The sequence below is a fragment of the Candidatus Sodalis endolongispinus genome (genome assembly GCF_018777395.1).
Taxonomy (GTDB): Bacteria; Pseudomonadota; Gammaproteobacteria; order Enterobacterales; family Enterobacteriaceae; genus Sodalis_B; species Sodalis_B endolongispinus.
The window spans coordinates 2304770-2362440 of sequence record NZ_JAFJYC010000001.1 but is presented as its reverse complement, the minus strand read 5'-3'; the positions used below and the strand labels follow the sequence as shown (position 1 = coordinate 2362440).

General features: G+C 57.4%; 37 protein-coding genes, 7 tRNA genes, 1 other RNA gene and 18 pseudogenes (1 of these 63 cut by a window edge). 31 read left to right on the top strand and 32 right to left on the bottom strand.

Features of this window, described 5'->3' with window-relative positions:
- The first annotated feature begins 45 nt into the window (after positions 1-45).
- The 3 genes from ubiF to JZM24_RS11405 all read left to right on the top strand — a co-directional run bounded on the left by ubiF (position 46) and on the right by JZM24_RS11405 (position 3542).
- Positions 46-1230, top strand: a complete 1185-nt coding sequence (ubiF, locus tag JZM24_RS11415) for a 3-demethoxyubiquinol 3-hydroxylase (RefSeq protein WP_215669704.1) — start codon at positions 46-48, stop codon at positions 1228-1230.
- Positions 1231-1684: 454 nt separating this feature from the next.
- On the top strand, positions 1685-2236 hold the full coding sequence (locus JZM24_RS11410; protein WP_215669703.1) for a DUF3857 domain-containing protein: 552 nt from the start codon (positions 1685-1687) through the stop codon (positions 2234-2236).
- 40 nt (positions 2237-2276) lie between these two features.
- Positions 2277-3542: a transglutaminase-like domain-containing protein gene (locus JZM24_RS11405; RefSeq protein ID WP_215669702.1), complete on the top strand. Its 1266-nt coding sequence runs from the start codon at positions 2277-2279 to the stop codon at positions 3540-3542.
- A gap of 72 nt (positions 3543-3614) precedes the next feature.
- Here the strand turns inward: JZM24_RS11405 and JZM24_RS11400 are convergent.
- From JZM24_RS11400 to nagB, 10 genes and pseudogenes are all read right to left on the bottom strand, one after another.
- Positions 3615-3688, bottom strand: a tRNA-Gln gene (locus JZM24_RS11400).
- A 6-nt stretch (positions 3689-3694) separates the two neighbouring features.
- A tRNA-Met gene (locus JZM24_RS11395) sits at positions 3695-3771 on the bottom strand.
- A gap of 51 nt (positions 3772-3822) precedes the next feature.
- Positions 3823-3897, bottom strand: a tRNA-Gln gene (locus JZM24_RS11390).
- 46 nt (positions 3898-3943) lie between these two features.
- A tRNA-Gln gene (locus tag JZM24_RS11385) sits at positions 3944-4018 on the bottom strand.
- A 19-nt stretch (positions 4019-4037) separates the two neighbouring features.
- Positions 4038-4122, bottom strand: a tRNA-Leu gene (locus JZM24_RS11380).
- A gap of 6 nt (positions 4123-4128) precedes the next feature.
- A tRNA-Met gene (locus JZM24_RS11375) sits at positions 4129-4205 on the bottom strand.
- A gap of 507 nt (positions 4206-4712) precedes the next feature.
- Positions 4713-6374, bottom strand: a complete 1662-nt coding sequence (asnB, locus tag JZM24_RS11370) for an asparagine synthase B (protein WP_215669701.1) — start codon at positions 6372-6374, stop codon at positions 4713-4715.
- Positions 6375-6871: 497 nt separating this feature from the next.
- On the bottom strand, positions 6872-8110 hold the full coding sequence (gene nagC, locus JZM24_RS11365; RefSeq protein WP_215669700.1) for a DNA-binding transcriptional regulator NagC: 1239 nt from the start codon (positions 8108-8110) through the stop codon (positions 6872-6874).
- A 17-nt stretch (positions 8111-8127) separates the two neighbouring features.
- Complete coding sequence (gene nagA, locus JZM24_RS18680; protein WP_246580029.1) at positions 8128-9270, bottom strand: N-acetylglucosamine-6-phosphate deacetylase; 1143 nt, start codon at positions 9268-9270, stop codon at positions 8128-8130.
- Positions 9271-9312: 42 nt separating this feature from the next.
- A pseudogene (gene nagB / locus JZM24_RS18675) lies at positions 9313-10089 on the bottom strand (glucosamine-6-phosphate deaminase); the annotation flags it as partial.
- 329 nt (positions 10090-10418) lie between these two features.
- Between nagB and nagE the strand changes: the two are divergent.
- Together nagE and glnS are read left to right on the top strand one after the other, a co-directional pair.
- Complete coding sequence (gene nagE, locus JZM24_RS11355) at positions 10419-12458, top strand: N-acetylglucosamine-specific PTS transporter subunit IIBC (RefSeq protein ID WP_215669698.1); 2040 nt, start codon at positions 10419-10421, stop codon at positions 12456-12458.
- A gap of 366 nt (positions 12459-12824) precedes the next feature.
- The gene (glnS, locus tag JZM24_RS11350; RefSeq protein WP_215669697.1) at positions 12825-14495 is read left to right on the top strand and encodes a glutamine--tRNA ligase; all 1671 of its coding nucleotides are present in this window, start codon (positions 12825-12827) and stop codon (positions 14493-14495) included.
- 239 nt (positions 14496-14734) lie between these two features.
- On the opposite strand, the gene JZM24_RS11345 is transcribed toward glnS, so the two are convergent.
- From JZM24_RS11345 to JZM24_RS11335, 3 genes and pseudogenes are all read right to left on the bottom strand, one after another.
- A complete protein-coding gene (locus JZM24_RS11345; protein ID WP_215669696.1) occupies positions 14735-14938 on the bottom strand; it encodes a hypothetical protein in 204 nt (67 codons plus the stop codon).
- A 79-nt stretch (positions 14939-15017) separates the two neighbouring features.
- Positions 15018-16011 (bottom strand): annotated as a pseudogene (locus tag JZM24_RS11340) (IS3 family transposase); the annotation flags it as partial.
- A gap of 161 nt (positions 16012-16172) precedes the next feature.
- Positions 16173-16999: pseudogene (locus tag JZM24_RS11335) on the bottom strand (transposase); the annotation flags it as partial.
- Between the two features lie 223 nt (positions 17000-17222).
- On the opposite strand from JZM24_RS11335, the gene JZM24_RS11330 reads away from it, so the two are divergent.
- The gene (locus tag JZM24_RS11330; protein ID WP_215670130.1) at positions 17223-17417 is read left to right on the top strand and encodes a helix-turn-helix transcriptional regulator; all 195 of its coding nucleotides are present in this window, start codon (positions 17223-17225) and stop codon (positions 17415-17417) included.
- Between the two features lie 55 nt (positions 17418-17472).
- Here the strand turns inward: JZM24_RS11330 and JZM24_RS11325 are convergent.
- A tRNA-Arg gene (locus tag JZM24_RS11325) sits at positions 17473-17549 on the bottom strand.
- 183 nt (positions 17550-17732) lie between these two features.
- Here JZM24_RS11325 and folD point away from each other — a divergent pair.
- Complete coding sequence (gene folD, locus JZM24_RS11320) at positions 17733-18611, top strand: bifunctional methylenetetrahydrofolate dehydrogenase/methenyltetrahydrofolate cyclohydrolase FolD (RefSeq protein ID WP_215669695.1); 879 nt, start codon at positions 17733-17735, stop codon at positions 18609-18611.
- Complete coding sequence (gene ybcJ, locus JZM24_RS11315) at positions 18608-18820, top strand: ribosome-associated protein YbcJ (protein WP_215669694.1); 213 nt, start codon at positions 18608-18610, stop codon at positions 18818-18820. The genes folD and ybcJ overlap by 4 nt, the downstream gene beginning before the upstream one ends.
- A gap of 90 nt (positions 18821-18910) precedes the next feature.
- On the opposite strand, the gene cysS is transcribed toward ybcJ, so the two are convergent.
- Complete coding sequence (cysS, locus tag JZM24_RS11310; protein WP_215669693.1) at positions 18911-20296, bottom strand: cysteine--tRNA ligase; 1386 nt, start codon at positions 20294-20296, stop codon at positions 18911-18913.
- 253 nt (positions 20297-20549) lie between these two features.
- Between cysS and ppiB the strand changes: the two genes are divergently transcribed.
- Positions 20550-21044 (top strand): peptidylprolyl isomerase B, encoded by a 495-nt coding sequence (gene ppiB / locus JZM24_RS11305; RefSeq protein ID WP_215669692.1) that lies wholly within the window; start codon positions 20550-20552, stop codon positions 21042-21044.
- Positions 21045-21054: 10 nt separating this feature from the next.
- Entirely contained in the window at positions 21055-21774 is a 720-nt protein-coding gene (locus tag JZM24_RS11300; RefSeq protein WP_215669691.1) for a UDP-2,3-diacylglucosamine diphosphatase, read from the top strand.
- A gap of 136 nt (positions 21775-21910) precedes the next feature.
- Here the strand turns inward: JZM24_RS11300 and JZM24_RS11295 are convergent, their stop codons facing one another.
- Positions 21911-22333, bottom strand: a complete 423-nt coding sequence (locus JZM24_RS11295; RefSeq protein WP_215669690.1) for an ASCH domain-containing protein — start codon at positions 22331-22333, stop codon at positions 21911-21913.
- Between the two features lie 233 nt (positions 22334-22566).
- Here JZM24_RS11295 and purE point away from each other — a divergent pair, with 233 nt between their 5' ends.
- Together purE and purK are read left to right on the top strand one after the other, a co-directional pair.
- Positions 22567-23076, top strand: a complete 510-nt coding sequence (gene purE / locus JZM24_RS11290) for a 5-(carboxyamino)imidazole ribonucleotide mutase (RefSeq protein WP_215669689.1) — start codon at positions 22567-22569, stop codon at positions 23074-23076.
- Positions 23073-24144 (top strand): annotated as a pseudogene (gene purK, locus JZM24_RS11285) (5-(carboxyamino)imidazole ribonucleotide synthase). Before purE ends, purK begins: the two are co-directional and overlap by 4 nt.
- Before the next feature lie 38 nt (positions 24145-24182).
- Here the strand turns inward: purK and JZM24_RS11280 are convergent.
- The 3 genes and pseudogenes from JZM24_RS11280 to ybbA form a co-directional block, all read right to left on the bottom strand.
- Entirely contained in the window at positions 24183-26414 is a 2232-nt protein-coding gene (locus JZM24_RS11280; protein ID WP_215669688.1) for an NADP-dependent isocitrate dehydrogenase, read from the bottom strand.
- A 321-nt stretch (positions 26415-26735) separates the two neighbouring features.
- Positions 26736-28985, bottom strand: a pseudogene (locus JZM24_RS11275) (ABC transporter permease).
- Positions 28982-29669, bottom strand: a pseudogene (ybbA, locus tag JZM24_RS11270) (putative ABC transporter ATP-binding protein YbbA). The pseudogenes JZM24_RS11275 and ybbA overlap by 4 nt, the downstream one beginning before the upstream one ends.
- Here ybbA and tesA point away from each other — a divergent pair.
- From tesA to JZM24_RS11245, 5 genes and pseudogenes are all read left to right on the top strand, one after another.
- Positions 29637-30274: pseudogene (tesA, locus tag JZM24_RS11265) on the top strand (multifunctional acyl-CoA thioesterase I/protease I/lysophospholipase L1). The pseudogenes ybbA and tesA overlap by 33 nt on opposite strands.
- A gap of 28 nt (positions 30275-30302) precedes the next feature.
- Positions 30303-31077 (top strand): annotated as a pseudogene (locus JZM24_RS11260) (SDR family oxidoreductase).
- A gap of 51 nt (positions 31078-31128) precedes the next feature.
- Positions 31129-31983: pseudogene (locus JZM24_RS11255) on the top strand (co-chaperone YbbN).
- A gap of 250 nt (positions 31984-32233) precedes the next feature.
- A complete protein-coding gene (locus tag JZM24_RS11250; protein WP_215669687.1) occupies positions 32234-33151 on the top strand; it encodes an SPFH domain-containing protein in 918 nt (305 codons plus the stop codon).
- A pseudogene (locus JZM24_RS11245) lies at positions 33151-33605 on the top strand (NfeD family protein). The gene JZM24_RS11250 and the pseudogene JZM24_RS11245 overlap by 1 nt, the downstream one beginning before the upstream one ends.
- Positions 33606-33641: 36 nt before the next feature.
- Here JZM24_RS11245 and cueR read toward each other — a convergent pair.
- Positions 33642-34064: pseudogene (gene cueR / locus JZM24_RS11240) on the bottom strand (Cu(I)-responsive transcriptional regulator).
- A 2-nt stretch (positions 34065-34066) separates the two neighbouring features.
- Between cueR and JZM24_RS11235 the strand changes: the two are divergent.
- Positions 34067-34417, top strand: a complete 351-nt coding sequence (locus tag JZM24_RS11235; RefSeq protein ID WP_215669686.1) for a hypothetical protein — start codon at positions 34067-34069, stop codon at positions 34415-34417.
- A gap of 179 nt (positions 34418-34596) precedes the next feature.
- On the opposite strand, the gene JZM24_RS11230 is transcribed toward JZM24_RS11235, so the two are convergent.
- Positions 34597-34920, bottom strand: a complete 324-nt coding sequence (locus JZM24_RS11230) for a hypothetical protein (protein WP_215669685.1) — start codon at positions 34918-34920, stop codon at positions 34597-34599.
- Between JZM24_RS11230 and JZM24_RS11225 the strand changes: the two are divergent.
- From JZM24_RS11225 to ybaL, 4 genes and pseudogenes are all read left to right on the top strand, one after another.
- Positions 34905-35492: pseudogene (locus JZM24_RS11225) on the top strand (HAD-IC family P-type ATPase); the annotation flags it as partial. The gene JZM24_RS11230 and the pseudogene JZM24_RS11225 sit on opposite strands and share 16 nt — an antisense overlap.
- A gap of 59 nt (positions 35493-35551) precedes the next feature.
- Positions 35552-36352: a TraB/GumN family protein gene (locus JZM24_RS11220; protein WP_215669684.1), complete on the top strand. Its 801-nt coding sequence runs from the start codon at positions 35552-35554 to the stop codon at positions 36350-36352.
- Between the two features lie 79 nt (positions 36353-36431).
- Positions 36432-36866: pseudogene (locus JZM24_RS11215) on the top strand (YbaK/EbsC family protein); the annotation flags it as partial.
- 240 nt (positions 36867-37106) lie between these two features.
- Positions 37107-38792, top strand: coding sequence for a YbaL family putative K(+) efflux transporter (gene ybaL / locus JZM24_RS11210; RefSeq protein WP_215669683.1), 1686 nt, complete (start codon positions 37107-37109; stop codon positions 38790-38792).
- Between the two features lie 189 nt (positions 38793-38981).
- Here ybaL and hemH read toward each other — a convergent pair whose 3' ends face one another.
- The 8 genes and pseudogenes from hemH to apt all read right to left on the bottom strand — a co-directional run bounded on the left by hemH (position 38982) and on the right by apt (position 47894).
- On the bottom strand, positions 38982-39947 hold the full coding sequence (gene hemH / locus JZM24_RS11205; protein ID WP_215669682.1) for a ferrochelatase: 966 nt from the start codon (positions 39945-39947) through the stop codon (positions 38982-38984).
- Between the two features lie 538 nt (positions 39948-40485).
- A complete protein-coding gene (gene adk / locus JZM24_RS11200) occupies positions 40486-41130 on the bottom strand; it encodes an adenylate kinase (protein WP_215669681.1) in 645 nt (214 codons plus the stop codon).
- Between the two features lie 301 nt (positions 41131-41431).
- Positions 41432-43318: a molecular chaperone HtpG gene (gene htpG / locus JZM24_RS11195; protein WP_215669680.1), complete on the bottom strand. Its 1887-nt coding sequence runs from the start codon at positions 43316-43318 to the stop codon at positions 41432-41434.
- Positions 43319-43461: 143 nt separating this feature from the next.
- Complete coding sequence (gene recR / locus JZM24_RS11190; protein ID WP_215669679.1) at positions 43462-44067, bottom strand: recombination mediator RecR; 606 nt, start codon at positions 44065-44067, stop codon at positions 43462-43464.
- Positions 44067-44396 (bottom strand): YbaB/EbfC family nucleoid-associated protein, encoded by a 330-nt coding sequence (locus JZM24_RS11185; protein ID WP_215669678.1) that lies wholly within the window; start codon positions 44394-44396, stop codon positions 44067-44069. The genes recR and JZM24_RS11185 overlap by 1 nt, the downstream gene beginning before the upstream one ends.
- Positions 44397-44455: 59 nt before the next feature.
- A pseudogene (locus JZM24_RS19450) lies at positions 44456-45220 on the bottom strand (DNA polymerase III subunit gamma/tau C-terminal domain-containing protein); the annotation flags it as partial.
- A gap of 963 nt (positions 45221-46183) precedes the next feature.
- Positions 46184-47269: pseudogene (gene dnaX, locus JZM24_RS19445) on the bottom strand (DNA polymerase III subunit gamma/tau); the annotation flags it as partial.
- Between the two features lie 74 nt (positions 47270-47343).
- Positions 47344-47894 (bottom strand): annotated as a pseudogene (gene apt, locus JZM24_RS11170) (adenine phosphoribosyltransferase).
- A 262-nt stretch (positions 47895-48156) separates the two neighbouring features.
- On the opposite strand from apt, the gene priC reads away from it, so the two are divergent.
- Both priC and JZM24_RS11160 read left to right on the top strand, forming a co-directional pair.
- The gene (priC, locus tag JZM24_RS11165) at positions 48157-48690 is read left to right on the top strand and encodes a primosomal replication protein PriC (RefSeq protein WP_215669677.1); all 534 of its coding nucleotides are present in this window, start codon (positions 48157-48159) and stop codon (positions 48688-48690) included.
- 109 nt (positions 48691-48799) lie between these two features.
- A complete protein-coding gene (locus JZM24_RS11160; RefSeq protein ID WP_215669676.1) occupies positions 48800-48943 on the top strand; it encodes a DUF2496 domain-containing protein in 144 nt (47 codons plus the stop codon).
- A 29-nt stretch (positions 48944-48972) separates the two neighbouring features.
- Here JZM24_RS11160 and acrR read toward each other — a convergent pair whose 3' ends face one another.
- The gene (gene acrR, locus JZM24_RS11155; RefSeq protein WP_215669675.1) at positions 48973-49632 is read right to left on the bottom strand and encodes a multidrug efflux transporter transcriptional repressor AcrR; all 660 of its coding nucleotides are present in this window, start codon (positions 49630-49632) and stop codon (positions 48973-48975) included.
- Positions 49633-49776: 144 nt separating this feature from the next.
- Here acrR and JZM24_RS11150 point away from each other — a divergent pair.
- The 6 genes and pseudogenes from JZM24_RS11150 to JZM24_RS11125 all read left to right on the top strand — a co-directional run bounded on the left by JZM24_RS11150 (position 49777) and on the right by JZM24_RS11125 (position 55852).
- Positions 49777-50967: pseudogene (locus tag JZM24_RS11150) on the top strand (efflux RND transporter periplasmic adaptor subunit).
- Positions 50968-50985: 18 nt separating this feature from the next.
- A pseudogene (locus JZM24_RS11145) lies at positions 50986-54139 on the top strand (efflux RND transporter permease subunit).
- Positions 54140-54326: 187 nt separating this feature from the next.
- Positions 54327-54551 (top strand): 50S ribosomal protein L31, encoded by a 225-nt coding sequence (rpmE, locus tag JZM24_RS11140; protein WP_215669674.1) that lies wholly within the window; start codon positions 54327-54329, stop codon positions 54549-54551.
- Between the two features lie 24 nt (positions 54552-54575).
- On the top strand, positions 54576-54716 hold the full coding sequence (gene ykgO, locus JZM24_RS11135; protein WP_215669673.1) for a type B 50S ribosomal protein L36: 141 nt from the start codon (positions 54576-54578) through the stop codon (positions 54714-54716).
- Positions 54717-55242: 526 nt separating this feature from the next.
- The gene (gene tomB, locus JZM24_RS11130) at positions 55243-55602 is read left to right on the top strand and encodes an Hha toxicity modulator TomB (RefSeq protein WP_215669672.1); all 360 of its coding nucleotides are present in this window, start codon (positions 55243-55245) and stop codon (positions 55600-55602) included.
- A 46-nt stretch (positions 55603-55648) separates the two neighbouring features.
- Entirely contained in the window at positions 55649-55852 is a 204-nt protein-coding gene (locus tag JZM24_RS11125) for an HHA domain-containing protein (protein ID WP_011410544.1), read from the top strand.
- Positions 55853-56343: 491 nt separating this feature from the next.
- On the opposite strand, the gene ffs is transcribed toward JZM24_RS11125, so the two are convergent.
- An RNA gene (gene ffs / locus JZM24_RS11120) (signal recognition particle sRNA small type) lies at positions 56344-56440 on the bottom strand.
- Positions 56441-56641: 201 nt separating this feature from the next.
- Between ffs and JZM24_RS11115 the strand changes: the two genes are divergently transcribed.
- Positions 56642-56971 carry an MGMT family protein gene (locus tag JZM24_RS11115; RefSeq protein ID WP_215669671.1) on the top strand — a complete coding sequence of 110 codons (330 nt, stop codon included), beginning with the start codon at positions 56642-56644 and terminating at the stop codon, positions 56969-56971.
- A gap of 440 nt (positions 56972-57411) precedes the next feature.
- On the opposite strand, the gene JZM24_RS11110 is transcribed toward JZM24_RS11115, so the two are convergent.
- On the bottom strand, positions 57412-57671 hold the 3' end of the coding sequence (locus JZM24_RS11110) for a YbaY family lipoprotein (RefSeq protein WP_215670127.1). The gene runs 298 nt beyond the window's last position; only the last 260 of its 558 coding nucleotides appear in the window; its start codon lies beyond the right edge, outside the window; it ends in the stop codon at positions 57412-57414.

The following is a 57671-nucleotide window of genomic DNA, read 5'->3' as shown; positions in this document are numbered from 1 at the left end:
TACACTACCGGAAACTGGAAAATAATAGCGTAGGCATAGGCCGAAATGAAGACGAACGAGACGTGCTATGACGTAGTGGTGGCCGGTGGCGGCATGGTGGGGGCGGCACTGGCGCTGGCGCTGGCCCAGGCGGGCTTTCAGGTGCTGGTTGTGGACCCGGCGCCCCCTATGCCGGCCGCGGACGACGCGCCGCCGGATTTGCGGGTGTCGGCCATAAGCTGCGCCTCGGTGGCGCTGTTGCGTCGCATCGGCGCCTGGCAACGCATCGATGACCGTTTTTGCGTACCGTACCGCCGTTTGGAAACCTGGGAATGGTCGTCTGCGGTGGTGGCGTTCGATGCCGCCTCCATCAACCTGCCAGAACTGGGTTTTATGGTGGAAAACCGCCGACTGCAACAGGCGCTGTGGCAAGGCTTTGCAGATTGCGACACGTTGGCGCTACGCTGCCCGGCGTCGCTTACCGCCATGGTGTGGGACGAGGGTCGCTGGCGGTTAACGCTTGATGACGGCAGCACCATCACCAGCCGGGTTGTGGTCGGGGCCGACGGCGCGCATTCCTGGGTACGTCAACATGCGGGCATTGCGGTCAGCGGTTGGCAGTACCGTCAATCCTGCCTGCTGCTCAGTGTGGCAATCGACGGTTGGCAGCAACAGGACGTGACCTGGCAGGCGTTCCACCCCACCGGGCCGCGGGCGTTTTTGCCGCTCTACGGGCGCTGGGCGTCGCTGGTCTGGTATGACGGCGCGGCGCGTATCCGCCAGTTGGAGAAACTTCCTCTGCCGGCGCTGGCGCGGGAAGTGCAGGCGGCCTTCCCTGCCCGGCTCGGCGCCTTCACCTTGCATGGCGCGGCATCGTTTCCCTTAACGCGCCGCCACGCCCGCGACTATGTGTTGCCGGGACTGGCGCTGATTGGCGATGCCGCGCACACCATTAACCCCCTCGCCGGGCAGGGGGCCAATCTGGGTTTTCGCGATGCCGAGGCGCTGGCGGAGGTTTTGATTGCCGCTCGCGCTGGTGGTGAACGTTGGGAAACGCGGTCGGTGCTGCAACGCTACCAGCGCCGCCGGCGCTGCGATAACTTGCTGATGCAGGCGGGAGTGGATGTGTTCTACACCACGTTTAGCAACGACTTACCGCCGCTGATGCTGGCGCGCAATCTTGGCCTGATGCTGGCACAGCGCGCCGGCGGACTTAAGCACCGGGTACTGCGTTACGCGCTGGGGCTGTAACGTTACTGGCCCGCCGCCGTTCGCCGTGACGGCCGTGCACAGCGAAGGTTCTAAGCGTCAGCATCGTAAGGGAAATGCGCGGCGGAAACCTTCGCTTATCGTCACGCGTGCTGACGGTGTTGGTCCGCCCTGTTGCGGGCGCTGCGGCTTCGCGCCGCCTTTCCCTCTACCGGTGGGTGGCGCGAGCCGCTTCCATCACGTGCCGCGCTACCTGTCCCGGGCGTAACCGGCCTGGTGTTTGACTCTCTATTGCAAGCAATCCCCGCCGGCGACGCATTTCACGCCCGCATCCTGAATTTATTGATATATCACTTTAAATCATAAGTGTTTTATTTAGACGATAATGCTTCATTGCCGGGTTGTTACCGCCCGGCAAGCCCCCTACTATGGCCAGTATAACCGTCTTGATAGACCGTTATTTCCAGATAAAGAGGATAATTGAAAAGGACATTCGATGAAGAAGGGAAACTGCTGTTTTGCGGCCATTGCGCTGTTGCTGATAAGCAATGCCCACGGCAAACGTCAATCGGTCAGCGAGGCGCCGTTGGCCAGCCGGGTTAAGGAAGCCTGTCATTACAACACCGACGGCAGTGTGGACTGTCGCTACACTGTCGCAATGCAAATTCTGACCACCGCGGGGCGCGATAGGTTATCGCGCATCGATTTCAGCTACCCGGAAGAGGATACCTTTACGCTCGTGGAATCCAGCGTGACGTTTCCAGATGAACCGGCGCAGCCGCCCATGAGCGCTGAAGTCGATATTCGGACGGAACCTAATCCCTACCTGGGTTTTTCGCGCAATAAAACCCTGTCGCTTGCCTTTCCCCATTTACGGGTGAACGCCGTCATCCGCTACACCTTACAGTACCACCAGACGGCCATCCCGTTTAATGCGCATTTTACGGACATGCGGACCTTCCCCGCCCGACGACCAACGTCTGGATGCGTACCAGATAACTTACACCGCCGAGCGGCCGCTGTATTATCGTGCGAAGTTACCCGATGAATTCAAAGTCAAGACCAGCAAGGACAAAAAGTCAATTGAGGTGAAACTCGTCAAATCCCGCTATGAAAACTACATTTTTGAGTTGTCCAACGGCTACGTGCGCGATTTTCCGTATATCCAGGTCGGCACTTCGCTCAGCGCGCGGGACATTTTTGGCCCCCTGGCGAAAAAGTATCAGCTTATTTCGCGTCAGCCGTTACCGCCCGATGCGCGGCGGATAATGCAGAGCCTTAAAGGGCGGCCGGCGGCGGAACAGGTAGCGGAGATAATGCGTTATCTGCATCAGCGCTACCGTTATCTTGGCGACTGGCGAGCCCGTAACCGCAGCTATGTGCCGTTTGATCTTGCCCAAATCGAGCAAAATGGCTATGGCGATTGCAAGGATTTGTCGATCCTGCTGACGGCGATGTTGCGCGAAGCGGGCGTGACGGCCCGGCCGGCGCTGGTGGAGCGCGGGCTGTATGCCATGCCCATGGCGATTCCGGGCGTCACGGCCAACCATGCTATCGTACAGGCGAACATCGCCGGCAAAATCGAATGGCTGGATCCCACCCAAACTAATTACGCGCCCGGCTATGTGGCGTCGGATCTCCAGGATCGCGCGGCGCTGGTTTTCACGCCTGAGGGAAACGTGATCGTGGACGCTATTCCGGCGTCCACGCCGCGGCAAGTAGAGCGGTTTGAGCGCAATGAAATTTTTACCGCGCAGGGGCGCTCGATTGTCCATGAGCGGCAGGTGAGAATGAAGGGCGGCGGTCTTGCCAGCCTGTTCCAGGGAGAGAGCGAGCACGGCGTGAAAAGTATCGATACTTCCTTGTGCAACGCGGTGGTCAATGAAAACACCCGCTGCCGGGTGGAACGCGACCCGATGCAATATCAGTTACCTGACGCCTACCAGGTCATTATCCATGCCGAGGATCGCCATGCTCTGATGCGAATTGCCGATTCGCGCTATCTCTATCTGGGGAGTCCTTACCCCACGGTGTGGGATGATCTCAACCGTTACCGGAGTGAAGGGGGATTAACCGATATTTATTTGGGGGAACCGAGAAAACAGCTGCGGCAGATTAATCTGGTCGGTGAGGGCATTACCGCGGCGATAAACGCCTGCCGGCTCCGCTCCAAATGGTTCGATATCGATATCGCGGGAGAAAAGACGGCGCGAGGTTATCGCTACAGCAAGCAGATAACGGTCAAAACGTCATGGATAGGCCATGATGAAACTATGCAGCCGGCTTTTCAGACCCTGTTGACACGCGCCAGCGATTGCTATGATCGGCTTAATTTTATCGTCAATGCGCCGTGAGCGCAGGTCATGCAGCGGTAAAAAAACGCTCCCGGGGGAGCGTTTTTTATTGCCGCCTGCGCGGGCTTGATGTGGCTGGGGTACCAGGATTAGAACCTGGGATGCCGGAATCAGAATCCGGTGCCTTACCGCTTGGCGATACCCCAAAAATATGGTGGCTACGACGGGAATCGAACCTGTGCCCCCAGCATTATGAGTGCTGTGCTCTAACCAGCTGAGACACGTAGCCATATTTTTGACCGATTGCTTTGCAACAGACCTCAATATCGGCAGGTCATTTTGGCTGTGATACCAGGATTCGAACCTGGGGGTGGTGTGATCAAAACCCGCTGCCTTACCGCTTGGCTATATCCCATCTCGGCCGCAATTGCAGCACAATTCGCCCGTAACACTCAGCGAATTGGCTGGGGTACCAGGATTCGAACCTGGGCGTGGCGGGATCAAAACCCGCTGCCTTACCGCTTGGCTATACCCCAATTGCTGCTTACCGAACGATGGTGCGGGAGGCGAGACTTGAACTCGCACACCTTGCGGCGCCAGAACCTAAATCTGGTGCGTCTACCAATTTCGCCACTCCCGCAAAGTATGGTGGCTACGACGGGATTCGAACCTGTGACCCCAGCATTATGAGTGCTGTGCTCTAACCAGCTGAGCTACGTAGCCAACTTTCCGCGTGACCTACATTCGGCGTTGCGGGGCGCATTATGCGGAGTTGACGAACTTCAGTCAACCCCTTTTTTTCGCTAATCCGGCATGCGCGGACCGTTTATCTGGCTTATGAACAACCTGACGATAAAAGCGGCTAACGCAATGATTTTCCCGCGCTCACGGGGGCGAAAACCGATCCGGCAAGGCGGGTTTTTAAGCAGGGTGGCATGGAGGATTGGCGGGGCGGCAGACACCCTCGCCGTCGAAGTGAATAGCGTCCGGCGACCGCCGGCGCGATAGCGTCAGGCTCCCTCGCACAGGCGGTGACAACACCGGCTCGCCGTACCCTGAAGGCCGATAGGCACCCGTTTACCAATGGCACCCACCGGCGCGACAGCGGCAGGCCGTCCCGGTAACGACGTTTTCACCGCAGCCTGGCGCCCTGGAGCATTATCGGAAGGGGCCGTCAAACCGCTCGACCGGTGGCCGCCAAGGTCAGCAAGGCGCTGGTGCCGGCCGCTATCAATAGGCCGAAGCGTGTACGCCTACCGCGCGGCCTGAGGGATCATCCATTTTTTTGAACGACTCATCCCATTCAATGGCCTTAGCGGAAGAACAGGCCACCGACTGGCCCCCGGGCACGCATTCCGCAGCGCTCGGCAGCGGAAACAGCTCTGCAAAAATCTGCCGGTACAGATAACCTTCTTTGGACGTCGGCGTGTTATAGGGAAAACGGAAGTGCGCATTGGCCAGCTGTTGATCGCTGATTTGCTCCGCGGCAATGACTTTCAGACTGTCAATCCAGCTGTAGCCCACGCCGTCGGAAAACTGCTCCTTTTGCCGCCAGGCAACGCTCTCCGGCAGATAATCGGCAAAACATTCGCGCAGCACATGTTTTTCAATTTTGCCGTTGCCGCACATTTTATCCTGCGGATTGATACGCATCGCCACGTCCAAGAACTGCTTGTCGAGGAAGGGCACGCGTGCATCGACGCCCCAGGCGGACATTGCTTTGTTGGCGCGGGCGCAGTCATACATATGCAGCGCCTGCAGTTTACGCACCAGCTCCTCATGGAACTCTTTGGCATTCGGCGCCTTGTGGAAATAGAGATAGCCGCCGAACACCTCATCGGCCCCTTCGCCGGACAGAACCATCTTGATGCCCATCGCTTTGATTTTGCGCGACATCAAGTACATCGGGGTCGAAGCGCGGATGGTGGTAACGTCATAGGTTTCAATGTGGTAAATCACGTCGCGGATGTCGTCCAGGCCTTCTTGCACCGTGAAATGAATTTCATGGTGCACCGTGACCAGCGCTGCCGCCACTTTGCTGGCGGCGCTCAAATCCGGCGAACCTTCCAGGCCCACGGCGAAAGAGTGCAGCTGCGGCCACCAGGCTTCGCTTTGCGCGTGATCCTCCACCCGGCGGGCGGCGTACTTTTTAGTGATGGCGGAGATGATGGATGAATCAAGCCCGCCGGACAGCAGCACGCCGTAAGGCACATCAGACATCAGATGGCTTTTCACCGATTCTTCCAGCGCCGCCTTCAGCGCCGCTTTGTCGGTGACGTTGTCTTTCACCCGATCGTAATCAAACCAATCGCGCTGATAGTACGGCCGCAGTTCGCCGTCCTGGCTCCAGAGGTAGTGCCCAGGCGGGAACTCATGGAGAGTGCGGCAAACCGGCACCAGCGCTTTCATTTCCGACGCGACGTACAGGTTACCGTGCTCGTCATGCCCCATATACAGCGGAATGATGCCCATGTGATCGCGGCCGATTAAATAGGCGTCTTTTTCCGTGTCGTACAGGATAAAAGCGAACATGCCGCGCAATTCGTCCAGAAACTCCGGGCCTTTTTCCTGGTACAGGGCCAGAATGACCTCACAATCGGAACCTGTCTGAAAGGCGTAGCGGTCGCCCAACTGCTCGCGGATAAGCTGATGGTTATAAATCTCGCCGTTGACCGCCAGCACATGCGTGTGCGCCGCGTTGTAGAGGGGTTGGGCACCGGTGTTGACATCGACGATGGACAAACGCTCATGGGCCAGTATCGCTTTTTCGCCCGCATACACACCGGACCAGTCGGGGCCGCGATGACGCATCAGGCGGGAGCATTCCAGCGCCTGTTTACGTAATTCAACCGGATCTGTCTTTAGATCCAGTACCCCAAAAATAGAACACATAATTTTTTCCCTCACGATGAATCACGGCGGTCGCCGTGTTGTCGCCGGCGCCGTCACATATGCAACGATTTAGCATCAAAAAGGCCCCACAATTCAATATCCATGGAGAAATAAACCTAATCAGTCGAATAATCATCAATAAAAAAGCAAAATATTCATATAAAACGCATTAAACCAGAGTAAAACGGCAGGTTCATTGTGAATTCAACAATGCAATTTTCACCACCGGCGGCCGTACGGGTGACCGCCTTGCCGGGGACATGAAGCAAATGGGCGCGGTGCGCCGCTAGTTCTTGGGTAAGAAAGGGCAAACAGGAGAAGAACCCTCGCCGGTCAGGCGCGGAAAATCGCGGCTCAATCCCCAGCGTGTTCATCGTAGGACAGATTGCTAAGTCGTGGTCTGTCAAGGCGTGGGACTACGGCCGGGAGACCGGCGGCGCCGGAGAACGGCGTTGCGCCAAGGGGCGGCCTTCAGACCCGCATCACCATGGCGCAGGTTAGCGGTGCGGCGGTGAATCGGCCTCAAGCAGCCGTTGAAGCAGCACGCCGTTAAGCATAGCGCGCTTCACCAGGGCGAAAGCGCCGATGGCCGAACCGTGATCCAGCGCCGAGATAACCACCGGCAAGTTTTGGCGGAAGGCTTTCAGCACCTGATTATCGATACAGAGCTGCACGGCCGGCAGCAAAATTTTGTGAGCCTCGGTGATTTCGCCCGCTAATACCACCTTTTGCGGATTGAACAGGTTGATGCTCAGCGCTATTACCTTGCCTAACTGGCGGCCAACGTGCTCGATTACCTCCACCGCCAGCCCGTCACCGCGATTGGCGGCTTGACATATGGTGTCTATCCGGCAGTCGTCCGGCGTCAGTTTACTGGCATAACCCTGACTGAGCAGCAGGCGCACCCGTTGCTCGATAGCGGCATTGGCGGCAATGGTTTCCAGACAGCCAAAATTACCGCAGTGGCAGCGTTCTCCCAGCGGATCGACCTGGATATGGCCAATTTCGCCCACATTGCCGTTACTGCCGAGAAAAATCTGGCCGTTAATCAGAATCCCCGCGCCGGTACCGCGGTGCAGACGAACCAAAATAGAATCGGCGCAATCCTGGGTTGCACCGAAGTAGTGCTCCGCCAGCGCCAGACTGCGAATGTCGTGGCCCACAAACGCGGTGAGATGAAAGCGCTGCTGCAACTGCTCCACCAGTGGCCAATGGTGCACCTGTATATGGGGCATATAGCGGACAATGCCGGATAAGGGGTCGACCAGCCCCGGTAATATCACCGAAATAGCGATAAGATCGCGGATTTTACGCTGCGCCTGCTCTAGGAAGTCGGCGATGGTTTCCATCAGCGCCAATTCCAACGTCTGCTGGGTGCGCTGCGGCAGCGGGAAATAAGCTTCTTGCAGGGCTTTGCCGCTCAAATCATAAAGCATGACCGTCGCGTCATGCCGTCCGAGCCGAACGCCGATGGCCTGGAAGGCACGCGTCTCGGCCACGATAGAGATGGCCCGCCGGCCGCCGGTGGAGGCCTGCTGATCCACTTCGCGGATCAGGCCGCGTTCCAGCAATTGGCGGGTGATCTTGGTGATACTGGCGGGCGCGAGCTGGCTTTGTTCTGCTATCTGAATACGAGAAATGGGACCAGCTTGATCGATGAGACGGTAGACCGCCGCGCTATTCAACTGTTTAACAAGGTCAATATTGCCTATCGGGGTCTGTCCGCCTGGTGTCATCGCTTACTCGCTTATGGTCAAACTTCGTCGCCGTTAACGATAGTTTTACTGATTTTGTAATCGCGGGTGAAGGCGGTTAAGTTGGCGATTTTGCCGACCGTCAGCGCCCCTAACCGCGCGTCCATGCCCAGCGCCCGAGCCGGGTAAAGGGTTGCCATGCGCAACGCCTCTTCCAGCGCGATACCGGCGAACTCGACGCTTCCACGCACCGCTTCAATCATGGTAAGCGCCGAGCCGCTAAGGGTACCGTGTTCATCCACGCACAGGCCATCGCGATAGTATATTGTTTTGCCGGCGAAAATGAACCTGTCAATATTTTCCGCGCCGGCCGGGGCGGTGGCATCCGTGACCAATATCAGGCGATCGCCCTTAATGCGTTTGGCGTTACGGATGTTGGCCCAGTTAACATGCAGGCCGTCGGCGATGATACCGCAATAAATTTCCGGCGCGTCGAACAGGGCGCCGATAACGCCCGGTTCGCGTCCGACCATCGGCGGCATGGCGTTGAACAGGTGGGTCGCGAAGCTGATGCCGGCGGCGAAACCCGCCTTCGCCTGTTGGTAAGTGGCGTTGGAATGGCCGATGGAAACGCGGATACCGGCGTCAGACAGCCGGCGGATCACTGATGCATCCACCTGCTCAGGCGCTAGGGTCATCTTGCATATCACATCGCTGTTGGCGCACAGGAAGGCCACCATTTCTTCGCTCGGCGCGCGCATTAACGCCGGATCATGGGTGCCTTTTTTGGCCGGGCTGAGGTACGGGCCTTCCAAGTGCAGCCCCAGCGCCTGATGTTGATGCTGCGCTAGGTAAGCGCGCATCACCTCCACCGCCCGCCGCATAAATTCATCGGTGCTGGTAATGAGGGTCGGCAGGAAGCTGGTACAGCCGGAACGCTGGTTGGCGGCCTGCATCGTTTCCAGCGTATCGACCGACAGCGCGTCCAGGCTGTCATTGAACTGCACGCCGCCGCAGCCGTTAAGCTGCAAGTCGATAAAACCGGGCGCCAGCGCGGCGCCGGCCAGATCGCGGCGTTCAATGCCGTCTGGCAGGCTGTCGACGGGGCAAATGGCGTCGATAACGCCGTTCGCGATAACGAGCGCGTGGTTATCCAGAATCTCGCTGCCGGTATAGATGCGGCCGTTGGTTAAAGCATACATAGTCAGCTCCGGGAGGTTAGTCGGCGGTGTCAGATTGTCTTGTTCCAGTTCACGGAAGTAGTTGACCGTTTTCACCTTTAATTCCTGGGTAGACGGTTCATCGCACACCATGACCGCTTTAGCATGCAACTGCAGACAGGTGATGGTCCACATATGATTGACATTACCTTCTACAGCGGCCTGCAACGCCTGGGCCTTGTTGTGCCCTATCACCAGAATCATCACCTCTTGCGCGTCGAGCAACGTACCGACACCCACCGTCAAGGCGTAGCGCGGCACTTGCTCGATGTCGTTGTCAAAGAAACGCGAATTGGCCCGACGGGTCTCTTGGGTCAGCGTTTTGATGCGGGTGCGCGAGGCCAAAGATGAACCCGGTTCATTAAAAGCGATGTGACCGTCGTTGCCGACGCCGCCCATGAATAGGTGAATTTTGCCGTAGGATTTAATCTTCTCCTCATAACGGCGACATTCAGCATCAATATCCGGTGCATTGCCGTTAAGGAGATTGATGTTTTCCCGTGGAATGTCGATATAATTAAAAAAGTTATTAAACATGAACGAATGGTAGCTTTCGGGGTGCTCGACGGGCAGGCCGACATACTCATCCATGTTGAAGGTCACCACATGCTTGAAGCTGACCTGGCCCGCTTTATGCATCGCAATCAGGCTTTTGTAGGCTTCCAGCGGCGTGCTGCCGGTGGGCAGGCCAAGGATGAACGGGCGGTCCGCGCTGGGGTTGAAGGCGTTGATACGATTAACGATATGACGGGCGGCCAACTGACCTACCTGAGCGGCGGTGTTTAATGGAATCAGTCTCATATTTGTCCTCGTTAGAAGTTGCGGGGCAGTGTATGAGCGGGGAGTATAACCGTTAGGCGCCGACGCCGGAATCCGACGTGTTGTCCCTCCCTGCAGTTCCACTGCGGGTTGATTTTTTTAATGAAAAATAAGTTTGCCTTATTTACTAGAATAAGTCACAAAATAGAGCGATTCAAGATGAAATTTGCTTAAGAAAACCGTTATTATTTTGCGAAGAGAATTAAATCTTTCGCCGGCGAGGCATTCGCGCTGCTGGCGAGGGTAACAACAGAGGCGGTGCAGCAGCAGACCGGCCGCCAATAAAAAGTCATGCTAATAGGGGAAATACGGTGAATATACTCAGTTATCTACAGAAAATAGGCCGGGCGCTAATGGTGCCGGTGGCGACACTGCCCGCCGCCGCTATCCTGATGGGTGTGGGCTATTGGATCGATCCGGTTGGCTGGGGGGGCAGCAATGCGCTGGCGGCTTTTTTCATTAAATCCGGGTCGGCGATTATTGAAAATATGTCGGTGCTATTTGCCATCGGCGTCGCCTATGGCATGTCGAAAGATAAAGACGGCGCCGCAGCGCTTACCGGCTTTGTCGGCTTTCTGGTAGTGACAACCCTGTGTGCGCCGGCCTCGGTGGCGATGATACAAAAAATCCCCGTGGATCAAGTGCCGGCGGCGTTTGGCAAAATCAACAACCAATTCGTCGGCATCCTGGTGGGGATTATCTCCGCCGAGCTTTATAACCGATTCAGCCATGTCGAGCTCACCAAGGCGCTGTCGTTTTTCAGCGGACGCCGCCTGGTGCCGATTCTGGTTTCCTTCGTGATGATTTTCATCGCCTTTATTCTGATGTATATCTGGCCGGTGATCTTTAACGCGCTGGTGACGTTCGGTGAACATATCCAGCAGCTCGGATCGGTGGGGGCGGGTATTTATGCCTTCTTCAACCGTTTGCTGATTCCGGTCGGTTTACACCACGCGTTGAATTCGGTTTTCTGGTTCGATGTCGCCGGCATTAACGATATACCTAAATTCCTCGGCGGCCAACAGTCGATCGAAGCCGGTACCGGTATCATCGGTATTACCGGCCGTTATCAGGCCGGTTTCTTCCCGATCATGATGTTTGGCCTGCCCGGTGCGGCGCTGGCGATTTACCACTGTGCCCGCCCCGAAAACCGCAGTAAAGTGGCACGGATCATGCTCGCCGCGGCCTTCGCCTCGTTTTTTACCGGCATCACCGAACCGCTGGAATTCTCCTTTATGTTCGTGGCACCGGTGCTGTATTTTCTGCACGCGCTGTTGACCGGCCTGTCGGTGTTTATTGCCGCCAGTATGCATTGGATCGCCGGATTCGGCTTTAGCGCCGGGCTGGTGGATATGGTGCTGTCAAGCCGCAACCCGCTGGCGGTGCATTGGTATATGCTTATCCCGCAGGGGCTGGTGTTCTTCGTTCTGTATTATCTGGTATTTCGTTTCACCATCAAACGCTTTAATTTGCTCACCCCGGGCCGCGAGTTACAAATGGCCGGCGATGAAACCGATGGCTACGATGTGAATATCGATGCCGGCGGTGAAGGCGATAAGACGCAAGTACTGGCGCGTCGTTATATCAGTGCTATTGGTGGCTCGGACAATTTGACCGGCATTGATGCCTGTATTACCCGCCTACGTATGAGCGTGAAAGACACGTCGCTGGTCAATGACGCTGTGGCAAAAAATCTCGGCGCTCAGGGCGTGATCCGTCTGAATAAAGAAAGTCTGCAAATCATTGTCGGTACCAGCGCGGAAATCATCGCCGGCGCGATGCGTAGCGTCCTGGCCAAAGGACCGGTGAGCCCGGCGCGCGCGGTATCCACGACGCCGGCCACAGCGCCTGCCCCCCGCGTGGAAACGCCGCCCACCGCAGGTAAACCGGTGGTGGTTTCACTCATTTCGCCGATTACCGGTGAAGTGGTGCCGCTGGAGCAGGTGCCGGATGAAGCTTTCGCCACCCGCGCCGTGGGTGAGGGTATCGCCGTACGTCCCACCGATAAACTGCTGCTGTCGCCGGCGAACGGTACGCTGGTCAAAATGTTCAGTACCTATCATGCCTTCTGTCTGGAAACCGACGGCGGCGCTGAAGTGGTAGTGCATATCGGTATCGATACCGTGGCTCTTAACGGGCAGGGCTTTACCTGCCTGGTGGAGGAAGGCAGCAAGGTGACGCAGGGGCAGCCTATTCTGGAGCTGGATTTAGCCTACCTGAATGCCAACGCCCGTTCGATGATAAGCCCGGTGGTCGTGAGCAATATGGAGGAGTTTGGCGCGCTGACCGCCACCGCCGACACGAACGTGGTAGCGGGTCAAAGCCGGCTGCTGGATCTTATCGGCAAATAAAATACAACGCCTGCCTTGCGCGCCGCGCGGCGAAATGCCCGCGGCTGCGCCAAGCGCGGTGATGCTGTTAAAACGCCCGTGCCGCGCGAAGGGGCCTGGCGTTGTTTTTTTCTGCTGTTGCCCTTCCTCGCACAGCGGGGGGAGATCCCGGCGCAACAGCGTGGTAAGCCGATGCAGCGCACCTTAATTCGTCATTGCCTGCCGGCGATGACGTCTTAATGCCCACCCTGGTCGCGACAAAGACTTCGAACCGCCGCCCTGCAGCGTCGGAATGGAGAATTTCTTTAACAAACGGTTGTGTCCTGGCGTGGCATGTTGGAACATAAGCGTAATGAATGTCGTGCTGTTGCGTAGAGGAATATCAACATGAGTGAGGCTGAAGCCCGCCCAACGAATTTTATTCGTCAAATTATTGACGACGATCTGGCTTCGGGGAAGCACACATCGGTGCATACCCGTTTTCCGCCGGAGCCAAATGGCTATTTGCACATCGGCCATGCCAAATCGATCTGCCTTAATTTTGGCATCGCCCAGGATTATCAGGGCCAATGTAACCTGCGTTTCGATGATACCAATCCGGTCAAAGAGGACATGGAATATGTCGACTCTATCAAGCACGACGTACAGTGGCTGGGTTTTAACTGGAGCGGTGATATTCACTACTCTTCCGATTATTTCGACCAGCTGCATGACTACGCGCTTGAGCTAATTGATAAAGGGCTGGCCTATGTCGACCAGCTATCGCCGGATGAAATTCGCGATCATCGCGGTACCCTGACGCGCCCGGGTAAAAACAGCCCTTATCGGGATCGGAGCGTGGAAGAAAACCGGGCGTTATTCGCCAGCATGCGCCAGGGCGAATTTGCCGAAGGCAGCGCCTGCCTGCGGGCGAAGATCGACATGGCCTCGCCGTTTATGGTGATGCGCGACCCGGTGCTATACCGCATTAAATTCGCCGATCATCACCAGACCGGCAATAAGTGGTGCATCTATCCGATGTATGACTTTACCCACTGTATCTCCGATGCGCTGGAAGGCATTACCCATTCCCTTTGCACGTTGGAGTTTCAAGATAACCGCCGGCTGTATGATTGGGTGTTGGATAATATCAGCATCGCCGTGCATCCCCGGCAATATGAATTCTCCCGGCTGAATCTCGAATACGCCATTATGTCCAAGCGCAAGCTGAATCTTTTGGTCACCGAGAAAGTCGTCGAGGGTTGGGACGATCCGCGCATGCCGACGATTTCCGGTCTGCGTCGCCGCGGCTATACGGCGGCCTCGATTCGCGAATTCTGCCGCCGCATCGGCGTGACGAAGCAGGATAATAATGTTGAAATGGCCGCGCTGGAAGCGTGTATCCGCGAAGATCTCAACGAACACGCGCCGCGCGCCATGGCGGTGATCGACCCGGTACGGGTGGTCATCGAAAGCCTGCCGGAGGAGAATGAACAGGATATTGTGATGCCGAACCATCCCAACCGGCCGGAAATGGGAACCCGGCAGGTCGCGTTCAGCCGCGAAATCTATATCGATCGCGCTGACTTCCGTGAAGAAGCCAACAAACAGTACAAGCGACTGGTATTGGGCAAGGAAGTGCGTCTGCGCAATGCGTTTGTGATTAAGGCTGAACGCGTGGAAACAGACGCCCAGGGACAAATCACCACGATCTTCTGCCGCCATGATCCAGACACATTGAGCAAAGACCCTGCGGACGGGCGTAAGGTGAAAGGTGTCATCCACTGGGTATCGGCCAGCCGTAGCATTGCAGCGGAGTTCCGCCTGTATGATCGGTTATTCAGCGAGGCCAACCCGGCGGCGGCCGAAGACTTTCTCTCGACGCTGAATCCGGATTCGCTGGTTATCCGCCAGGGCTTTGTTGAAGCCGGTGTGCCGGCTGCCAACGCGGGCGAACCCTTTCAGTTTGAGCGCGAAGGCTATTTCTGTGCCGATAGCCGCCACTTCAGCCCCGCGCATCCGGTGTTCAACCGCACCGTCGGACTGCGCGATACCTGGGCGGCGAAAGGCGGGATGTGATCTTCTACGTTCCTGCGCCGTTTTGCTCTCAGGCGCAGGGTGAGGGCAGTCAAGTGGTCCTGCGCCTGCATCATCCGGCCGGCAAAGGCGTCTGCTGTGACCGCCTGGGCTCCTCTGCTCATGATGGCATGCACAGCCCGGTTTCATTGGCCGGGCTAGGTGCGCATCGGGCAAATGTGTCCATCGGATTTCCGTTAACCAGTAGCTGCCAAACGTTGCGCGCGGCCGCTGGCGGGACATCAATTCTTCTGCCATGTGTCCAGGACTTCCGCCAAATCCTCAAGATTGTCTAATCCAAAGGCATGCGGGTTGTGACGTAAACGCACCTGATAATGGTCAGTCCTGTCGGACCAAATATAGGTTTTATCTAACTCATCGGCCGGCGGCGCTACTTTACAGGCGATGACCTTATCCCCCACCAGATGCTTAACGCGGTCTGACAATGCCGCAAAATCTGTATGTTGTTTTCTCTCGGTGCCGAAATCTGATCTTGCCCCGCCATCTCCGTACAGCTTTTGTATCTTAAGTTAACGAAGCCCGCTGCCGCCGGTATTCTCTCGGAGAGTGATATCCCAGCGCGCTGTGCGGATGGTTTTCATTGTAATGCGTGAACGCTGCTGCAAGGTTTCGCAGGGCTGTTCTCGCATCCGGTTTTGGCATGAACTCGATATAGTCTTCCTTCATCGTCTTCACGAACCGTTCGGCCATGCCATTGCTCTGCGGGCTGCTCACCGCTGTTGTGCAGGGCTCCAGATCCAGTTCTCTGGCGAACCTCTGCGTTTCATGCGCGGTATACGCTGAACCGTTGTCCGTCAACCACTGCACCGCTGTATCGGGTAACCTGTCGCCGAAGCGCTTTTCTACCGACATCAGCATCACATCCTGCACGGTCGAACTGTCGTAGCCTACAGTGCTCGCAGACCAGTCTATGGCCTCTCTGTCGCAGCAGTCCAGTGCGAACGTGACCCGCAGTTTTTCACCGTTGTCGCAGCCGAACTCGAAGCCATCTGAACACCAGCGCATATCGCTTTCTGCCACCGCGATCCTGCCCTTATGCTCACGCCTCGGCCGCTCTGGTTTTCAATGTAATAACAGCAGGTTATGCTCACACATGATCCTGTAAAGTCGTTTCGCATTTACCGGCGTCAGTCCCTCTGCGCGACGTTGTTTACGCAGGATGCCCCACACCCGCCGATAGCCGTAGCTGGGCATATCGCTGATGATGAGGATGTCCGACAGTATTTCAGCGTCTGCTTCGTCATTACGCCGGTTACAGCGCCTGTCCTGCCAGTCGGCAGAACGCTTAATCCGCAGTGACAGCGGCGCACGCGACCCGCTCATGGCGCGGCTGACCTGTGCTATTCCCCGGCCTTTGGCAACAAGGGCGCGTGCGCTATCCATTTTCGTGACTGGCCGTACTCCACGGCTTCTTTTAGGATCCCAGAAGGCGCTGGAGCTCCCGGACCTGCTTCAATGCAGCTGCAAGCTCAGAGGAGGGATAGTCGGCCCAGCCAGCGCAGGCGATGCAACGGGATGCGTGGGCTCAGTCGGCATAGGCGGAGGCGCAGGAATAGCCGACTTGATAGCTTCCGTCGCCCTTTACTTACGGTCTCTTTAACCTGCTGTTGTGGTGCGGGAGCGACCTCTGCTTTTTCTGCATGTTAACGGCGTCTTGCAGCCTCCAGTGCTCGCAGCCCAGTCTATGGCCTCTCTGTCGCAGCAGTCCAGTGCGAAGGTGACCCGCAGTTTTTCACCGTTGTCGCAGCCGAACTCGAAGCCATCTGAACACCAGCGAATATCGCTTTCTGCCACCGCGATCCTGCACTTATGCTCACGCCTCGGCCGCTCTGGTTTTCAATGTAATAACAGCAGGTTATGCTCACACATGATCCTGTAAAGTCGTTTCGCATTTACCGGCGTCAGTCCCTCTGCGCGACGTTGTTTACGCAGGATTCCCCACACCCGCCGATAGCCGTAGCTGGGCATATCGCTGATGATGTCGAGGATGTCCGACAGTATTTCAGCGTCTGCTTCGTCATTACGCCGGTTACAGCGCCTGTCCTGCCAGTCGGCAGAACGCTTAATCCGCAGTGACAGCGGCGCACGCGACACGCTCATGGCGCGGCTGACCTGTGCTATTCCCCGGCCTTTGGCAACAAGGGCGCGTGCGCTATCCATTTTCGTGACTGGCCGTACTCCACGGCTTCTTTTAGGATCTCAATCTCCATCGTCTTCTTACCCAGAAGGCGCTGGAGCTCCCGGACCTGCTTCAATGCAGCTGCAAGCTCAGAGGCAGGAACAACGTCCTCCCCGGCAGCCACGGCGGTGAGGCTTCCTTCCTGATATTGCTTTTTCCACTTAAACAGCAGGCTGGGCTGGATACCGTGCAGTCGTGCGAGATGGGAGACATTCATGCCGGGCTCCATCGTCTGCTGAATAATAGCCATTTTTTCCTGAGGAGTTTTACGTTTACGGAATTCTTGACCTAACGGGATCCCGGTCATATCAAAATTGGCGTTAGTGTTAGACATATATTCAAGCCTATCTCTTATCTGGAGATACAGCTACTGTCTGGTGTTTCAGGGGGCTAAATCACATTGATAGCGACATACTGACTCTCCTTCATTACATCACCACAAAGCCCATTCCTACAATTCACAACTTCCTGATTGCTCAACGTTATGACGAATAGTGAAGCAGCTTAATATTAAAGAGAGGTTTATAAAAATGGCAACCCGTTATATCGGACTTAAAGAAATGTGTCAGTTGACCGGTAAAAGCCATCCTACCTTATGGCGGATGTGGGCAAAAAAGAAAGATTCCCCAGCTCCACAGAAAAGTAGAAGCGGTACTTTCCTAGGCTGGCCTGAGAAAGATTATGAAGAATGGGTAGAAGCCCAAAAAGTTAACAACACCCGTTAAAGCACCTATCATTTTAAGTTTTGAGAGAGAAAACCACATAACCTGTTGATTTTATTGGCGCGCCCTGTAGGACTCGAACCTACGACCTACGGCTTAGAAGGCCGTTGCTCTATCCAACTGAGCTAAGGGCGCACAACATTATCGGTGGTGCCGAATGCGGTTTGGATTATACGGAGGTAAGCGTTTGAGTCAATGGCTTTTCTGTCCATTGTTCTATTGGCAAAAGGCCAGGATGCATTCTGTGCCTGACAGCGGGACGCGCTTCTGCCAAAATAGCGCCCTCAGCCTGATTACATTGACGGATTTCCGATTCAGATGGTAGCAAAAATAATTGATGGTAAGGCCGTTGCCCAACAGGTCAGAAATGAAGTGGCCGCACGGGTTCAGGCGCGTCTGCAGGCGGGCAAGCGCGCGCCGGGACTGGCGGTAGTACTGGTCGGCGGTGATCCCGCCTCGCAAATTTATGTTGCCAGTAAACGCAAAGCCTGTGAAGACGTCGGTTTTATTTCCCTCTCCTATGATTTGCCCAGCACGGTCACCGAAGCGGCATTGTTGGCGTTGATTGATCAACTGAATGCCGATCGCAGTGTGGACGGGATTCTGGTGCAGCTGCCGTTGCCGGCGGGGATAGACAATATCAACGCGCTGGAGCGCATTGCGCCAGATAAAGATGTAGACGGTTTCCATCCGTACAATGTCGGCCGACTGTGTCAGCGCGCGCCGCTGCTGCGTCCTTGTACCCCGCGCGGCATCGTGACGCTGCTGGAGCGTTATCATATCGATACCTTTGGCCTTAACGCCGTTGTGGTCGGCGCTTCCAACATCGTCGGCCGGCCCATGAGTCTCGAGCTGTTGCTGGCGGGCTGTACCGTGACCGTCACCCATCGCTTCACGCGCGATTTACGGCGCCATATTGAAAATGCCGACCTGTTAGTGGTGGCGGTAGGCAAAGCGGGCTTTATCCCCGGCGAGTGGATTAAACCCGGCGCGGTGGTCATGGATGTGGGGATTAATCGTCTGGAAAGCGGTAAAGTGGTGGGCGACGTGGATTATGCCCGCGCCGCCGAGCGCGCCGCCTACATTACGCCGGTGCCCGGCGGTGTTGGGCCGATGACGGTAGCCACGCTTATCCATAATACCCTGCAGGCCTGCGAAGATTATCACGATTCGTCTACGCCGGAGGGTAGATTATGACGACATTTTCTTTTGAGGGTCATCCCTATATCGCGTTATGCGACCTTCTGAAAATCTCAGGCTGGTGCGAGAGCGGCGCGGCGGCCAAGCTGGCGATTGATGAGGGTCGCGTGACGGTAAATGGCGCGGTGGAAATCCGTCGGCGCTGTAAAATTACCGGCGGGAAGCAGGTCGCCTTCGCCGGTCAGCAGATAACGGTAGCGGACTGAGGGTTGCGGCCGCCGCGCCGGCGGCACCAGCGCCAGCCGCCGGCGCGGGCCATTAACTGCGGCGCCAGGTTGCTCCTTGCATGCCATCTTTTAACCGCGGCGCCAGATAGTCCCCTGATGGCCATCTTCCAGCACAATGCCGAGCGCGGTCAGTTTATCCCGGGCTTCATCCGCCAATGCCCACTGCCGGGCCTTGCGCGCGTCATTGCGCTGCTGAATAAGCACCTCAATCATGGCAGTGTCATCCGCGTCTTCCACGGCGCCCTGTTGCAGGAAGGCGGCAGGGCTCTGCTCCAGCAGGCCCAACACGCCGGCCAGCTGGCGTAACGTCGCCGCCATCCCCTGCGCCGCCGTCGGCTGTTCGCTTTTCAGGCTGTTGACCTCACGGGCGAGGTCGAACAGGACGGAATAGGCTTCCGGCGTATTGAAATCATCATCCATCGCGGCGGTGAATTGCGCCACAAAGTGGTCCCCGCCGGCGGTAACCGCTTTCGCATCGGTACCGCGCAGGGCGATATACAGGCGCTCAAGGGCCGCGCGCGCCTGTTTGAGATTATCTTCACTGTAATTCAGCTGACTGCGGTAATGGCCGGACATCAGGAAATAGCGTACGGTTTCGGCATCGTAATACCGCAGGACGTCGCGCACGGTGAAAAAGTTGCCCAGCGATTTCGACATCTTCTCGCGATCGACCATCACCATGCCGGTGTGCATCCAGACATTGACGTAGGGGCCATCATGGGCACAGGTGGACTGCGCAATCTCATTTTCGTGATGGGGAAAAATCAAATCCGACCCGCCGCCGTGAATGTCGAAATGATGGCCAAGCTGCCGGCCGTTCATGGCCGAACACTCGATGTGCCAGCCGGGGCGGCCGTCGCCCCACGGCGATGGCCAGCTCGGCTCGCCGGGATTTGACATTTTCCACAGCACGAAGTCCATGGGATTTCGTTTGACCTCGGCCACTTCAACGCGGGCGCCGGCCTGAAGCTGCTCCAGATCCTGACGGGACAGCAAGCCATAATCGCTGTCGCTGTCCACGGCGAACATCACATCACCGTTGGTGGCCACATAGGCATGATTTCTGTCGATAAGCTGACCAACCAGTTCGACTATTGCGTCTATATAGTGCGTGGCGCGCGGCTCCTGATCGGGTCGCAGGATATTCAACTGGTCGAAATCGCTATGCATCTCGCTAATCATACGCTCTGTAAGCTGCTGAAAAGTCTCTCCATTCTCAGCGGCGCGACGAATAATCTTGTCCTCGATATCGGTGATATTACGGACATAATTCACCTCATAACCACGGTAGCGAAGATAGCGGGTGACGACGTCAAAGGCGACGAAGGTGCGCCCATGGCCGATGTGGCAAAGGTCGTACATGGTGATGCCGCACACATACATACCGACTTTACCGGCATGGATAGGTTTAAATTCCTCTTTTTGGCGGGTCAGGGTGTTAAAAATCTTTAGCATCGAAAATCATTCCATGTGTCTGCAGATTACGCGTGTAGAGCGCCCAGCGGTAAAGGTCAATAAACCTAACTGGGTATTGAACCCTGAAGCCGCAGCTATTGCAAGGGTATGCCACGGAATTACCGGTGGTCGACGTGGCGCGGGAAGGGAAACCGTGGGCCGTTGCTGACTCTATGGCAGAGTTATGCTATAAAACCCATCTGCCCGTACACTTTGTATGAATGCAATTCATCAGACTTTCAGGACATTAACTATGGTCACTTTACATACCAATCACGGCGATATCGTTATCAAAACCTTTGCCGACAAAGCGCCGTTATCCGTTGAGAATTTCCTCAATTATTGCCGCAGCGGGTTTTATGACAACACCATTTTCCACCGCGTGATTAACGGCTTCATGATCCAGGGCGGCGGTTTTGTCCCCGGCATGGAGCAAAAAGATACCGAGGCGCCGGTGAAAAACGAAGCCAACAATGGTCTGAAAAACAACCGCGGTACGCTGGCAATGGCCCGTACCAACGATCCGCATTCCGCCACGGCGCAATTTTTTATCAACGTGGTGGATAATGACTTTCTTAACTTCCGCTCCGAGCGCCCCGACGGCTGTGGATACTGCGTCTTCGCCGAAGTGACCGAGGGGCTGGACGTGGTCGACAAAATCAAAGGTGTGGCCACCGGCCGCAGCGGCATGCATCAGGACGTCCCGAAAGAAGATGTCATCATCACCCATGTGACCGTTGCGGAGTAACCTCGCCCGCATGTCAACCCTGTTCGTCGCGGATATTCATCTTTGCGCACAAGAGCCGGCGATCACCGCCGGTTTTCTGCATTTTTTGCGCACGCGCGCAATCGCCGCGCAAGCGCTGTACATTCTCGGCGATTTGTTTGAGGTGTGGATAGGCGATGACGATCCCAATCCGCTGCATCATGAGATAGCCATGGCGCTACAGGCGCTGACCAGGCGCGGCATTCCCTGCTATTTTATCCACGGCAATCGTGATTTCTTGCTCGGCAAGCGCTATGCCGCCGCCTGCGGCATGACGCTATTGCCCGCCCAGCGGGTGATGCAGCTAGACGGGTTGCGGGTGGTGATTTTGCATGGCGACACGCTGTGCACCGACGATAACGACTATCAGCGTTTTCGCCGACGGGTGCATCAGCGGTGGCTACAGCGGCTGTTTTTGTCCCTTCCGCTGCGGCTGCGGCTGCGTATTGCCGACAGGATGCGTGCCAATAGCCAGCGCGCTAACGCCGATAAAACCGCCGACATCATGGATGTCAATGCGCAGACGGTTATGGCGGTGATGGAGGATACCGGCGCGACGGTGATGATCCATGGCCATACCCACCGGCCGGCGATACATCAACTGCCAGGGGAGCGCCGTCGTTCGGTACTGGGCGCCTGGCACCATCAGGGATCGGCCATCGAGGTTTCCACCAGCGGCGTGATGCTGCATGAGTTTGCTTTCGGCGGCTGAAATCCGCCGTCGGTGACCCCGTGCGGCGTTCTCCTTCCCCTGAAGCGATAAGCTTATGTCTGCTGTCCTGCTTACCTTCGGCGCCGCCGGTCTTACGACGCCGGCAGGAATTACCCCAAAGCCGCATGGAGAAACGCTAAAGCGTTTCCACCACGACAAACTCTTCCACCACCAGCGCCATTTCCTCCGACCAGCGGCCGGCGCGAGTGAAAAATGCCCGGTGCGCGTCGCGCCAGTAAGCCAAACTGAGATCCCCTTCGCCTTCTTTGGCCGCCATTGCCGCCGTCACATCGCAAAAATGCACGAGGCGCAGGGCGGTGGGGCGGATAACCGCCAGCGGGCGCTCACGGCCGTCAAGGATCACGCTGTAATCACCAATGCGCGGCGAGGCTGCATCTTGCCGATAGGCCTCCAGCGCGCTGCAGGTGGCGGTTTTTATCCCGCCTGCGACCAGCGTCCCTAATTCGTCGGCCATGTCCGCGCTGTCGCCGAATGCCCAGAATGCTGCGCCCGGATACTTTGCCGCAAGCGCTGCATTTTCCTTTAGGTTATTTTCCATAAGCTATGTCTCGTTAATCCCTGCCCGCAGCTGCGGTGGCAAGGTCGTTAGTGAATGAAACCGTGGGCTGCATGTTAGGCTGCGCGGCGCGGTTTTTCATGAGGCTAAATCGCCGCCGGCGGCTACGCAACCGTTTTCCTCCCTGTAGACCCACGATATGCTCTACGCTAGGATAATCAGGCCGCACGGTCTGCTAGCAATGCCGACATTATGATCACAGGAGCACAACGCGTATGCAATCCACCCTCGCCACGGCAAAAATAGCCATTGTCATGGGCTCCCAAAGCGATTGGAGCACCCTGCAATTTGCCGCGGAAATTCTCACCGCGCTGCACGTTCCTTTTAATGCGGAAATCGTCTCAGCGCACCATACGCCGGATAAGTTATTCAGCTTCGCTGAGCAGGCGGCAGCCAACGGGTATGCGGTGATTATTGCCGGCGCGGGCGGCGCGGCGCATCTGCCGGGTATGCTGGCGGCCAAGACTCTGGTACCGGTATTGGGTGTGCCGGTGCAAAGCGCGGCGCTAAGCGGCGTGGACAGCCTGTATTCTATCGTACAAATGCCGCGCGGCATCCCGGTCGGCACCCTGGCCATCGGCAAAGCCGGCGCCGCCAACGCCGCCCTGTTGGCCGCCCAGATTTTAGCGCTGCATGATACCGCGCTGGCCGGACGTCTGAGCCAGTGGCGCCAACAGCAAACCGATGAGGTGCTGAGCCATCCCGATCCGAGGGAACAGGCATGAAGCCGGTCTGCGTGCTGGGCAACGGCCAATTGGGTCGGATGCTGCGGCAAGCCGGCGAGCCGCTGGGTATCGCGGTGTTTCCGGTCGGCCTCGATGCCGAACCCGCCTCCGTCCCGTTCCAGCAAAGTGTCATCACCGCCGAAATCGAGCGCTGGCCAGAGACCGCCCTCACCCGCGAACTGGCGCGTCACAATGGCTTTCAACCGTGATATTTTTCCCCGGCTGGCCGACCGGTTAACGCAAAAGCTGCTGCTGGATCAGTTGCGCCTGGCGACTGCCCCCTGGGATCCGCTGACCGGCGCCGCCCAATGGCCGGAGGTGTTTGTTTCCTTCGGCAGTCTGGCGATTGTCAAACGCCGGGTGGGCGGCTATGACGGTCGCGGGCAATGGCGGCTTCATCCAGGAGACGAGGCCGCCCTGCCCCAGGACTGCTACGGCACCTGCATCGTCGAGCAGGGGATCGCCTTTGACGGCGAAGTGTCGCTGGTGGGTGCGCGTTCCGCCGACGGCGCTCAGGTTTTTTACCCGCTAACCAATAATGTCCACCAGGATGGCATTCTGCGCGCCAGCGTTGCGTTTCCCACCCCGGACAGCGGCCTGCAACGGCAGGCGGAAACTATGCTCGGCGCTATCCTGCACGAACTGGACTATGTCGGCGTGATGGCGATGGAGTGTTTTATCGTCGGCGATCGGTTACTTATCAATGAACTGGCGCCGCGGGTACATAACAGCTGCCACTGGACGCAAAACGGCGCTTCCATCAGTCAATTTGAGCTGCATTTGCGCGCCATTCTGGGGCGGCTGCCGCTGCCGGCGCCGGTCGTCAGCGCGCCCGCGGTGATGGTGAATGTGATAGGCAGCGAGGTCAACATCGACTGGCTGACGGACCCGCTGGTCCATTTGCATTGGTACGAAAAAGAGGTCCGCGCCGGGCGCAAGGTCGGGCACCTGAACCTGTGCCATCCCAATGGCAAGGCACTCAGCCGCAGTCTGCAGCAGTTGATGACGCTGTTGCCGGCGGCATACGAACACGGCATCCGCTTGGCGAGACAAATACTGGCAGACTGAGGATGGCTCCGCCGGGCAGGGCTGCCCGGCGGCCTTGCTTAGGCTTTTACCGCCTGTAGCGCTGCGTTAAGCGTGGCGCTCGGACACATGGCTTTGCTGGCCTGCGCCGGATTCGGGTGGTAATAGCCGCCGATATCCACCGCGTGGCCCTGTACCTGATTCAGCTCCGCTACAATCTTCTGCTCATTGTCTGCCAGGGTACGGGCAAGAGCGGTGAACTGCTGCTGCAGCGCCAGATCGTCGTTTTGCTCCGCCAGCGCCTGCGCCCAGAACAGCGCCAGATAAAAATGACTGCCGCGGTTGTCCAGCTCGCCCGTTTTGCGGGACGGCGATTTGTTGTCGTCGAGGAACTTGCCGGTGGCCTGATCCAGCGTTTTCGCCAGCACTTTCGCCTTGCTGTTAGTGCCCGCGATACAGACATGCTCCAGCGAAGCGGCCAGCGCCAGGAATTCTCCCAGCGAGTCCCAGCGCAGATGGTTTTCCTGCACAAACTGCTGCACGTGTTTCGGCGCGGAGCCGCCGGCGCCGGTTTCAAACAGGCCGCCGCCGGCCATCAACGGTACGATTGAGAGCATTTTGGCGCTAGTCCCCAACTCCATAATCGGGAACAGGTCTGTCAAATAGTCGCGCAACACGTTACCGGTGACCGAGATGGTATCCTTGCCCGCGCGAATACGATCGATAGAGAACCGCGTGGCCTCCACCGGCGACATGATGCGGATATCGAGCCCGTGCGTATCGAAGTCCTGCAGATAACGCTGCACTTTCTCAATCATGCGCGCATCGTGCGCACGGGCCGGATCGAGCCAGAATACCGCCGGCGTGTTGGATTCACGAGCGCGATTGACCGCCAGCTTCACCCAATCCTGAATCGGCGCATCTTTGGCCTGGCACATACGCCAGATATCCCCAGCTTCGACCGGATGCGTCAGCAGCACATTACCCGCTTCGTCGGCGACCTGCACCACCCCGTCAGTCGGGATCTGGAAGGTCTTGTCATGGGAACCGTATTCTTCAGCCTTTTGCGCCATCAAACCGACGTTCGGCACGCTGCCCATGGTCGTGGGATCGAAGGCGCCATGCCGTTTGCAATCCTCAATCACCACCTGATAAACGCCGGCATAGCAGCGGTCGGGAATAATGACTTTAGTATCATGTAGTTGGCCGTCAGGCCCCCACATTTTGCCGGAATCGCGGATCATCGCCGGCATTGAGGCGTCAACAATCACATCGCTTGGTACATGCAAATTGGTGATACCTTTGTCGGAATTCACCATCGCCAGCGGCGGACGCTCGGTATACAGCGCATCGATGGCCTGGGTAATCTCCGTCTGTTCCTCGGCCGGCAATGCTTTGATTTTGGCGTACAAATCTCCTATGCCGTTGTTGGCGTCAAAGCCCAGCGTTTTCAATTTATCGTTATAGCGGGCCAGCACGTCTTGATAAAATTCCGACACCACGATACCGAACATAATCGGATCGGACACTTTCATCATGGTGGCTTTCAAATGCAGCGATAGCAGCACCCCTTGCCGTTTGGCATCGGTAATCTGCTGCGCGATAAAGCTGCTCAAAGCTTTTTTGCTCATTACCGCGGCGTCGATGATTTCGCCGCTGTTGACGGCGGTTTTGGCTTTCAGCACCTGCTTGGCGCCATCGCGGCCGATAAGTGTGATACTGACGTTGCCGTCGCGTTCAATCCGCGCGGATTTCTCGCTGCCGTAGAAATCGCCCTCTTGCATATGCGCGACGTGGGAGAGGGATGACGACGTCCATGCGCCCATGCGATGCGGGTGCTTACGGGCGTAATTCTTCACCGACAGCGGCGCGCGGCGATCGGAGTTACCTTCGCGCAACACCGGATTGACCGCGCTGCCTTTAATTTTATCATAGCGGGCCTTGGCCTCTTTTTCCGCGTCGGATTTCGGCTCGTCGGCATAATCCGGCACCGCATAACCCTGCGCCTGCAGCTCTTTAATGGCGGCCTTCAACTGCGGCAGCGATGCGCTGATATTCGGCAGTTTAATGATATTGGCTTGCGGCGTGACCGCCAGTTGGCCCAGTTCCGCCAGATGGTCCGACAGACGCTGATCCGATTGCAGATATTCCGGGAAATTGGCGAGAATACGCCCTGCCAGCGAAATATCACGGGTCTCGACGGCGATCCCCACGGATTGGGTGAAGGCACGGATAATGGGCAGCAGCGAGTAAGTCGCCAGCGCCGGGGCTTCATCAGTGAGCGTATAGATAATCTTGGACGTGGTAGTCATTTATTACGTTAACTCCTCTCTCTCATAGCGATTGCAACTATCTGAAGAGTGCCGAACCGTTGCGTTCACCGTTGACACCCATTGGGAGCATCAGCGGAAACGCGGGTTTTCCGGATAACACTTCCTGCTGCTAAGTGGGCAGAGTGATTCTGCGAAGTGGCGGAGATCGCTGGCTGATAACCTCTGCGTAATTGGCGGACCTATTTACGTTGTAGTGTGACGACAGGCCGTTACTGTGCAGCAGGTGGCCGGGCCCTGTCAACCCAGTTGTCACTCTGCTGATTATTTTTTGTTGCTATAATGTTAGCATAATGTAAAAGCCTAGCCAAAATCCTGACCAAGTAGCCCTCTTCTCTGCACCAGACGGGCGCCAAGCAGGGTACCGAGCAGCGACAAGACCAGCATACCGCCAAGCGGCAGCGCCAACCAAAGATAAGGATCTGGCCTGGGGGGAAAATCGAACACCCGCCACTGTAGCAGCATTAGCGCCGCCTAGGCGCCGATAGCGGCGACCGCTCCCGCGACCAGCCCCAGTAAGGCGAATTCATTCCGCAACGTCGCGCGCAGCAATTTGCGGCTGGCGCCCAGTGTCCGGTAAACCACCAATTCCTGCTGGCGCTGGCGCATGCCGACCTGCACCTGCGCCGTCAGTAGCAGCCCGCCGCACAGCAGCACCAATATCACCATAATTTCCAGCGCCCGGCTGACCTGTTGCAACACCTGGCTTATCTGCTGCAGCATCGCGCCGATATCCAGCAGGCTCAGCGTAGGAAATTGGCGCGTCAATTGGGTCACCCATTGCTCGTTACCGTGGTAGCGAAAACTGGTCAGCCAGGTTTGCGGCTGCCCGTCCAGTCCCCCAGGCGGAAATATGAAGAAAAAATTCGGCCGCAGACTTTCCCAATCCACTTTCCGCAGGCTGGATACCGTGGCGGTAAAAGATTGGGTGTCGCCGGTGAAGGTCAAGCGATCGCCGATGCCAACGCCCAGATCCTTCGCCACCCCCCTGTTTCATTGAAACCTCTCCCGCGCGCGGCGGCCAGCGGCCCGCCACCAGCGGGTTATGATCGGGCAACGCGCGCAGCCAGGTCAGGTTCAACTCCCGGTTGACCGTGGGGCCACCCGGATCGTCCGGTTTAATGATGTCGGTCGCGCTGCGATCATTAATGGCGGTCAGCCGGGCGCGCACCACCGGATAAAACACGCCGGGCATCACGCCGCCCTGCTGCAAAAATTGTTGTACCGGATCCACCTGTTCGCCGGTCATATTCAACAGGAAATAGTTGGGGCTTTCCGGCGGCAATTGCTGTTGCCAGCGCTCTAGCAGGTCGCCGCGCATCACTAACAGCAGGCAGAGCAACATAAACGACAGGGAAAACGCCGCCAATTGACTCTGTGTCACCCAAGGCTGACGCAGTAAACGATTGACCGCCAGCCGCAGGGTGAGACGACGCAACGTCAGCCGCCGCAATAACAGCAGCGCCCCCCACCCGACGCAGGCCAACACCAGCGCCAGCACCGCCGGCAGGTAATAGCGCAGCGGCCAGACGGCCGATAACGTATCGCGGCGCAGTACGCGCAGCGGGCGAGTGGCCAGCAGTTGGCGGTAAGGACGCAACCCCACCAACAACGAGATCACTACCAATGAACCTAACGACCACAGCCAGGGCCATACGCCGGCGAGCGGTAGCTTACCCGGCAACACCGGCGCCAGGAGTTTTATCAGCACCGTCTCGAACGCCAGACCGGTCAGCGCGCCACACACCGCCGAAAATACCAGCAGCGCCAGCCACTGGCCAATAATCAGCTTCAACAGCGAACGTCGGCCGGCGCCGAGGGTGAGTAGCGCCGACAGTAGCAGAAAATACTGTGAACGTTCCATGGAACGATTTAGGGCGCCTCTCGATTCATCCCGGCTGTACCAGCGCTGATCGGCTTTCAACTGCGGCGTCAGCCAGTCCTCGAAGCGTTGCAGTGGCTCGGGTCCGCCGGCGAACATATAACTCCAGGTGACACGGCCGCCAGGCTGTACGGCGCCGGTTTTCTCCACGTCGGCGGTATTGATGATGCCCGGGGCGGTTTGAAACGGGTTAAAGCCACTGTCCGGTTCGCGCAGCACTCCACCCGCAGCGTCGTGTCGCCCACCTCCAGGGAATCGCCCCTTTTCAGCGCCAGCAGCCGCGGCGCCACCAACACCTCTCCCGCAGCCGGGCGCAGATTGGCCGGTCGGGTCAGCAAGGCGCCATACAGCGGGTAATTGCCGTCGGCGGCCTTTACCCGGGCCAATTGCGCCGCATCACCGGCAAAGGTCATGGTCATAAACGTCAACTGCCGGCTGAACGTCAGTCCGTCGGCGGCGGCCTGAGAAAGCCAGCGTTCATCCACCGGCCGCGCCGCGCGCAGCACCCGATCGCCGGCCAAGAAATCGCGGCTTTGCTGGTTTAGCCCTTTTTCCATCCGATCGCTCAGCGTTCCCAGCGCCAGCACGCAGGCTACCGGCAAGGTCAGCGCCAGCCAGACGATTAACATGGAGGGAGTTCGCCATTCGCGCCAGAACCAGCGAGCTATCATGCCACTTCCTCCAACCGGCCGTCCTGCAAACGCAGTCGGCGTTCACAGCGCGCGGCCAGTTGCCGGTCGTGCGTGACCAGAATAAGGGTAGTGGCGAAATCCTGTTTCAGGCTAAACAGCTCGTCGGCGATGCGATCGCCGGTGGTCCGGTCCAGATTACCGGTCGGTTCGTCGGCGAACAGAATTTGTGGCCGGCCGCTGAAGGCGCGCGCCAGCGCCACCCGCTGCTGTTCGCCGCCGTAAAGTTGCGCCGGTAAATGGGATAAGCGCTGTCCCAGTCCCAGCTGCGTTAACAAGGCCACCGCCTGTTCGCTGGCTTTGACGCTCACCCTCACCTCTAAGCAGCGCCGGCAATTGCACGTTCTCCAGCGCCGTCAAGGTGGGTACCAGCATGAACGACTGAAAGACGAAGCCAATATGGCGGGCGCGCAGCGCGGCGCGACGTTCTTCATTCAGCGCCGTCAGACTGTGCCCCAGCAAATGCACGGCGCCGTCGCTACCGTCGTCAAGACCGGCCAGGATCCCAAGTAGCGTCGATTTACCGGAACCGGATTCGCCAATCAGCGCTATTGTTTGCGCGGGTTTGACAACCAGCTCAACTCCGGTAAGGATGGAGATATGGTGTTCACCCTGACCGACGTGCTTACTAAGATGATGAACTTCAAGAACGTTTTCCGCTGGCATTTCCCTTTCCTTATTCTGTTGAGTCTGGTGAGCGTACGGGCTCTGGCCGCCGATACGCTTTTGGTTCTGGGCGACAGTCTGAGCGCCGGTTACCGGATGCCCGCAGCACGCGCCTGGCCCGCGCTGTTGGCCGCGCGCTGGCAGCAGGACGATAACGCTATCAATGTGGTCAATGCCAGCATCAGCGGTGATACTGCCACCCAGGGCGTAGCCCGCCTGCCGGCGCTGCTGCGCGAGCATAAGCCACGCTGGGTGGTCATCGATCTGGGCGGGAATGATGGTCTGCGCGGTTTCTCACCGCCGCAGATAGAACAAGATTTGGTCAAAGCGATTACCTTAAGCCAACAGGCGGGCGCGCAGCCACTACTGATGCAAATTCGCCTGCCGCCAAATTATGGCAAGCGCTATACGGAAACCTTTAGCGCCATATATCCCAGACTGGCGAGCCGGTATGCCGTTCCTTTAATACCGTTTTTATGGAACAAATCTATCTGCGGCCGGAGTGGATGCAGGACGACGGCATTCATCCCAACCCGGACGCTCAACCTTTCATCGCGCAATGGATGGCGGACCGCCTGTTGCCTTTACTTAAACATGAATCATAGGCAAGGAGAGCGATAGTTGGGTAAAGTTATGCAAAAAGCCGTGCTGATTACCGGTTGCTCCAGCGGCATCGGCCTGGCGGCAGCCCGGTATTTGCGCGCGCGGATACCGGGTATTGGCCGCCTGCCGTCAGGCGCAGGACGCGGCGCGGCTGGCGGCGGAGGGCTTTGAGGCGCTGACGCTGGATTTGGACAATCCCGCAAGCGTTGACGCCGCCGCCGATGAGGTGCTACGGCTGACCGGCAGCCGGCTGTACGGGCTGTTCAACAATGCCGGTTACGGCATGTACGGTGCGCTGGCGACCCTGAGTCGTCGCCAGTTGGAGCAGCAATTTTCCGCCAATCTGTTCGGCATTCATCAATTGACCCAGCGGCTGCTGCCTGCCATGGTACCTCATGGCGAGGGGCGGATTATTCATACCAGTTCGATCATGGGGCTTATTTGCACGCCGGGCCGGGGCGCCTATGCCGCCTCCAAATTCGCCCTGGAAGCGTGGTCGGATACATTACGCATGGAGTTACACGGCAGCGGCGTGCAGGTCAGCCTGATTGAACCGGGTCCGATCGCCACGTCTTTTAGCACGAACCTGACCCATAACCGGGCGGATCAGCGGGTGACCAAGCCCGGCATCGCCCGGCGATTTACGCTGCCGCCGGAGGCCGTGTTGCCAAAATTGCGCCATGCACTGGAAAGTCCCCGGGCCAGATTACGTTATCCGGTTACCCTGGTGGCGCACGCTATGTCGTGGTTGCGTCGCGTCCTGCCCGGGCGCTGGCTGGATAGGATTTTACGCGGCAAACATTGAAGCGCGGCATCACCGCCCTCATGTATTGCCAAAACCATTGAGAGAAATTTCATGTTAAACGCCACGGTAGTTGAAATTAACGAAACCAACCTGCAGCAAACGCTGGAGCAATCCATGCAGGTACCGGTGCTGTTCTATTTCTGGTCCCAGCGCAGTCCGCACTGCGAGCAATTGACGCCGGTGCTGGACAAGCTGGCGCAGGAATACGCCGGGTAATTTGTGCTGGCGAAGGTCGACTGCGACGAACAGCAGCATGTCGCCGCCCAATTCGGGCTGCGTGCCATCCCCACGGTGTATTTGTTCAAGGATGGCCAGCCGCTGGACGGTTTTCAAGGCCTGCAACCGGAAGACGCGGTGCGCGAATTATTGACCCGTGCTCTGCCGGATCCGGCCGAGCTGCAATTGCAGGAGGCTACGTCGCTGGTGCAGGCCGGGGACTTCGCCGGGGCGCTGCCGCTTTTGAAAGCGTTATGGCAGGAACCCAAGCCCGCCAGCGAGGCCGGTCTGCTGCTGGCGGAAACCTATTTGCAGTTGAATCGTCCCGACGATGCGCAGGCGGTGTTGGACCAGTTCCCGCTGCAGGATAAAGATACCCGTTACCAGGGACTGCTGGCGCAAATTGAACTGCTGCGTCAGGCGGCGGACACACCAGAAATTCAACAATTGCAGCAGCAGGTGCAAAATGCGCCGCAAGATGCCGCGCTGGCGGTGCAGTTGGCCCTGCAGCTTCATCAGGTAGGCCGTAATGAGGAAGCGCTGGCGCTGTTGATGGGGCATTTGAAAAGCGATCTCGGCGCCGCCGCCGGCGAAGCGCGTAAAATTCTGATGGATATTTTGGCGGCATTGGGCACCGGCGACGCCTTGGCGGGCAAATATCGTCGCCAACTTTACTCTCTGCTGTATTGATCCTTTCCGCAAGGCAGGCGCGTACCGCCTGCCTTATTTTGGCCGTTCCTTCTCCCCCGATCACGGCCAAAAGCGCAAAATAACGCGCCTGATGCCCTGCAATAGCATGATCCCGCCCCTTTTATTGCGCGAATCACTGTAACCTGGCGCGCTTTGTTGTATCTTCTCTTTTACGACACGCGACTCGCCGCAAGGGGCAAGCTGGCGGCCCGGTGCGTTATTCTCTGGAAATGAAAAGGAGCTTTCACCTATGTTAATGGTCATTCCCGTTCTGGTCGTGCTCGCCCTTATCGTAGTCGCTGCGGGTATCAAGATCGTGCCGCATGGCTACCAATGGACGGTAGAGCGATTCGGTCGCTTTACGCAGGCGCTGACACCCGGTCTGAACCTGGTGGTGCCGTTTATGGACCGCATCGGCCGTAAAATCAACATGATGGAACAGGTGCTGGATATCCCCTCCCAGGAGATCATCTCCAAGGATAACGCCAACGTCACTATCGACGCCGTCTGTTTTATCCAGGTGGTGGATGCCGCGCGCGCGGCCTATGAAGTCAGTAACCTTGAGCAGGCGATCCTCAATCTGACCATGACCAATATCCGTACCGTGCTCGGCGCCATGGAGCTGGACGAAATGCTGTCTCAGCGCGACAGCATTAACGTCCGGCTGCTGCAAATCGTCGACGAGGCGACCAATCCCTGGGGGATCAAAGTCACCCGCGTCGAGATCCGCGATGTGCGGCCGCCGGCGGAAATGATTGCGGCGATGAACGCCCAGATGAAAGCGGAGCGGACCAAGCGCGCCGATATTCTAGAGGCGGAGGGGGTGCGCCAGTCGGCCATCCTGCGCGCGGAAGGGGATAAACAATCGCAGATCCTGAAGGCCGAGGGCGAGCGGCAGTCGGCGTTTTTACAGGCCGAGGCCCGTGAGCGCGCCGCCGAAGCGGAAGCGCGGGCCACGCAGATGGTCTCCGAGGCGATCGCTGCCGGGAATATTCAGGCGATCAATTACTTCGTGGCGCAGAAATACACCGACGCGCTGCAAAAAATCGGCTCCGCCAACAACAGCAAAGTCATTATGATGCCGCTGGACGCCAGTAATCTCCTCGGCACCATTGGCGGGATTGCTGAACTTGTTAATGAGAGTAAATCCGGCCGGAGCAAGGGATGATGTTAGTGGTGATAGCGGAACACCCGCACAATTTCTGGCTGATTTTGGGCGGCCTACTGCTGGCGCTGGAAATGCTAGGGGCAAGCGGGTTTCTGCTCTGGAGCGGTATTGCCGCGCTACTGGTTGGGTTGCTGACATGGCTGGTGCCGCTTGGCTGGGAGTGGCAGGGCGCGACCTTTGCCGTGCTCACCGTCGGTTCGGCCTGGCTGTGGTGGTATCGCCTGCGCGCCGGCGATCGTCCGCGTCCGGCCTCGACGTTAAATCAGCGCGGTCAGCAGCTCATCGGGCTACGCACGCGCCTGTCTGAGCCCGTTACAACGGATTTGGCCGCCTGCGCGTGGGCGACAGCACCTGGCGTATCCAGGCCGACGAGGATCTGCCGGCGGGCACCTGGGTGGAGGTGTACGCCACGGAGGGGATTACCCTGCGCGTGCGGCGCACCGTGCAACAATAGCGGCAACTGGCCTGACGGTTACGCCAGCGGCGCGGCCTAATGCGGTGACCCGGTAAGGTGCGAGCGATCGCAACAACCCGCCAGATTGTCGATGATGGGGCAGTCTGCGCCCTGATCGCCCGGGCAACTGTTCGCCAGCGCCAACAGATGCTGACGCATCTGCGTTAATTGGGCGATGTGCGTCTCAATTTCTTCTACCTTGTTAAGCGTACGGCGTTTAACGTCGGCGCTGTGACGGCCGTGATCGTTAAACAGCGCCACCAATTCCCGGCACTCCTCAAGATTAAACCCCACCTGTCGCGCCTGGCGCAGCAGCGTCAGCTCTTCCAGATGGCGCTCGTTACAGCTGCGATAACCGTTTTCCCGGCGCAGCGGTGGCGATACCAATCCCTTCTGTTAATAGAAACAAATCGCCCTGGGGGTGAGCCCGGTTTTTTTTGCCACACTACTGATGTTCATCGTTGTCCCCCAAAGATAGCCGTCAAGGCCGCCTGATTGACCGGCGTACTGTCGGACCGCCGAAGTTCACATCACCGACCGCCGCGCTCTACCCCTTCGAGAGCGACTGCACCGAAATCTCCCTGTCACGGTACCTGCGCCAGCGTCGATATCGAGCCTGTTACCGTACCTACGCCTGCGCCGACATCTGTCAATGTACCCGCCCTTTTCCCCTGTCACTGCACCAGCGCCGGCATCCCAACGTGTGCCTGCGCTTTTCCCTGTCATTGCACCAGCGCTGGCGGCTGATTGTCCCCGTGCCTTTACCGCTAACGGCATCGGCATCGGCTATTGTAGCGCATCGCAACGCGTGACCACTAACGCCCGCCGCCATGTTAGTGGACGACAAGCGGCATGCCTCCCCCTGTTACAGCCTGCACGATGATACGGCCGGCGAGTCCTGGCGACCGCCCTCCCTCAATGGACAGCGGCATTCGCGCGGCCGAAAGCGCGCCAACCGGATTGCCCACGTTGGATTAACAGTGCCAGGGGATCAACGAGGACCGCCGGCGGGATAGCGCGCCGCGTTGACCTGCTCACTGGCATAAAAATCTACGCATTCAGCCAGGCCATCAGGCGGGATAGTAAACGTTACCTCAATTTGTAAGTGCGGATAAATGTCCCGCCCTGGATCGTTGCTATTAATTTCGAGATGCGCCTGTTCGCTCATCTGCCGACGCGTCGTCTGGCGCACCTTCAGACAGGCGTTTTCCGGGTGATACAACAGCTCCACGGCGGTGGAAATGCCCCCCAGGACAAAATGATCGACAAACGCATTAGGAAAAGAGGCCAACGCCTGATGATAGCGGCGAAGCACTTGAGCGTCTGCGCGCAGATGGCTATCAGCTGGTCATGTTGACCGGCGATAACGCCGACACCGCTCGCACGGTCGCAGCCCTCCTCGGCATCGAACGGGTCATGGCCGGCGTCCTGCCCGATGGAAAAGCGGCGGCCATTGTTTCGTTACAGCGCCAGGGCCACCGGGTGGCGATGATTGGCGATGGCATCAATGATGCGCCGGCCCTGGCGCAGGCGGAAGTCGGCATCGCAATGGGCAGCGGCAGCGATATCGCGATCGAAACCGCCGCCATTACCTTGATGCGTGCCAGCTTGCATGGCGTCGCCGATGCATTGGCGTTGTCTAATGCCACGCTGCGCAATATGAAACAAAATTTGCTGGGTGCGTTCTTTTACAACGCGATGGGTATTCCCATTGCCGCCGGGATCTTGTTTCCATTTACCGGAACGCTACTCAGTCCGGTGGTAGCGGGTGCGGCGATGGCGCTTTCCTCGATTACAGTGGTAAGTAACGCCAACCGGCTGATCCGCTTTAAGCCATCATCCGCCCGTCGCGGTTCGCGGGTGACGCCGGCGGTGGCAGATTCCTGACCGTCCGCCCGTCGCCTCATGCTACCCTTAACCAACGAAAAAGCACCGGAGCGATAGGCATGATAACTGTATTACGGCGCCTGGCGAGTCTGCTGAGCGCGTTAACGCCGGCGACGTTTCCCTGGCCGGGTATGGATGTCAGTCTGGTATCGGGGCGGCAATTTCATCTGGTGGGCAGCATTCATATGGGAACTTCAGCAATGGCCCCCCTGCCCGCGCGCCTGTTGGAACGCCTCAAGCAGGCCCAGGCGCTGATCGTGGAGGCGGACATCACCGCAAGCACACCGCTCGCAAGCGCCGACGAGGCACAAACCCCCTTAAGGGACCGGCTATCCGCTTCGCATTATGATCGCGTGCGCCAGTTGAGCGAAGAATACCATTTCGATCTCGCGGCGCTCGACGCCCTGCCGGCCTGGCATGTCGCGCTGCTGCTGCAATCCCGTCAAGCTGAGCGGCTGGGTTTGCGCGCCGATTACGGCATCGATTATCAATTGATCCAGGCCGCACGCGCCAATGATCAAACGATTATTGAGCTGGAAGGACCGGAGGAACAGCTGGGGCTGTTGCGCAGATTACCGGATCAAGGCGCGGCGCTGCTGGCTGACACGCTGACACATTGGCACACCAATGCGCGCCTGCTGCAGGTGATGATCGGCTGGTGGCTGGAGAGCCGACCGGTGGACGTGCGCCAGGCGTTTCCCTCAACCTTCAGTCAGGATCTCTACAGCTATTTGATGACCGACCGCAATCATCGTTGGAAATCCACGCTGCAACAGCTGCCACCAGGGGCTTACGTCGTAGCGGTCGGCGCCTTGCATCTTTACGGCGCGGATAATCTTCCAGGCCTGCTGCGGCAATGAACACCGGCGAGGATCATTTACCCGCCGCCGCGCTTGCGCTACTCTGAACGCCCGTATTTTCTGTCTGCAGGACTCCGTCATGACGCCCGCGGTTACCTTACTGGAAAAACACCGTATTCCTTTTACTCTGCACGCCTACGATCACGATGCCGATGAAACCCATTTCGGCGAGGAGGCGGTACAGAAATTGGGGCTGAGCGCCGATCGGGTCTATAAAACGTCATTGGTCTGCCTCAATGGCGAAACGCGGCAGTTGGCGGTGGCGGTCACCCCGGTTTCGCTGCAGTTGGATTTAAAAAAAGTCGTGCGCGCTTTGGGCGCCAAAAAAGCGGAAATGGCTGATGCGCAGCTGGCGCAGAAATCTACTGGCTATCTGGTGGGCGATATTAGCCCGCTGGGGCAGAAAAAACGCCTGCCGACGGTTATTGATGCACCGACGCTTACGCCTCGCCAGCGCCTGCTAAACGCGCAAAAATACGCCATTCTGTGCATATTGCGCTTTAAGAGCGGCCTTTTTGCCAGCCGTAGCGAAATTTTATTGCGCTGCGCGCGGCAGCAACGCAAAATTCGGCCGCGGCGCCGGGCCCGCCAGCGGGCGACGTCGTTTGATTTGCCTAGCGAAATAGCGCGTTACCATTTTTTTCCTTCATTTCATTTTATTTGTCAATTTTAGGTAAAAAACGTTCACTCACAGGCAAGATCCCCTAAACTGAATATGTAACACTTTGTATCAACCGATGACAGAGGAGTCTTGATGCATCATGCCACGCCGCTCATCAATACCATTGTAGGAGGGCTCGTCCTGGCATTTTTGCTTGGGATAGCAGCAAATCGGTTGCGTATCTCTCCTCTGGTGGGCTATCTGGCCGCCGGCGTGCTGGTAGGCCCCTTTACCCCCGGCTTTGTCGCCGATACTTCATTGGCGTCGGAACTGGCGGAGCTGGGCGTGATCCTGCTGATGTTCGGCGTCGGGCTACATTTCTCCTTGAAAGATCTCATGGCGGTAAAGCACATCGCTATCCCCGGCGCCATCGCGCAAATTGCCGTGGCGACATTGTTGGGTATGGTGTTTTCCTCGGTCATGGGCTGGACGTTGCTAAACGGCCTGGTGTTCGGCCTGTGCTTGTCAACCGCGAGTACCGTGGTGCTGTTGCGCGCCCTGGAAGAACGGCAGATGATAGATAGCCGCCGCGGCCAAATCGCCATCGGCTGGCTTATCGTTGAGGATCTGGTCATGGTGCTGACGCTGGTGCTGATGCCAGCGTTCGGCGACATTATCGGTACCCAGGTCACCGGCAGCGCACAGCTCTGGCGTGAACTGGCGTTGACGATAGGCAAAGTGGTCGCCTTTATCACCTTGATGATCGTCGTGGGCCGCCGGCTGGTCCCTTGGGTACTGGCTAGGAGCGCCAGCACCGGCTCCCGTGAATTGTTTACCCTCGCCGTACTGGCGCTAGCGCTCGGAATTGCCTTCGGTGCGGTGGAGCTCTTCGGCGTCTCCTTTGCGCTCGGCGCCTTTTTCGCCGGCGTGGTGCTAAACGAGTCCGAGCTCAGCCACCGCGCCGCGCATGATACCCTGCCGCTGCGCGACGCCTTTGCCGTCTTGTTTTTTGTCTCGGTGGGTATGCTTTTCGACCCCACGATTCTATTGCGGGAGCCGCTGGCGGTACTGGCGACCCTGGCCATCATCTTGTTGGGCAAATCGGCTGCGGCCTTTGCGCTGGTCAAATTGTTCGGGCTGTCGCTTCGCACGTCATTAACCATCGCCGTCAGCCTGGCCCAAATCGGGGAATTCGCGTTTATTCTCGCCGGCCTCGGCATCGCGCTCGATATGTTGTCCGAACAAGGGCGCCATTTGGTATTGGCGGGCGCCATTTTGTCGATAATGATTAATCCGCTGATGTTCGCCCTGCTGGAGCGCTATTTGGCACGTTATGATAATGAAAACGACACCAGCGAACCGCAGCAAGAAGAGAATGCCCCCCTGCCTCCGTCGGTATGCCACCACGCGTTGTTGGTGGGCTATGGTCGCGTGGGTAGCCTTATCGGGGCGAAATTGTTGCAGGCGGGCGTGCCGATGGTGGTGGTGGAAAACACCCGCGCCCGCGTGGATGCGCTGCGTGACCAGGGGGTAAATGTGGTGCTCGGCAACGCGGCCCGCGCCGAGATCATGGCGTTGGCGCGGCTGGATACCGCGCGCTGGCTGCTGGTGACCATTCCCAACGGATTTGAGGCGGGAGAGATTGTCGCGCTGACGCGCGAACAACACCCGGATTTAAAGATTATCGTCCGCGCGCATTACGACGATGAGGTGGATTACATCACCGAACGCGGTGCGACACAGGTCGTGATGGGCGAACGGGAAATCGCCAACAGTATGATAGCTCTGCTTAATCAGGAAATGGAGCTTGTGCCCCCACAGCCTTCCTGCGCGGTATAAAAATAGCGCGGCCCGCGCCGGCAGCGACTGGCGGGAAGTGACGGCGGATACCGGCCGCCGCAATCCTAAGGAACGGCCCAGGCTATTTCTGCCCGCGCCGTGACAGGGGTGAAGTGTCGGCGAACACCGCGCCGACGCAATCCTATGGAACGACCCAGGCCTTATGGGCCGCCGCAGGCGACGTGAGGGTTAGCGCAGCTCCGCCGTTACAAGCTGGCGCAACATATCCACATGCGCCGCATCATCATTCAGCGCCGGGATGTAATGGAACGTACTTCCACCGGCATGTTCAAATATCTCCCGGTTTTGCACCTGAATCTCCTCCAGCGTTTCCAGGCAATCAGCGGCAAATCCGGGGCAAATCACCTGAACATGCCGCACGCCCGTTGAAGGCAGGCTTTTCATCGTTTCATCGGTGGCTGGCAGCAGCCAGGGATCGCGGCCGAAGCGCGACTGGAAGGTCATCATGACCTGCTCTGGCGGGTAATCCAACGCCGCAGCCAGGGCTTGACGGGTGACGTCACACCGCTGCGGGTAATCGTCACCCTCCACGGCGTAGCGCTGCGGTATGCCGTGGAATGAAATAACCAGCCGATCCGGTTTGCCGTGCCGGGCAAACGCGTGCTCAACGCTTGCGGTCAGCGCGGCGATATAGGTCGGATGCGCCGCGTAATCGCGGATAAAACTTATCGACGGTAACCGGCGGTAGCCGGTGAGAATTCGCGCCACCGCATCCCAAATCGCGGCGCTGGTGGAGCAGGAGTATTGCGGATACAGCGGCAGAATCACCAGTCTGGTGATGTCTTGGGCGAGCAGGCGCGCGATGGCCTGCGGCAGCGCCGGCTGACCATAGCTCATCGCCAGCTCTACCGCGACATCAGGCAAGCTGGCGGCCAGCGCCTGCTGCTGGCGACGGCTGTAGACCAGCAGCGGCGATCCCTCGTCCATCCAGACGCTTTGATAAAGCTTTGCTACCCGCGGTGAACACAGCGGCAGGATAACGCCGTACAGTAGCGGTAGCCATAGCGCCCGCGGCGTATCCACCACGCGCCTGTCGCTGAGGAATTCGGCCAAGTAACGCTTGACCGCCGAAGGTGTGGGGGCTTCCGGCGTCCCCAAATTGACCATCAATACGCCGTATTTTTCCTGGCTCATTGCCGTTTCCTTATTGGTTCGTCGCCGACGCTAACCCCATGAATTTTGCAGGGTTAAGCGCACTGTCTGAGAGGGTATTGTAGCGGAAAAGCGGCTTCTGAGAATGGTTATCATCCATTATCATTGCAATAGGTGATGTCGGAGGGGGCGGCGTCAAGAGGGAGCGCCAGCGCTCAGCCAGAATGCCAGCGTTTAATTCTGGCGTCAGCGCTCAGATATAACGCCCGCAATGGAATGCAGCGCCCATGCTCAGGTATAATACTAGCGATGATATCTGCGCCAGCGCGCAGATATAACGCCCGCAATGAAATCCAGCGCCCATGCTCAGGTATAATACTAGCGATGATATCTGCGCCAGCGCTCGGATGTCGCACCCGCGGTCAGAATCATCAATGGCGAATACGGGCACCCGCACCCGGAGGAGCGTCCGGTCAAGCATGGCTGCGGTCAATACTGGTCCCGAATTGACAGTGCCGACAGCCTGCGCCCAGTGATAAACCCGGGCGCAGGCTGTCGGCGGCGAAGGTACGGCGGTAAATCAGCCGAGGATGGCGGCCAGTTCGGCGCTGACTTCGCTCACGTTGCGGGTGCCGTCGAGGGTGAAATAACGGGTATTGCCAGCATCCGCTTCTTTACGATAATAGTCGATAAGCGGCGCGGTCTGATGATGGTACTCCACCAGACGCTTGCGTACGGTGTCTTCCTGATCATCCTTGCGGGTAGTCAACGGCTCGCCGGTCACGTCATCTTTGCCTTCTTGCTTGGGCGGATTGAATTTCACGTGATAAACCCGTCCCGAAGAGGCATGCACCCGGCGGCCGACAATGCGGTCGATGATAAGGCTATCCGGCACCGCAAACTCCAGCACATAATCCACCGCGATACCCGCCTCTTTCATGGCGTCCGCCTGAAGGAGGGTACGAGGGAACCCATCCAGCAAAAAGCCGTTGCGGCAATCGTCTTGTTTAATGCGTTCTTTGACCAGCGCGATGACCAGCTCATCGGTCACCAGCTTTCCGGCATCCATGAGGGCTTTGGCCTGCTTGCCGAGCTCGGACTGCGCTTTCACCGCGGCACGTAGCATATCGCCGGTGGAAATCTGTGGAATGCCGTACTTCTCCATGATAAATTGTGCCTGAGTGCCTTTACCAGCGCCCGGAGCGCCCAGCAGAATGATACGCATTGCGTCAATCCCCCTGCTAATCCAAAAGTATTTTAAAAACTGAAAAAAAACGATAAACCATACCACTACCGGCGCGCATTCCTCAAGCAACCGGTATCGTTGACGGCGCTTGGCCGCGGCTTTCGGATTTGCCTGAGGGAAACGACCTATTGCTGGCGTCCCGATCATAACGCAAAACCTTTTTGGCGGCGCGGGAATATCATGGCGCGAGGGGATCTTTTCGCATCCGGCGGTAAAAAACACCTCCCCGCCGCTGCGCATTAGAGACGGCAGCCCCGCGAGTCGGGGAGCTGCCGAACCGTCAGGCGTTTAACAGATGGTTCATACGGCGGATAAACTGATTGGGATCGTCAAGCGTACCACGCTCAGCCAGCAACGCCTGATTCAGCAGCAGCTCGACCCATTCGCCAAACGCGCCATCATCCCCCATATCGGCAGTGCGTTTGACCAGCGCGTGGTCCGGATTGAGTTCAAAAATATATTTGATCTCCGGTGCGGCCTGACCGGCGGCGGCAAATAGCTTGGCCATTTGCGTCGTCATATCATCGGCGTCGGTGGTGACAACCGCAGGAGTATCGGTTAAACGGTGCGTCAGACGCACCTCTTTGACTCGCTCACCGAGATAGGTTTTCACGCGCTCAACGAACGGCTCAAGGGCTTTTTCCGCCTCTTTCTGCTCGTCGTTTTCCCCATCGGCCAGCTTATCCAGCGACGGATCGGCTTTGCTGACCGACTGGAACGTTTTGTCATCAAACTCCGTCAGATAGCTCATCATCCATTCATCGATACGATCGGAGAGCAGCAGCACTTCAATGCCCTTCTTACGCAGCAGCTCCAAATGCGGGCTGCTCTTGGCGGCAGCATAGCTGTCGGCGGTGATGTAATAGATTTTTTCCTGCCCTTCCACCCTGCGCCCGACATACTCTTCCAGCGAGACGGTCTGTGCCGGGCTGTCGCCATGGGTGGAGGCGAAGCGCAGCAGTTTGGCTACCGCTTCGCCGTTGGTAGGATCCTCTCCCGCGCCTTCTTTCAGCACCAAACCAAACTCCTGCCAAAACGATTGATACTGTTGGGCATCGTCTCTGGACAGTTTTTCCAGCATCGACAGCGCACGTTTGGTCAGAGCACCTTTCAGGTTCTGCGTCACGCGGCTGTCTTGCAAAATTTCCCGCGCCACGTTCAGCGGCAGATCGTTGGAATCAATCAGCCCCTTCACGAAGCGCAGATAATTCGGCATGAATTGTTCGGCGTCATCCATGATAAACACGCGCTGCACATACAGCTTCAGGCCGTGTTTATGCTCGCGGTTCCACATATCCCACGGCGCTTTCGCCGGGATATAGAGCAGGCTGGTGTATTCCTGTTTCCCTTCAACGCGGTTGTGGCTCCAGCTTAGCGGGTCGCTGAAATCATGGGACAGGTGCTTGTAGAATTCTTTGTATTCGTCATCGCTGATATCGGCCTTGTTGCGGGTCCACAGCGCCTGCGCTTTATTGATCTTTTCCCAGGTCACGACTTCTTCGTCGCTGCCTTCTTCTTCGCTTTTGCTACGGGTTTCGATTTCTACCGGCAGCGCGATATGGTCAGAGTATTTGCCGATAACGCTCTTGAGGCGCCAGTCGTCGAGGAAGTCGTCCTCGCCCTCGCGCAAGTGCAAGGTGATTTCCGTGCCGCGCTCCGGTTTGACGATATCGGCTATGGTGTAATCCCCCTCGCCAGCGGATTCCCAGAACACCCCTTCCTCGGGCGTCGCGCCGGCGGCACGGGTGCGGACGGTGACCTTGTCCGCCACGATAAAGGCCGAATAGAAGCCAACGCCGAATTGGCCAATAAGCTGGCTGTCTTTTAGTTGATCGGAACCCATCGATTCCAGGAACGCCTTGGTACCGGATTTGGCAATGGTACCTAGATTGTCGATCACTTCCTCGCGCCCCATGCCAATACCGTTGTCGCTAAGCGTTATGGTACGTTTTTCTTTATCGCAGGACAGGCGCACGCGTAACTCGCCGTCCCCTGCGTATAAATCCGGCTGCGACAGGGCGCGAAAACGCAATTTGTCCGCCGCATCAGAGGCGTTGGAGATAAGCTCGCGCAGGAAGATTTCTTTATTGGAATAAAGGTAATGGATCATCAGGTGAAGCAGCTGCTTGACTTCCGATTGGAATCCGCGGGTTTCTTGTCCTTTCATACTCATGTTGTACCTCAATCCAAATTGCGACCAAACAGGCGGTTAAAGACGGCAATGAAGTACAAATGGGGATAAGGGGGGGCATTTTCAAGAGAAAGGCAAAAAAAGCGTGTCCCCGGCCGGCGGACCGGCCCGAGGTGGTATCAGAATTTGATGGGATGACGGCCCGCCAGCGAGTGGGACAACGTGGTGCCGTCCACCATTTCAAGCTCGCCGCCGACCGGCACGCCATGGGCGATACGGCTGGCCATCACGCCGTAATGCGCGCACATTTCAGCGATATAGTTGGCGGTCGCCTCACCCTCCACCGTCGGGTTGGTGGCGAGGATGACCTCCTGGAGGCTTTCTCTCTCAATCCGCTCCTGCAGCCGGTCAAGACCGATATCGTCCGGGCCGATACCGTCGAGGGGCGACAGGTGCCCCATCAGCACGAAATAACGCCCGGCGAACTGGCCGGTCTGCTCAATGGCGTGAATATCCGCCGGGCTTTCCACCACGCAGATCTGCGCCGACTGCTGCCGGCGGGGATTGGCGCAAATCGTGCAAAAAGGCTGCTCGGTGAAGGTGCGGCAATCCGCACAATGGCCGATTTCCGACATCGCGCGGGTCAGCGCCTGCGCCAAGCGCATGCCGCCGCTGCGATCGCGCTGCAGTAAGTGGAAAACCATACGCTGCGCCGATTTCGGCCCGACGCCCGGCAGGCAACGCAAGGCCTCTGTTAATGCCTCCAGTAAAGGACTGGTTTGCATCAGAACGGCATTTTAAAACCAGGAGGAAGCTGCATGCCGTTGGAGACGGCAGCCATTTTTTCCTTCTGGGTTTCGGCGATACGGCGGGCGGCGTCGTTAAACGCCGCAGCGATCAGATCTTCCAGCATGTCTTTATCATCTTCCAACAGACTGTGATCGACTTCGACACGGCGGCAATTGTGCGCGCCATTGATGGTGACCTTGACCAGGCCGGCGCCCGACTCTCCCGTCACCTCCAGTTGCGCTATTTCTTCTTGCATCCGCTGCATTTTTTCCTGCATTTGCTGGGCCTGTTTCATCAGGTTGCCCATTCCGCCTTTACCAAACATAGTCTTCTCTCTTAGTTGCATCGGGCCGCACTGGCGGCATCTTGCCTCAGCGCGGCGGGTTATACGGGCCGGATGCTGTCTTCATCCAGCTCGGCGTCAAAAAAGCGTCGCAGCATCTGAATGTGCGCATCGTTCATAATCGCTTCCCGCGCCCGCATCAGTTTTTCTTCATAAATCGCCTGGCGCCATTCCAGCGGCGTTTTCATCGCCGGATTATCATCTTCCGTTACGGTTAATTCAACCGGCGCGCCCAGATCGGCGCTCAGCGCGGCGCACAGCGCGCTTTGCGCCGAGGACGAGTTTAGGTGACGCTGCGAGGCGCGCAGGTGCAAACAGACTTTGCCCGGCGCCAAATCCTCTTTCCAGGCGTTCAGCGCCAGCTGCTGCACCAGTTTGGGCACCGCCAGCCGGTTCACCTGCGCCGCCCAAGGGTCGCGCTTCAGCGACTCTTCCGCCAGATACAGCACCAGTTCCGGCGTTTTTTCATGCTCCAGCGCCGTGCGCAGCGCCTCGGGGGTGGTCACCGGCTCCGGGGCGGCCTCTGGCTGTTGACTGGCACGCCAGCGGTAGGCCTCCGGCCGCGGCGTGTGCACCGGCTCTTCCCGCCCGGCGGCGGGTTGGCGCTGCTGTACGCGCTCACCGACAGTAGCCAGCCGTTCCAGCGCGCTGACGGCAGTTTTCTGGCGCGCCGGCGCCGGGTCATACTTTTTTGTTTTTTGGCTCTCCTGACGCTTCATCAGGTCGGTTCGGGCCTGTAAGAGCTGGGCGGTCGCCGCCGGCAACGGGCTATCCCCTGCAGAAGTCGGCACGGACGGTGCCAGCGGCTGGTCATTTTCCGGCGTCAACGTGCCGTCCTGCCAATAGCCCTGCGCTTCGTCATCATCGAAGCCACTGGCGGCGTAGGCCTGCATCAAACTTTCTTCCGCGCTATCGACCACACTGGACCGGCCGGCGCCCGGTAGAGACGATCTCTGCTCACCGGTCAACAGTCCTATCGCCGGGGACGCGCTGGCGCTACGCCCGCCATCAGCGGCGGAGGCAGGCCCTGGCGTCGCCGGTACGGCAGCGTCACCGTCGGCAGACATGGCCGCCGTGGGGTGCTGGCCGATGGCGTCAACGTCGACAGACATAGCCGCAGAAGGATGCTGGCCAATGGCGTCACCGTCGGCAGACATAGCCGCAGAAGGATGCTGGCCGATGGCGTCACCCTCGGCAGACACGGCCGCCGTGGGGTGCTGGCCGATGGCGTCAACGTCGGCAGACATGGCCACCGTGGGGTGCTGGCCGATGGCGTCAACCTCGGCAGAGGCGAAAGTCTCGGGCACGCCACGCGCAGACGCAGCATTTGCGCCGGCGCGCCGGGCATTTTCAAGTGCTAATCGCGCCGGTGCGAACCGGGGGGCGCCGGGGTGTGATCCTACCGACGAGTCAGAAGCGACGCCCGCGTCAACGCCCGCATGCGCCTTTGCCGGCCGGTCAGGCGCCGCGGCCTTACCGTCGCCCGCATGAAGGACCGTCTGCCTGTCAGACCTCGCGACCTTGCCGTCCCCACCATCAACTCCCCCCGGAAGGCCAGACGCCACCAGCGGGTTAACCCCAGGGGCAAACGCCTGCCCGCCTTGAACGTCGCGGGAAGATCCAACGCCGGCGGCCGGGGCCAGGGCCGGCGCCGGGGCACCGGATGCTATGGCCGCACCGGCGGGCGGGCTAATGTGGCGGGCGTCAACGCTAAATTCAGCCGTTTTTTTTTCCGCGTTGGCCGGTAGGGCCGTCGTCTCTAGCGTGGCGGGATGGAACGCCAGTGCACGCAGCAGCGTCATTTCAACCCCCATCCGGGGATCCGGCGCAAAAGGTATCTCTTTGCGTCCGATAAGCAAAGTCTGGTAATAGAGCTGCAGATCGGCCGGCGGCAGACGCCGGGCCAAGTCCCGCAAACGCGGCACGCTGGCCGAGTCTTCCTCATCGTTCAATTGGTCCGGCAACAGCTGGCCAAGCGCGAGACGGTGCAGTAAAGAAAGCATCTCGACAAGCAGAGTTTTCCAATCCATACCCAGGGCGGCACATTGCGCAAGCTGCGCCATCATCGCGCCGCCGTCGGCGTCGGCCAGTGCTTCGATAAGCGCCAGCGGCTGTTCGGTGTTAAGCGTACCGAGCATCAGGCGTACCGCATCGTCGTTCACCTCCCCCTGCCCCATGGCAATAGCCTGATCGGTCAGGCTGAGGGCGTCCCGCAGGCTGCCGTCGGCGGCTCGGGCCAGCAACTGCAGCGCGCGCTGCGAGGCGACGATATGTTCCTGCTGCAACACTGATGACAGCTGGTTGCGGATCTGCTCAACGTCGAGCGCCTTCAAATGGAATTGTAAACAACGGGAAAGAATGGTCACCGGCAGCTTTTGCGGATCGGTGGTGGCCAATAAAAACTTGACGTGCGCCGGCGGCTCTTCCAGCGTTTTGAGTAACGCGTTGAAGCTGTGGCGGGACAGCATATGCACTTCATCGATCAGATACACCTTGAAGCGGCCGCGCGCCGGAGCGTACTGCACGTTGTCCAGTAGTTCACGGGTGTCTTCGACTTTAGTGCGTGACGCGGCATCGATTTCGATCAGATCGACAAAACGACCCTGTTCAATTTCCCGGCAGTTATCGCACTGGCCGCAGGGCGTGGCCGTGATACCGGTTTCGCAATTCAACCCTTTCGCCAGCAGACGGGCAATAGTGGTTTTACCCACGCCGCGGGTGCCGGATAAAAGATAGGCATGATGGATCCTGCCCAATGATAGGCCGTTCGCCAGCGCCGTCAGGACATGCTCCTGACCTACTACATCGGCAAATGTTTGCGGACGCCACTTACGGGCAAGAACCTGATAGCTCATGAGTCGCGATTTACGTCGGAGGAACAGAGGGCCATGCTAACACAGCCCCGCACCGCAGCGCGAGGCTGTTGTCATTAGTGGCCGGGGAAGAGTACCAGGCTATAACAGGCAACGCCGATACTGTCGAGAAGCGTTTCACCACCGAGGTCGGCCAAATTGATAACGAAGGCCGCATCCTGCACCTCGCCGCCGAGCCGCCGGATCAATTTCACCGTGGCGCCGATAGTCCCCCCGGTGGCCAGCAGATCGTCCACCACCAGCACTTTATCGCCGGGAACAATCGCATCTTGATGAATCTCGAGGCTGTCGGTGCCATACTCCAGCGCGTAGCTTTCACTGATGGTTTCACGCGGCAGCTTGCCGGGCTTGCGTACCGGAACAAACCCCAGCCCCAACGCCTGCGCGACCGGTGCGCCGAACAGAAACCCGCGCGCTCGGTACCGACGATTTTCGTCAGTCCTGCGTCGCGATAACGTTCGGCCAGCAGCGCAATGCTGGTGGCATAGGCGTGCGTATCTTCGAGCAGGCTGGTGATATCGCGAAACAGAATGCCGGGTTTCGGATAATCTGGAACCGATTTAATGCTCTGTTTGATTAATGCTAATTGTTGTTCCGTAGCGGTCATAATAGGGATGCCTGGAAAAGCCTCAATTCATCATCAACGCGGATCCTGTCATGGCTGAAACAAGACTGACCGCGCACGAAAGCGCCCAAATCTATGCAAACTGCCGCAAAAATGCAACCGCCCACCAACGCAGACAAAGCAAATTATTGACGTGGCGCAAGCTGCGCCGCTGGGTGACCTGCGTTAATGCTGTGCATCACTGAAAACGACGGGGTATTATCATAAAAGTCGACTCCGATGTCATTCTTTACAGGTAAATGACGTGCACGCATCCCAACTGATCACCGTTCTTGACGGTCAACTTAACGATTTAGCCGCACGCATCGACGCCCAGGGACACACTCTGGTGCGGCAATCCCGTTTCGACCCTCTGGTGTTTAGCACGCGCGGCAACCGGCTTGGGGACTACCTGTCCGAGAGCCGCGCAACGCTTTCGCATTTGACCAGCGCGGTGGAGCAAGGCCGTACCGAGCGCGTGGCCTGGCTGGCACAGCGACTAACCGACCAGATGTTGGCGCTGACACGCGAGCTGGCGACGCAAAAGTTGCGCCAGGAGCGTCCTTCCACCGCGTCGGCGGAGGATGTTTACGCCCGCCTTGCCGAGTGTCAAGACTACGAGCGGCGGCTGCTGGCAATGATCCGCGACCGCGATAGCCTGCGCAGCGCCGCGGATGGCCTGCCCCGCGCTCGGCGGTTGCAGCAGGAAATCGCCGCGCTGGAAGGACGTCTGATGCGGTGCCGGCAGGCGTTGACCCGGCTCGAATACCAGATAGAGCGGCGCGAGAGTGGCGAATAAGCAAAAATAATTTGTCCGGTGGCACAAATTGGTTATCTATTCATTCTTTATAGTGTAAATAATATCATATATACTTAAGTTTACAGCCTGAGTTGTGCAGGATAGCGAGGTGACCCTCGAACACGAATCCCCCGAAATCAAATTGGCGATCGATTTGATTATACTGCTCGAAAAGAATGATCTAGCACCGGAGCTGGCGGCGCTGGAAATCGTCAAAAATGATTACTTGCGCAAAGCGGACACAGGGGAGTAACCGTTTTCAGGCCCTGCCTTCGCAGAGCGTCAGGCAGACCGTGGCGCGTCGTGTTGCCCACAGCGCAACATCGGACTCATGCGCAGCATGTCGATGAGTCCGAATACCAAGGTGCGCGACTCGGATTGCAGATCGAAGCTTTCCGGAGTGAACAGCCAGTTTTCCATGAGACCGGTCATGTAAGCGCGCGACATGATCGCCGCACGCCGGCAGTGCAGCGTTGCGGGCAATTGCTGTTGTTCGATGCAGCGGCCGAGCGTCACTTCCAGCCGGTCGTAGCATTCATCGAATAATTGCGATCGCACTTCCTGGTAAAGCGCCATTTCACCCACGAATTCGCATTTATGAAACAATATTTCCATAAGCTCACGCCACTGGCGGTTCGATACGGTAGCGTCAAGAATGTAAATCATTGTCTCGGTTAACACATAAAGTGGATTGTCTGGATATTTTGTTTGATACTCTGTTTCAAAAACTTGGATCTTACTGTCAGCCGTGTGAAGTATTTCATTGAATAACTCGGCTTTATTTTTGAAGTGCCAATAAATCGCGCCGCGCGTTACCCCGGCCAATGCCGCGATATCATTGAGTGATGTGGCGGATACCCCTCTCTCTAAGAAGGCCTTGATGGCGGCGTCCAGTATATGCTGGCGGGTTTCCTGAGCCTGTCGTTTGGTTTTTCGTGCCATAGTGCCGTTATAGCGTGGTCTTTGGATTTACATACATTCAAGAATGTATGTAACATAGCATAACGAAAAATGTAACGCAGCACTGTCTTTGGGGCTTGTGATCACTTGATCAATTTTTTCAAATCGTAATCTTGGGGTTTATCTATGAACAAAAACAGAGGGCTATTGCCTCTGGCGGCCGTTCTGATGCTTTCCGGCAGTTTTATTCTCGCAGGCTGTGATAATAAAGAAGCCGGGCATGCAGGAAATCAGCAGCAGGCTCCAGAAGTAGGCGTTGTGACGCTAAAAAAACAAGCGCTTAATGTCACCACCGACTTACCGGGCCGTACAGCCGCTTTTCGTATCGCGGAAGTCCGCCCGCAGGTCGATGGTATTATCCTGAAACGTAACTTTGTTGAAGGCAGCGATGTCACGGCAGGCGTGTCTTTGTATCAGATTGATCCTGCGACCTATCAGGCCGCCTATAACAGCGCTAAGGGCGATCTGGCGCAGGCGAATGCCGGCATTGCACGCGTAACCGTAAACCGGTACAAAAAACTACTTTCCACCAATTATGTTAGCCGCCAGGACTATGATCAGGCGGTGGCTACCCTCGCGCAAAATGATGCCGCCGTGCAGGCAGCTCAGGCCGCACTGTAAACCGCCCGCATCAATCTCTCCTATACCCGCGTCACCTCCCCGATAAGCGGCCGCATCGGCAAATCCGCCTTTACTGAAGGCGCTTTGGTCACCAGCGCGCAAACCACCGCTATGGCGACCGTGCAACAGTTGGACCCGATGTATGTCGACGTGACTCAATCAAGCAACGACTTTATGCGTCTGCGCCAGGAGTTGGAAAACGGCACGCTGAAACAGCGTGACGGTAAAGCAACGGTGCGCCTGCTAATGGAAAACGGCGGCGAATTCGCGCAGACCGTGACGCTGGAATTTTCCGACGTTACGGTGGATGAAACCACGGGTTCTATTACGCTACGCGCTATTTTCCCTAATCCGCAACATACCTTGTTGCCGGGTATGTTTGTGCGCGCCAAATTGGATCAGGGCGTCAATGAAAACGCTTTACTCGTGCCTCAACATGGCGTCACCCACACGCCCCGCGGCGAAGCGAGCGCCATGGTGGTCGATAGCAACAGTAAGGTTGCCCTCCGCCAGATCACGGCGCCGCAAGCCATTGGCGATAAATGGTTTGTCACCGCCGGGTTACAGGAAGGCGACAAGGTCATTGTCGCCGGCGTGCAAAAGGTGAAACCCGGCATGCAGGTCACGCCCAAAGAGGTGACCGACCAGGAAAAACAACCGGAACAACCGCAGCTTGACACCGCCAGCAAGTCTTAACAGGAACGGGTAACCCTTATGTCTAAGTACTTTATCGATCGGCCCATATTCGCATGGGTGATTGCCATTATCATCATGCTGGCGGGGGCGCTGTCGATACTTAAGCTGCCCATCGAACAGTATCCGGCTATCGCGCCGCCGACGATCCGCGTCACCGCTACCTATCCCGGCGCGGACGCCTCAACGTTGCAAGACAGCGTGACGCAGATAGTCGAGCAGAATATGAACGGCATCGACCATTTGATGTATATGGCGTCCGATAGCGACTCGTCCGGGACCGCGACCATCACGCTGACCTTTGAGTCGGGTGCCGATCCGGATATCGCCCAGGTTCAGGTGCAAAACAAACTTCAGCTGGCGATGCCGCTGCTGCCGCAAGAAGTTCAGCAACAGGGTGTCCAGGTGCAGAAATCCAGCGCCAGCTTCCTCATGGTCGCCGGTTTTATCAGCGATGATAAAAACATGACTCAGGAAGATATCGCGGATTATGTCGGCTCCTCGCTGAAAGATCCCATTAGCCGTACCAACGGTGTGGGCGAAGTGAAGCTGTTCGGCGCCCAGTATGCGATGCGTATCTGGCTCGATCCTAATAAGCTCAACAACTTCCAGTTAACGCCGGTGGATATCATCAGTGCGCTGGAAGTCCAGAACAACCAAATCGACGCCGGCCATCTGGGGGGATCGCCGCCGGTGAAGGGGCAACAGCTTAACGCGTCGATTATCGTGTAGACCCGGCTGAAGACGACCGAGGAATTCGGCAAAATTCAGCTGAAGGTCAATCCCGATGGTTCGCAGGTACGGCTGAAGGGTGTGGCGACTATTGCACTAGGCGGTGAAAGTTACGACATCATCGCCCGCATCAATGGCCAGCCCGCCACCGGTCTGGGGATCAAGCTCGCCACCGGCGCCAATGCGCTGGATACCGCTAACGCGGTCAAAACGGAGCTGGGGCGGCTGCAGGCTAACTTCCCCGCCGGTCTGAAAGTGGTTTACCCCTACGACACCACACCGTTCGTGAAGATTTCCATTACCGAGGTGGTAAAAACCCTGGTGGAAGCCATCATCCTGGTGTTCCTGGTAATGTATCTGTTCTTGCAAAATTTCCGCGCTACGCTTATCCCGACTATCGCGGTGCCGGTGGTATTGCTGGGGACCTTCGCCATTCTGGGGGCATTTGGCTATACCATTAACACTCTGACGATATTCGCCTGCGTGCTGGCTATCGGGCTGTTGGTGGATGACGCCATCGTGGTGGTGGAAAACGTCGAGCGCGTTATGGCCGAGGAGGGACTCAGTCCCATTGAAGCCACGCGAAAATAGATGTGCCAGATCCAGGGCGCCCTGGTGGGGATCGCGCTGGTGCTGTCCGCCGTGTTTGTACCGATGGCGTTTTTCGGCGGTTCAACCGGTGCCATTTACCGCCAGTTCTCCATAAGCATTGTGTCGGCAATGATCCTGTCGGTTATTGTGGCACTGGTGCTGACCCCGGCGCTGTGCGCCACCATGCTTAAGCCCATCAAGAAAGGCGACCACTGCAAAACCACCGGCTTTTTCGGCTGGTTTAATAAAAAGTTTGATCAAAGTACCCATCACCGACAGCATCGGCCACATTCTGAATAGCACCGGCCGCTATCTGCTGATTTATCTGCTGATTGTGGTCGGCATGGCGTTGCTGTTTATCCGCCTGCCCACCTCGTTCTTGCCGGATGAGGATCAGGGGGTCTTCCTGACGATGACCTTACTGCCGGCGGGTGCGACGCAGGAACGCACCCAACATGTGCTGGATGAAGTGACCCAGTATTATCTTGACAACGAGAAAGACAATGTCAGATCGGTGTTCACCGTTAACGGGTTCGGTTTCGCCGGACGCGGGCAGAACTCCGGTATCGTGTTCGTCAGCCTTAAAGACTGGGGCGAGCGTTCCGGGGCTGAAAATAAGGTCCCTGCAATAACCGCCCGTGCCAATCAGGCATTCTCGAAGATCAAGGACGGTATCGTGCTGGCGTTCAACCTGCCGGCGATCGTCGAGCTGGGGACCGCGACCGGTTTCGACTTTGAACTGATCGATGAGAATAACCTGGGACATGAACAACTGACCGCCGCGCGCAACCAGTTGCTGGGGATGGTGGCGCAGCATCCTGATGTGTTGCAGGGCGTTCGCCCGAACGGTCTGGAGGATACGCCCGAGTACAAGCTGGATGTCGATCACGAGAAAGCGGAAGCGCTAGGTGTTTCGCTGTCGGATATCAACACCACCATCGGTGCGGCGCTCGGCGGCAGCTACGTCAATGACTTCATCGACCGCGGTCGCGTGAAAAAAGTCTATGTGCAGGGTGAAGCGCCCTACCGTATGCTGCCGCAGGATATCAATAACTGGTACGTACGCGGTTCGGATAACCAAATGGTGCCCCTCTCGGCGGTGACCACCGCACGCTGGCAATACGGTTCACCCCGTCTGGAGCGTTATAACGGGTTGCCGTCAATGGAAATCCAGGGGGAAGCCGCGCCCGGTAAAAGTACCGGTGAAGCCATGTCATTAATGGAACAACTGGCGGGCAAACTGCCGACGGGAACCGGTTACGACTGGACAGGCATGTCCTATCAGGAACGGTTGTCCGGCAACCAGGCGCTGTATGCGATATCGCTTATCGTGGTGTTCTTGTGTCTGGCGGCGCTGTATGAGAGCAGGTCTATCCCGTTCTCGGTCATGCTGGTAGTGCCGTTGGGGGTGATTGGCGCCCTGCTGGCGGAAACGCTGCGCGGTCTGAACAATGACGTCTACTTCCAGGTCGGTCTGCTGACCACCATCGGGCTATCGGCCAAGAACGCGATATTAATCGTGGAATTTGCCAAAGATCTGATGGAGAAAGAAGGTAAAGGATTAGTGGAAGCCACGCTGGAAGCGGTACGTATGCGTTTACGGCCGATTTTGATGACGTCGCTCTCCTTTATCCTCGGCGTACTGCCGCTGGCGACCAGCACCGGCGCCGGCTCCGGCTCGCAAAATGCGGTCGGTACCGGCGTGATGGGCGGGATGGTTACCGCTACCCTGCTGGCGATTTTCTTTGTACCAGTGTTCTTTGTGGTGGTGCGCCGCCGCTTCGGTAAAAAAGGCCATCAGGACGAGCTGGAGCATGGACATCCGGTGGAAAACCCGCCGCCGCGGCCGTAAAGACGCGACGTCGTTGTTCCCCCTTCAAGGGCCGCTATGCGGCCCTTTTTTTATCTCCGACGGCGTAAAGCGCCTCCTCCTTGACCGGCAATTGTATAATGTCTCTTCTAGCGCTATAATTCGTATGTTATAATATAGCAATCAGGAGAGGCATGATGAAACCCGCTATTACCCCCCTTATCGCCAGGTGGTTTTTCACGACACCACGGCCAATGTCTGGTTCAAGGTGGGTTCTACCATCGTCACTATCCGTTCCGTGGAATACGAGGGAGAAACCTACCCCTACGTTACCCTGGAGGTATCCAGCGCGTCGCACACTTATTACACCGGGAAGCAGCGCACGGTGGCCAAAGACGGCAGCACCGCACGCTTTAACCAACGCTTTGGCCGTTTCCTCGGTCAACCGTCATAACATAACCATCAGGACATGCCAAAGATGCAGGTATTAAGTTCACTCGCGAGTGCCAAAACACGTCATCCAGATTGTAAGGTGGTGCACCGCCGCGGGCGTGTGTACGTCATTTGCAAATCGAATCCGCGCTTCAAGGCGGTACAGGGACGTAAAAAAAGCCGCTGACAAATAAGGCGAATTTTCGCAGGTGCTGAAAGAGAAAGTCAGCGCTTGGCGGCGCCGAAGGGGATACCTTCGGCGCTTTTTATTTGTCGCCGTCAGGCAGCGACACGCCCTAAGCCCGATCGTTGTAAGGGTAATGCGGGGATTTACGCATATTTGTAAACAAATATTGTAATTGAGTGAATAAGAAGAAAACACTCTTTTATTTATCCGACATGTCTGCTAATTTTAAAGTATCCATCGCGCGTCAGCACTGTATAATGTTATTTCAGCCGTACTGTTTCATTCCGCACCAGCGCACCGGCAATGAGAGAACGCTGAGACCCCAATCCCAACGCTGTTTACCTGAGCTTTGTCGTCATGGCAGGCTATGGCTCAGGGACTGTAAGTTAATGTAAGCAAGGGATGCTAAATCGCCTAAAATATCCTATCTTTAATCTGGAATGGTCGAATTGCGAAGTGGGTATCGATCCATGTCCCCAGCCGGGTTTTAAGATTACTGCAATTGCTATGTGTTAGGAGGGCTGATATGGATGAGTATTCACCCAAACGCTACGATATTGCGCAATTGAAATACCTGTGTGAAAATCTCTATGATGAAGGCATTGCCAGTCTGGGCGACAGCTATCATGGTTGGGTAAATGACCCGAGTTCCGCCGTCAATTTGCAGCTTAACGAATTAATTGAGCACATAGCGGCGAATATTGTCATCTTCAAACTTAAATACCATAATGAAAGTGAGCTTACCGATCAGGTTGAAACCTTTTTAGACGATACTTTTACCCTGTTCAGTAGCTATGGCATCAATAATTACGATATCCAGCGCTGGCGGCGTAGCCGCAGGCGTTTATTCGGAACATTCTCGGATACAGAGCTCTGTACAACCTGAGAAAGTAGGCACACTCCTGTTCAACTGACTGTACAAAAAGGTAAAAATGAAAAAGATCGACTATTTGATGCGCTTGAGGAAGTGCCGAACGCTGGAAACCCTTGAGCGTGTGATTGAAAAAAACAAATATGAACTGTCCGATGACGAACTGGAGATATTCAATTCCGCTGCCGATCATCGTCTGGCGGAACTGACGATGAACAAGCTGTACGACAAAGTCCCGGTTTCCGTCTGGAAGTATGTACGTTAAAACTGATTATTCTAAACATAATGTTAGTGTTAATAAACATGACTATTAATGCCTTTTTTTGCCCGCCGGCAATTAAATCAGCTATTGCCCGACCCTGCTGATAATCGCTCTTTTTCGCGTCATTGACGTTAGGTTAATCTCCTATTGTCTTGCGCGCGACGTGGGTGTAAATGGCAAGTGCGTTATCATACTGGTTAATAACATTATTGGACTTTTCTATAGGCAGGTCAAAAGCAGCGAAGTCAAGCGCCTATTGCATCGGATTTCCCTCAATTTCGCAGGGTTGTCCTGACGTCATTTTGTACAATTGTATTTTTACCGCTGCCCGGCGGGAATGTACTGGCGGACAGATACGATTTCGCCGCGACAATAATTAAGGATAATGACGGGGAAACACGCCTTATTTTTCCCGCAAGAGGATGGCATCGCACAGACAAGCGGGTTTCTTGAGTCAGGACAGTGCGTGCGGAGGCTGAAATGGGTGGAGGCCCCCCCGCCAGCGACATCCCGGCACACACGTCGCTTGCTGCGGCTGCTTCCTTCCGGACCTGACCGAGTTCACAAGGTAGTGTTGCGAGAGCACCCACGGGGCCTCCATTGAAGGCTCGTTTCAAACGAGCGCGGGGCATTATCAATTAAGGCTTGGGTAATTGCAAGTCAGGTCGGTTTAAGCGCCGTTTTCTTATCCAATATGCTTCATCATTAACGCTCCACCACAGACGGCTTGCGGCGGCCGGGCCGTACATGACAGGATAATTCCCTCGCCACATTGAACTGTAGAAGTGGAATATGTCCGATCCCTCTCAAGATACTTTTTCCCAACGCGTCTATCACATCGTGGCCGCTATCCCGTACGGGCGATTGACCACTTATGGTGAAGTGGCGCGTTTGGCCGGTGCACCGCGCGCCGCACGTCAGGTTGGCGGTCTGTTGAGCCATTTGCCCGAAGGCAGCAAACTTCCCTGGCACCGGGTCGTTAACCGTCACGGCGCTATCTCCTTAAGCGGGGAGGATTTTTACCGTCAGCTCAGCGTGCTGCAGGGGGAAGGCCTGCTGCTACAGGACAGTGGCCGGTTTGATCTTGCCCGCTACCGCTGGCGTCCAGAAGATGGCGGATGATCGCGCCGCCGATGGGCGCACGGCCTATAAGGTCAATCGAGGCGTCCAAATTGCAGCCACCGCTGGTGTATGCCCATCATGGAGAATCGACGGCGTTAGCAAAGGGTAGCAGATGCACACGGTCATCATGAAAAAGTGATGCAGTCGAAGTAGGGTCGCCGCTAATCCACGACCGTCAGTGAAGCTTAACGTGGCTAACAGGCGGGCGCCGCTGACCTGCGGCCATCATGAGGATTAATGCGGTTAGCTGACGGCCGCCGCTGACCTGCGGCCATCAGTGAGGATTAATGCGGTTAGCTGACGGCCGACGCAAACTTGCGGCCATCAGTGAGGATTAACGCGGTTAGCTGACGGCCGCCGCAAACCCGCGGCCGTCAGTCAGGATTAATGCGGTTAACAGAGGTAACGTACGGCCGTGATTTACGCGTACGCCATGGCTGTTAAAATGACGTTGGCGCCGGAACACTGCTCGATGGGGTCACCTGCGTCGGCGAACTTAATGGAATCGTGGTCGCGGGCTTGGTTTGCGTGGGCAAAGCAACCGACTGAACCGGTATCAGCGTCAGGTCATGGCGCGTTCCGCCTTGGGTGACCGCCATTTTAACCTGTTCGGTAATCATCACCACACGTCCATCGACGGTGATAGCGGCGCTTAACAGGATGCGGGCGTTGGTCTGAATATCCGAGGGGTTGAACGGCA

Bases quoted from the DNA above. Each gene is read 5' to 3' on its own strand.
- ubiF (WP_215669704.1), top strand. From the start codon at position 46: ATGAAGACGAACGAGACGTGCTATGACGTAGTGGTGGCCGGTGGCGGC.
- JZM24_RS11410 (WP_215669703.1), top strand. From the start codon at position 1,685: ATGAAGAAGGGAAACTGCTGTTTTGCGGCCATTGCGCTGTTGCTGATA.
- asnB (WP_215669701.1), bottom strand. From the start codon at position 6,374: ATGTGTTCTATTTTTGGGGTACTGGATCTAAAGACAGATCCGGTTGAA.
- nagC (WP_215669700.1), bottom strand. From the start codon at position 8,110: ATGACACCAGGCGGACAGACCCCGATAGGCAATATTGACCTTGTTAAA.
- nagA (WP_246580029.1), bottom strand. From the start codon at position 9,270: ATGTATGCTTTAACCAACGGCCGCATCTATACCGGCAGCGAGATTCTG.
- glnS (WP_215669697.1), top strand. From the start codon at position 12,825: ATGAGTGAGGCTGAAGCCCGCCCAACGAATTTTATTCGTCAAATTATT.
- JZM24_RS11330 (WP_215670130.1), top strand. From the start codon at position 17,223: ATGGCAACCCGTTATATCGGACTTAAAGAAATGTGTCAGTTGACCGGT.
- folD (WP_215669695.1), top strand. From the start codon at position 17,733: ATGGTAGCAAAAATAATTGATGGTAAGGCCGTTGCCCAACAGGTCAGA.
- ybcJ (WP_215669694.1), top strand. From the start codon at position 18,608: ATGACGACATTTTCTTTTGAGGGTCATCCCTATATCGCGTTATGCGAC.
- cysS (WP_215669693.1), bottom strand. From the start codon at position 20,296: ATGCTAAAGATTTTTAACACCCTGACCCGCCAAAAAGAGGAATTTAAA.
- ppiB (WP_215669692.1), top strand. From the start codon at position 20,550: ATGGTCACTTTACATACCAATCACGGCGATATCGTTATCAAAACCTTT.
- JZM24_RS11300 (WP_215669691.1), top strand. From the start codon at position 21,055: ATGTCAACCCTGTTCGTCGCGGATATTCATCTTTGCGCACAAGAGCCG.
- JZM24_RS11295 (WP_215669690.1), bottom strand. From the start codon at position 22,333: ATGGAAAATAACCTAAAGGAAAATGCAGCGCTTGCGGCAAAGTATCCG.
- purE (WP_215669689.1), top strand. From the start codon at position 22,567: ATGCAATCCACCCTCGCCACGGCAAAAATAGCCATTGTCATGGGCTCC.
- JZM24_RS11280 (WP_215669688.1), bottom strand. From the start codon at position 26,414: ATGACTACCACGTCCAAGATTATCTATACGCTCACTGATGAAGCCCCG.
- JZM24_RS11250 (WP_215669687.1), top strand. From the start codon at position 32,234: ATGTTAATGGTCATTCCCGTTCTGGTCGTGCTCGCCCTTATCGTAGTC.
- JZM24_RS11220 (WP_215669684.1), top strand. From the start codon at position 35,552: ATGATAACTGTATTACGGCGCCTGGCGAGTCTGCTGAGCGCGTTAACG.
- ybaL (WP_215669683.1), top strand. From the start codon at position 37,107: ATGCATCATGCCACGCCGCTCATCAATACCATTGTAGGAGGGCTCGTC.
- hemH (WP_215669682.1), bottom strand. From the start codon at position 39,947: ATGAGCCAGGAAAAATACGGCGTATTGATGGTCAATTTGGGGACGCCG.
- adk (WP_215669681.1), bottom strand. From the start codon at position 41,130: ATGCGTATCATTCTGCTGGGCGCTCCGGGCGCTGGTAAAGGCACTCAG.
- htpG (WP_215669680.1), bottom strand. From the start codon at position 43,318: ATGAAAGGACAAGAAACCCGCGGATTCCAATCGGAAGTCAAGCAGCTG.
- recR (WP_215669679.1), bottom strand. From the start codon at position 44,067: ATGCAAACCAGTCCTTTACTGGAGGCATTAACAGAGGCCTTGCGTTGC.
- JZM24_RS11185 (WP_215669678.1), bottom strand. From the start codon at position 44,396: ATGTTTGGTAAAGGCGGAATGGGCAACCTGATGAAACAGGCCCAGCAA.
- acrR (WP_215669675.1), bottom strand. From the start codon at position 49,632: ATGGCACGAAAAACCAAACGACAGGCTCAGGAAACCCGCCAGCATATA.
- ykgO (WP_215669673.1), top strand. From the start codon at position 54,576: ATGCAGGTATTAAGTTCACTCGCGAGTGCCAAAACACGTCATCCAGAT.
- tomB (WP_215669672.1), top strand. From the start codon at position 55,243: ATGGATGAGTATTCACCCAAACGCTACGATATTGCGCAATTGAAATAC.
- JZM24_RS11125 (WP_011410544.1), top strand. From the start codon at position 55,649: ATGAAAAAGATCGACTATTTGATGCGCTTGAGGAAGTGCCGAACGCTG.
- JZM24_RS11115 (WP_215669671.1), top strand. From the start codon at position 56,642: ATGTCCGATCCCTCTCAAGATACTTTTTCCCAACGCGTCTATCACATC.